The 53093-nt window shown below is 72.9% G+C and carries 43 protein-coding genes and 3 pseudogenes; 25 read left to right on the forward strand and 21 right to left on the reverse strand.

Going from position 1 to position 53093, the window contains the following annotated elements; all coding sequences use genetic code 11:
- Positions 1-78 precede the first annotated feature (78 nt).
- The 3 genes and pseudogenes from ACFY2B_RS34615 to ACFY2B_RS34625 form a co-directional block, all read right to left on the reverse strand.
- Positions 79-1809: a glycoside hydrolase family 13 protein gene (locus ACFY2B_RS34615; RefSeq protein WP_390767024.1), complete on the reverse strand. Its 1731-nt coding sequence runs from the start codon at positions 1807-1809 to the stop codon at positions 79-81.
- 113 nt (positions 1810-1922) lie between these two features.
- Positions 1923-2060: pseudogene (locus ACFY2B_RS34620) on the reverse strand (ABC transporter permease); the annotation flags it as partial.
- A 395-nt stretch (positions 2061-2455) separates the two neighbouring features.
- A pseudogene (locus ACFY2B_RS34625) lies at positions 2456-2626 on the reverse strand (sugar ABC transporter substrate-binding protein); the annotation flags it as partial.
- A 454-nt stretch (positions 2627-3080) separates the two neighbouring features.
- Between ACFY2B_RS34625 and ACFY2B_RS34630 the strand changes: the two are divergent.
- Positions 3081-4115, forward strand: coding sequence for a LacI family DNA-binding transcriptional regulator (locus ACFY2B_RS34630; protein ID WP_390767025.1), 1035 nt, complete (start codon positions 3081-3083; stop codon positions 4113-4115).
- 153 nt (positions 4116-4268) lie between these two features.
- Positions 4269-5138, forward strand: coding sequence for a phosphatase PAP2 family protein (locus tag ACFY2B_RS34635; protein ID WP_390767026.1), 870 nt, complete (start codon positions 4269-4271; stop codon positions 5136-5138).
- Between the two features lie 87 nt (positions 5139-5225).
- Here the strand turns inward: ACFY2B_RS34635 and ACFY2B_RS34640 are convergent, their stop codons facing one another.
- A complete protein-coding gene (locus tag ACFY2B_RS34640; RefSeq protein ID WP_390767027.1) occupies positions 5226-8219 on the reverse strand; it encodes a bifunctional [glutamine synthetase] adenylyltransferase/[glutamine synthetase]-adenylyl-L-tyrosine phosphorylase in 2994 nt (997 codons plus the stop codon).
- Between the two features lie 195 nt (positions 8220-8414).
- Between ACFY2B_RS34640 and ACFY2B_RS34645 the strand changes: the two genes are divergently transcribed.
- The 5 genes from ACFY2B_RS34645 to ACFY2B_RS34665 all read left to right on the forward strand — a co-directional run bounded on the left by ACFY2B_RS34645 (position 8415) and on the right by ACFY2B_RS34665 (position 13289).
- A complete protein-coding gene (locus ACFY2B_RS34645; protein WP_390767028.1) occupies positions 8415-8930 on the forward strand; it encodes a pyridoxamine 5'-phosphate oxidase family protein in 516 nt (171 codons plus the stop codon).
- 334 nt (positions 8931-9264) lie between these two features.
- Positions 9265-10152 carry an alkaline phosphatase family protein gene (locus ACFY2B_RS34650; protein WP_390767029.1) on the forward strand — a complete coding sequence of 296 codons (888 nt, stop codon included), beginning with the start codon at positions 9265-9267 and terminating at the stop codon, positions 10150-10152.
- Position 10153: 1 nt separating this feature from the next.
- Positions 10154-11488, forward strand: coding sequence for an MFS transporter (locus ACFY2B_RS34655; protein ID WP_390767030.1), 1335 nt, complete (start codon positions 10154-10156; stop codon positions 11486-11488).
- Positions 11485-12504, forward strand: a complete 1020-nt coding sequence (locus ACFY2B_RS34660; RefSeq protein WP_390767031.1) for a TolB family protein — start codon at positions 11485-11487, stop codon at positions 12502-12504. The genes ACFY2B_RS34655 and ACFY2B_RS34660 overlap by 4 nt, the downstream gene beginning before the upstream one ends.
- Positions 12505-12629: 125 nt before the next feature.
- Positions 12630-13289 carry an NADPH-dependent FMN reductase gene (locus tag ACFY2B_RS34665; protein ID WP_390767032.1) on the forward strand — a complete coding sequence of 220 codons (660 nt, stop codon included), beginning with the start codon at positions 12630-12632 and terminating at the stop codon, positions 13287-13289.
- A gap of 75 nt (positions 13290-13364) precedes the next feature.
- Here ACFY2B_RS34665 and ACFY2B_RS34670 read toward each other — a convergent pair whose 3' ends face one another.
- Positions 13365-14726 (reverse strand): glutamine synthetase family protein, encoded by a 1362-nt coding sequence (locus ACFY2B_RS34670; RefSeq protein ID WP_376526200.1) that lies wholly within the window; start codon positions 14724-14726, stop codon positions 13365-13367.
- 400 nt (positions 14727-15126) lie between these two features.
- Here ACFY2B_RS34670 and ACFY2B_RS34675 point away from each other — a divergent pair, with 400 nt between their 5' ends.
- From ACFY2B_RS34675 to ACFY2B_RS34690, 4 genes are all read left to right on the forward strand, one after another.
- Positions 15127-15801 (forward strand): DUF3105 domain-containing protein, encoded by a 675-nt coding sequence (locus tag ACFY2B_RS34675; protein WP_390767033.1) that lies wholly within the window; start codon positions 15127-15129, stop codon positions 15799-15801.
- 10 nt (positions 15802-15811) lie between these two features.
- Positions 15812-16438 (forward strand): DUF305 domain-containing protein, encoded by a 627-nt coding sequence (locus ACFY2B_RS34680; RefSeq protein WP_390767034.1) that lies wholly within the window; start codon positions 15812-15814, stop codon positions 16436-16438.
- Between the two features lie 210 nt (positions 16439-16648).
- A complete protein-coding gene (locus tag ACFY2B_RS34685) occupies positions 16649-18589 on the forward strand; it encodes a protease pro-enzyme activation domain-containing protein (protein WP_390767035.1) in 1941 nt (646 codons plus the stop codon).
- 84 nt (positions 18590-18673) lie between these two features.
- Positions 18674-20428 carry an NAD+ synthase gene (locus ACFY2B_RS34690; RefSeq protein WP_390767036.1) on the forward strand — a complete coding sequence of 585 codons (1755 nt, stop codon included), beginning with the start codon at positions 18674-18676 and terminating at the stop codon, positions 20426-20428.
- A 135-nt stretch (positions 20429-20563) separates the two neighbouring features.
- Here the strand turns inward: ACFY2B_RS34690 and ACFY2B_RS34695 are convergent, their stop codons facing one another.
- From ACFY2B_RS34695 to ACFY2B_RS34705, 3 genes are all read right to left on the reverse strand, one after another.
- Entirely contained in the window at positions 20564-21613 is a 1050-nt protein-coding gene (locus ACFY2B_RS34695; RefSeq protein WP_390767037.1) for an endonuclease/exonuclease/phosphatase family protein, read from the reverse strand.
- Between the two features lie 183 nt (positions 21614-21796).
- Entirely contained in the window at positions 21797-22429 is a 633-nt protein-coding gene (locus tag ACFY2B_RS34700; RefSeq protein WP_390767038.1) for a TetR/AcrR family transcriptional regulator, read from the reverse strand.
- 85 nt (positions 22430-22514) lie between these two features.
- Entirely contained in the window at positions 22515-24104 is a 1590-nt protein-coding gene (locus tag ACFY2B_RS34705) for an MFS transporter (protein WP_390767039.1), read from the reverse strand.
- A 375-nt stretch (positions 24105-24479) separates the two neighbouring features.
- On the opposite strand from ACFY2B_RS34705, the gene panB reads away from it, so the two are divergent.
- The 3 genes from panB to ACFY2B_RS34720 all read left to right on the forward strand — a co-directional run bounded on the left by panB (position 24480) and on the right by ACFY2B_RS34720 (position 27404).
- Positions 24480-25346 (forward strand): 3-methyl-2-oxobutanoate hydroxymethyltransferase, encoded by an 867-nt coding sequence (gene panB, locus ACFY2B_RS34710; protein ID WP_390767040.1) that lies wholly within the window; start codon positions 24480-24482, stop codon positions 25344-25346.
- A 214-nt stretch (positions 25347-25560) separates the two neighbouring features.
- A complete protein-coding gene (locus ACFY2B_RS34715; protein WP_390767041.1) occupies positions 25561-26586 on the forward strand; it encodes an ATP-binding cassette domain-containing protein in 1026 nt (341 codons plus the stop codon).
- Positions 26583-27404: an ABC transporter permease gene (locus tag ACFY2B_RS34720; RefSeq protein ID WP_390767042.1), complete on the forward strand. Its 822-nt coding sequence runs from the start codon at positions 26583-26585 to the stop codon at positions 27402-27404. The genes ACFY2B_RS34715 and ACFY2B_RS34720 overlap by 4 nt, the downstream gene beginning before the upstream one ends.
- Before the next feature lie 40 nt (positions 27405-27444).
- Here ACFY2B_RS34720 and ACFY2B_RS34725 read toward each other — a convergent pair whose 3' ends face one another.
- Both ACFY2B_RS34725 and ACFY2B_RS34730 read right to left on the reverse strand, forming a co-directional pair.
- Entirely contained in the window at positions 27445-30876 is a 3432-nt protein-coding gene (locus ACFY2B_RS34725) for a BTAD domain-containing putative transcriptional regulator (RefSeq protein ID WP_390767043.1), read from the reverse strand.
- A gap of 82 nt (positions 30877-30958) precedes the next feature.
- Positions 30959-31504: a Uma2 family endonuclease gene (locus ACFY2B_RS34730; RefSeq protein WP_390767044.1), complete on the reverse strand. Its 546-nt coding sequence runs from the start codon at positions 31502-31504 to the stop codon at positions 30959-30961.
- Positions 31505-31640: 136 nt separating this feature from the next.
- On the opposite strand from ACFY2B_RS34730, the gene ACFY2B_RS34735 reads away from it, so the two are divergent.
- Entirely contained in the window at positions 31641-32441 is an 801-nt protein-coding gene (locus ACFY2B_RS34735; protein WP_390767045.1) for a site-2 protease family protein, read from the forward strand.
- On the opposite strand, the gene ACFY2B_RS34740 is transcribed toward ACFY2B_RS34735, so the two are convergent.
- The 3 genes from ACFY2B_RS34740 to ACFY2B_RS34750 form a co-directional block, all read right to left on the reverse strand.
- On the reverse strand, positions 32431-32643 hold the full coding sequence (locus ACFY2B_RS34740; RefSeq protein ID WP_390767046.1) for a hypothetical protein: 213 nt from the start codon (positions 32641-32643) through the stop codon (positions 32431-32433). The genes ACFY2B_RS34735 and ACFY2B_RS34740 overlap by 11 nt on opposite strands.
- Before the next feature lie 87 nt (positions 32644-32730).
- Complete coding sequence (gene npdG, locus ACFY2B_RS34745) at positions 32731-33444, reverse strand: NADPH-dependent F420 reductase (protein ID WP_390767047.1); 714 nt, start codon at positions 33442-33444, stop codon at positions 32731-32733.
- A gap of 37 nt (positions 33445-33481) precedes the next feature.
- Entirely contained in the window at positions 33482-34555 is a 1074-nt protein-coding gene (locus ACFY2B_RS34750; RefSeq protein ID WP_390767048.1) for an exo-alpha-sialidase, read from the reverse strand.
- A gap of 105 nt (positions 34556-34660) precedes the next feature.
- Here ACFY2B_RS34750 and ACFY2B_RS34755 point away from each other — a divergent pair, with 105 nt between their 5' ends.
- Together ACFY2B_RS34755 and ACFY2B_RS34760 are read left to right on the forward strand one after the other, a co-directional pair.
- A complete protein-coding gene (locus ACFY2B_RS34755; RefSeq protein WP_390767049.1) occupies positions 34661-35260 on the forward strand; it encodes a hypothetical protein in 600 nt (199 codons plus the stop codon).
- A 112-nt stretch (positions 35261-35372) separates the two neighbouring features.
- On the forward strand, positions 35373-36668 hold the full coding sequence (locus tag ACFY2B_RS34760) for an MFS transporter (protein ID WP_390767050.1): 1296 nt from the start codon (positions 35373-35375) through the stop codon (positions 36666-36668).
- Between the two features lie 48 nt (positions 36669-36716).
- On the opposite strand, the gene ACFY2B_RS34765 is transcribed toward ACFY2B_RS34760, so the two are convergent.
- Positions 36717-36947 (reverse strand): hypothetical protein, encoded by a 231-nt coding sequence (locus tag ACFY2B_RS34765; protein WP_389009807.1) that lies wholly within the window; start codon positions 36945-36947, stop codon positions 36717-36719.
- A 58-nt stretch (positions 36948-37005) separates the two neighbouring features.
- Between ACFY2B_RS34765 and map the strand changes: the two genes are divergently transcribed.
- Together map and ACFY2B_RS34775 are read left to right on the forward strand one after the other, a co-directional pair.
- The gene (gene map / locus ACFY2B_RS34770) at positions 37006-37863 is read left to right on the forward strand and encodes a type I methionyl aminopeptidase (RefSeq protein ID WP_390767051.1); all 858 of its coding nucleotides are present in this window, start codon (positions 37006-37008) and stop codon (positions 37861-37863) included.
- Positions 37864-37998: 135 nt separating this feature from the next.
- Positions 37999-38646, forward strand: a complete 648-nt coding sequence (locus tag ACFY2B_RS34775; RefSeq protein ID WP_390767067.1) for a heme oxygenase (biliverdin-producing) — start codon at positions 37999-38001, stop codon at positions 38644-38646.
- Between the two features lie 30 nt (positions 38647-38676).
- Here ACFY2B_RS34775 and ACFY2B_RS34780 read toward each other — a convergent pair whose 3' ends face one another.
- A complete protein-coding gene (locus tag ACFY2B_RS34780; protein WP_390767052.1) occupies positions 38677-39363 on the reverse strand; it encodes a PhzF family phenazine biosynthesis protein in 687 nt (228 codons plus the stop codon).
- Between the two features lie 302 nt (positions 39364-39665).
- On the opposite strand from ACFY2B_RS34780, the gene efeO reads away from it, so the two are divergent.
- The 4 genes from efeO to ACFY2B_RS34800 all read left to right on the forward strand — a co-directional run bounded on the left by efeO (position 39666) and on the right by ACFY2B_RS34800 (position 44290).
- Positions 39666-40802, forward strand: coding sequence for an iron uptake system protein EfeO (efeO, locus tag ACFY2B_RS34785; RefSeq protein ID WP_390767053.1), 1137 nt, complete (start codon positions 39666-39668; stop codon positions 40800-40802).
- Positions 40803-40812: 10 nt separating this feature from the next.
- Positions 40813-42129, forward strand: coding sequence for an iron uptake transporter deferrochelatase/peroxidase subunit (gene efeB, locus ACFY2B_RS34790; protein WP_390767054.1), 1317 nt, complete (start codon positions 40813-40815; stop codon positions 42127-42129).
- A gap of 3 nt (positions 42130-42132) precedes the next feature.
- On the forward strand, positions 42133-42990 hold the full coding sequence (gene efeU / locus ACFY2B_RS34795) for an iron uptake transporter permease EfeU (RefSeq protein ID WP_390767055.1): 858 nt from the start codon (positions 42133-42135) through the stop codon (positions 42988-42990).
- Positions 42991-43288: 298 nt separating this feature from the next.
- Complete coding sequence (locus ACFY2B_RS34800; RefSeq protein WP_390767056.1) at positions 43289-44290, forward strand: hypothetical protein; 1002 nt, start codon at positions 43289-43291, stop codon at positions 44288-44290.
- A 92-nt stretch (positions 44291-44382) separates the two neighbouring features.
- Here ACFY2B_RS34800 and ACFY2B_RS34805 read toward each other — a convergent pair whose 3' ends face one another.
- The 4 genes from ACFY2B_RS34805 to ACFY2B_RS34820 form a co-directional block, all read right to left on the reverse strand.
- Entirely contained in the window at positions 44383-45120 is a 738-nt protein-coding gene (locus tag ACFY2B_RS34805) for a bifunctional DNA primase/polymerase (RefSeq protein WP_390767057.1), read from the reverse strand.
- Between the two features lie 96 nt (positions 45121-45216).
- Positions 45217-45831: a TetR/AcrR family transcriptional regulator gene (locus tag ACFY2B_RS34810; RefSeq protein WP_390767058.1), complete on the reverse strand. Its 615-nt coding sequence runs from the start codon at positions 45829-45831 to the stop codon at positions 45217-45219.
- Positions 45832-45853: 22 nt separating this feature from the next.
- Positions 45854-46861, reverse strand: coding sequence for a small ribosomal subunit Rsm22 family protein (locus ACFY2B_RS34815; protein WP_390767059.1), 1008 nt, complete (start codon positions 46859-46861; stop codon positions 45854-45856).
- Between the two features lie 247 nt (positions 46862-47108).
- The gene (locus tag ACFY2B_RS34820; RefSeq protein WP_390767060.1) at positions 47109-48344 is read right to left on the reverse strand and encodes a serine hydrolase domain-containing protein; all 1236 of its coding nucleotides are present in this window, start codon (positions 48342-48344) and stop codon (positions 47109-47111) included.
- 216 nt (positions 48345-48560) lie between these two features.
- Here ACFY2B_RS34820 and ACFY2B_RS34825 point away from each other — a divergent pair, with 216 nt between their 5' ends.
- Both ACFY2B_RS34825 and ACFY2B_RS34830 read left to right on the forward strand, forming a co-directional pair.
- Positions 48561-49568, forward strand: a complete 1008-nt coding sequence (locus ACFY2B_RS34825) for a Gfo/Idh/MocA family protein (RefSeq protein WP_390767061.1) — start codon at positions 48561-48563, stop codon at positions 49566-49568.
- A gap of 109 nt (positions 49569-49677) precedes the next feature.
- Positions 49678-50436, forward strand: a complete 759-nt coding sequence (locus ACFY2B_RS34830; RefSeq protein ID WP_390767062.1) for an SDR family oxidoreductase — start codon at positions 49678-49680, stop codon at positions 50434-50436.
- A gap of 396 nt (positions 50437-50832) precedes the next feature.
- Here the strand turns inward: ACFY2B_RS34830 and ACFY2B_RS34835 are convergent, their stop codons facing one another.
- Both ACFY2B_RS34835 and ACFY2B_RS34840 read right to left on the reverse strand, forming a co-directional pair.
- Positions 50833-52092, reverse strand: coding sequence for a D-alanyl-D-alanine carboxypeptidase family protein (locus ACFY2B_RS34835; protein WP_390767063.1), 1260 nt, complete (start codon positions 52090-52092; stop codon positions 50833-50835).
- A gap of 302 nt (positions 52093-52394) precedes the next feature.
- Positions 52395-53004, reverse strand: a pseudogene (locus tag ACFY2B_RS34840) (aldo/keto reductase); the annotation flags it as partial.
- Between the last annotated feature and the right edge of the window lie 89 nt (positions 53005-53093).

The raw sequence follows: 53093 nt of genomic DNA on the forward strand, positions 1-53093 counted from the left end.
CAGCGTACCGGTACGGGGGTGCCGCCCGCGGTCCGCGAGGGGGCCGGGGGCGGCAGCCCCGACGTTCCTGACCGGCCGTCAGATCATGGTCCACCACACCGTGGTGTCGGCCGGCACCTTCGCCTCACCGCCGGCCTCGGTCACCTCGTCGCCGCTGCTCAGCAGGACCCGGCCGTGGGAGCGGGTGGTCACCGACTCCCCCGTCGTGTTCGCCACGCACACGAACTCCCCACGCCGGAAGGCCAGGACTCCCTCGGGGGCGCGCAGCCACTCCACCGCGTCGCCCGCGCCGAGGCCCGGCTCGGCGCGGCGAAGCCGCAGCGCCCGGCGGTACAGCTCCAGCGTCGAACCGGGCGTGCCCTGCTGTGCCTGCACACTCAGCTCACCCCAGGCCGGCGGCTGCGGCAGCCAGCTGCCGCCGCTGCCGAAGCCGTACGAGGGTCCCGTACGCGTCCAGGGGATGGGCACCCGGCAGCCGTCGCGGAAGCCGTCCTGGCCGGCGCCGCGGAAGTACGCCGGGTCCTGGCGTACCTCGTCCGGCAGGTCGACGACGTCGGGCAGGCCCAGTTCCTCGCCCTGGTAGAGGTAGGCCGACCCGGGCAGCGCCAGCATCAGCAGGGTGGCGGCGCGGGCCCGGCGCAGACCCTGCTCGCGGTCGCCCGCGGTGCGGATCTGGGTGCCCAGGCCCGGCGGGTTGGCGAAGCGGGTGGCGTGCCGGGTGACGTCGTGGTTGGAGAGCACCCAGGTGGCGGGGGCGCCGACCGGGCGCATGGCGTCCAGGGTGCGGTCGATGATCCGGCGCAGCTCCCCGGCGTCCCAGTCGGTGCTCAGGTACTGGAAGTTGAACGCCTGGTGCAGTTCGTCCGGGCGGACGTAGCGCGCGGTGCGTTCGACCGTCGGGGTCCACGCCTCGGCGACGAACATCCGCCCGCCCGTCCGCCGCGACCGCCCTGGTGCCGACGCGCCCGCGGGCTCCTCCTCGCCCGCGTACTCGTCGAGGACGGTGCGCCACTCGCGGTAGACGGCATGCACGCCGTCCTGGTCGAAGAACGGCATGACGTCGTTGCCGAGCAGCCGGACCTGGTCGCGCGTGCCGATGTCCGGCAGGCCCTCGGCCTTCACCAGACCGTGGGCCACGTCGACACGGAAGCCGTCCACCCCGAGGTCCAGCCAGAACCGCAGGATCGTACGGAACTCGTCGCCGACGGCCGGGTGTTCCCAGTTGAAGTCGGGCTGTTCGGGGGCGAACAGGTGGAGGTACCACGCGCCGTCCGGCACCCGGGTCCAGGCCGGGCCGCCGAAGACGGACTCCCAGTCGTTGGGCGGGAGTTCACCGCGGGCGCCCTTGCCGGGCCGGAAGTGGTAGCGGTCCCGCAGCGGCGAGCCGGGTCCCTCGGCGAGCGCCCGCTTGAACCATTCGTGCTGGTCGGAGGAGTGGTTGGGGACCAGGTCGACGATGATCCGCAGGCCCTCCGCGTGGGCGTCGCGGATCAGCCCGTCGGCGTCCGCGAGGGTGCCGAACATGGGGTCCACGGCCCGGTAGTCGGCGACGTCGTAGCCCGCGTCGGCCTGCGGCGAGGCGTAGAACGGGCTGAGCCACACGGCGTCCACGCCGAGGGCGCGCAGATAGGGAAGGCGGGAGCGGACTCCTGCCAGGTCGCCCATGCCGTCGCCGTCGGAGTCGGCGAAGCTGCGCGGATAGACCTGGTAGATGACCGCGTCGCGCCACCAGTCACGGTGCGCGGCGCCGGGGGCGGCTGCGTGGGGGGAGGGGGGTGCGGACGGGGCGGCAGGGTGCTGTCGGCTCATGGCGTCCTTGCTGCGATGGGTTCCCGCGCTCCGGGACGGCCGGGCGCGGGGCGGATGTCGGTTCGTCGGACGGATACGGCGCGTGGGTGCGGGGGCCTTGCCGGATCCGGGCGTCAGCCCTTGGTGCCACCGGTGGTCGGGCCGGGCACCAGGTTCTTCTGTACGAGGTGGAAGAACGCGGACACGGGTATCGCGACCGGCACGGCGGTGGCCGCCATCGGATTGCGCTGGTCGTCGTGCTCGCTGACGAAGCCGGTGTAGCTGCCGACGAGCCGCCGGGCGCCGGTGACCGCGGCGGAGGTCTCGACGGTGGTCGTGGTCATGGGAACTCCTGCCTCGGATCGCGGGCTGCTGCTCGGTGCGGTTGCGCCGGCGGCGGTGGAACGAGGTGAAGACGATCAGGACGGCCAGCAGCAGGATGCCGTAGGCGGCCGACTGCGCGAAGTCACGCGGCTGCTGTCCGAAGCCCCGGTAGGAGGCCCGGGTCACCAGGATCTGTGCGTCCGGGGCGGTGGTGCCGGAGCGCAGGAGGATCACGGCGGACTGGTTGAGGGTCCAGCTGACGCCCAGGAGTACGACGGTGGAGCTGACGGCCGTCAGGCCGGCCAGGGTGACGTACCTGAACCGCTGCCAGGCGCCCGCGCTGGGCGCGGTACGTCGGTGCCTCGTCGGTGGCGTTGGAGGTGTCCCACCAGGTGAGGGTGACCGGGCCGGCCGCCCGGTCGCCGCCGCTGCCGCCCGCGCCGCCCGCGCCGCCCGCCGTCGCCGCCGGGGCGAGGGACGCCACCAGCGCCAGGGCCGCTATGCCACGCCGCATGAGTGCTCCTTGGAGGTGAGATGCCCGAGTGGTGCAGGGAGCGGGCCCGTCCGCCGCCCCGGGGCTTGCCGACCGCGCCGGTGGGTCCCCCGCTCCGTGAGGCCGGGGGCGGGGAGGCCGCCGGGCGACGTGAAGGTAACAGCGTTGCAACCCGCGCGAAAGACCTTGCAGAAAAATAGTGCAAGCGGTGCCGCGGGCCTCGTGTCGTGGCCCGGCGCTCCGGTCCGCCCGGAGGGCCGGACCCGCCCGTCGGGCCGCGCACGGCCTGGCAGTCCCGCTGACCGGCGGGACCCGAGTGGCCGTGCAAGACTCTGCAAGATCTTGCCGCTCCCCGGCTCGACCGGAAGGACGAGGAACCGCGATGACGCAGCTCCCCGCAGCGGACCGTTCGGCCTCTCGCGCCCGGCGTCCGGTCGGTGGGCAGCGAAGGACACGACCGGTACAGTCCGGTGGCGTGACCACACGGCTCGCGGACATCGCCGCGCAGGCGGGGGTGAGCGAAGCGACGGTCAGCCGTGTCCTGAACGGCAAGCCGGGTGTCGCCGCCACCACCCGCCAGTCCGTGCTGGCCGCGCTGGACGTGCTCGGCTACGAGCGGCCGGTACGGCTGCGGCAGCGCAGCGAGGGCCTGGTGGGGCTGATCACGCCGGAGCTGGAGAACCCGATCTTCCCGGCGCTGGCACAGGTCATCGGCCAGGCGCTGACCCGCCAGGGCTACATCCCGGTGCTCGCCACCCAGACCCCGGGCGGGTCGACGGAGGACGAGCTGACCGAGATGCTGGTGGACCGCGGGGTGGACGGGATCATCTACGTCTCCGGGCTGCACGCGGACACCACCGCCGACACGCAGCGCTACGAACGGCTGCGCGCCCGGGGCATGCCGTTCGTCCTCGTCGACGGTTTCTCGCCGAAGGTGCAGGCGCCGTTCATCTCGCCCGACGACCGGGCGGCGATGACGCTGGCGGTGACGCACCTGGTGTCGCTCGGGCACACCCGGATCGGGCTGGCCCTCGGGCCGAAGCGGTTCGTGCCGGTGGTGCGCAAGATCGAGGGTTTCGTGCGGGCGATGCGGGACCAGTTGGGGCTGGCCGCGCGGACGGTCGAGGCGGAACTGATCCAGCACTCCCTGTACACGCTGGAGGGCGGCCAGGCGGCGGCCGCGGCGCTGGTCGAACGGGACTGCACCGCCGTGGTCTGCGCCAGCGACATGATGGCGCTCGGCGCGATACGGGCGGTGCGGCAGCGCGGCCTGGACGTCCCCCGGGACGTCTCGGTGGTCGGCTTCGACGACTCCCCGCTGATCGCCTTCACCGACCCGCCGTTGACCACGATCCGCAAGCCGGTGCCGGCGATGGGGCAGGCGGCGGTGCGCACCCTGCTGGAGGAGATCGGCGGAACCCCCGCCCCGCACAGCGAGTTCGTGTTCATGCCGGAGCTGGTGGTGCGCGGTTCGACGGCGTCGGCGCCCGGGGACCGCGGCCGTCCCTGACCGGCGCGGGCCCCGTCCGGGAGGGCGCGGGGCACGACGGGCGGGCCGGGTGCCGGTGGGCACCGGGGGTATCCCGGTGTCGTAGAACATGCGTTGTGGACCCGACCTTGGGATGATCTGTCCGAGATGGCTTTTCTGGCAGACTCTGTGCCTATGAGTGACTCGACCGTGACACCGCCGGAAGGTCGTGTGGAGGAGGCCGCTCCGCAGGCGGTCACGGGCGAGCGCGTGCGGCGTTCCGTGGTGCGGCTGCGCACCCCGCGACGGCCCCGCCTGTGGTTCGAGATCCTGCTCATCGCGGTGAGTTACTGGACGTACTCGCTGATCCGCAACGCGGTTCCGGAGCAACGCGGCAAGGCGCTGCGCAACGCCGACTGGATCTGGCGGACCGAGCACGGGCTGGGCATCGCCGTCGAGGGGTTCGTCAACCACACCGTGAACTCGGTCGCTTGGCTGATCGTGGGGATGAACTACTACTACGCGACGCTGCACTTCGTGGTGACGCTCGGGGTACTGGTGTGGCTGTACCACAGTCATCCCGGGCGCTACGCGGCGGCGCGGCTCGCGCTGTTCGCGACGACGGGCGTGGCCCTGCTCGGCTACTACCTGTTTCCGCTGGCCCCGCCCCGGCTGATGAACGGCGGGCACTTCGTCGACACGGTGCTGATCCACCACACGTGGGGCTCGATGGCCTCGGGCGATCTGAAGCACATGTCGAACCAGTACGCCGCGATGCCGTCGATGCACATCGGCTGGTCCCTGTGGTGCGGGCTGACGATCTTCGCGCTGGCCAAGGTGCCCTGGGTGCGGGTGATCGGCCTGCTGTACCCGGCGGCGACCCTGGTGGTCATCGTCGCGACCGCCAACCACTTCTGGCTCGACGCGGTCGGCGGCGTCCTGTGCCTGGCCTTCGGTTTCGCCCTGGCCCGGCTGTGGTGCGGCGCCCTGCCGTACGCCCTGCCCCGCCTGGTGCCGGCCTGCCCGCGGGGACGCCGGTCGCCGTCCTGGGCCCAGGCGTCGTAGGGCGCCGCCGCACCGCGGCGGACTTCGCCCGATCCGGCCGAGCGGCACCGGCCGTCATGGGCTCAGGCGTCGTGGGACGTCATGGGCTCAGGCGTCGTAGAAGAGTTCCTCCGCGACCGTGCGGGCGCGGCGGGTCGTACGGCGGTAGGCGTCCAGCATGTCGCCCGCGTGGCCCGAGGTGTAGCCGAGGTAGCGGCCCACGGCGGCGAGTTCGCGGGGGTCGGTGGGGAAGGTGTCGCCGGCCCGGCCGCGGACCAGCATGACGGCGTTGCGGACCCGGGTGGCCAGGATCCAGGACTCGTCCAGGGTCGCGGCCGCCTCGTCGGACAGCAGTCCGGCCGCGCGGGCGGCGGCCAGGGCCTCGCGGGTACGGGTGGTGCGCAGGCCCGGCTCGGCCCAGGCGTGCCGCAGCTGGAGCAGCTGCACGGTCCACTCGACGTCGGAGAGCCCGCCGGGGCCCAGCTTGGTGTGCAGTTTCGGGTCGGCGCCGCGCGGCAGGCGTTCGGACTCCATGCGGGCCTTCAGCCGCCGGATCTCGCGCACCGCGTCGTCGTCCAGGCCCTGGGACGGGTAGCGCAGCGGATCGACCAGCTCGATGAAGCGGCGGCCCAGGTCGGCGTCCCCGGCGACCGGCTCCGCCCGCAGCAGCGCCTGGGACTCCCAGACCAGGGACCATCTGCGGTAGTACGCCTCGTACGACCGCAGGGTGCGGACCAGCGGACCCGACTTGCCCTCGGGGCGCAGATCGGCGTCGATCAGCAGCGGCGGGTCGGCGCTCGGGATCTGGAGGAGCCGGCGCATCTCGGACACGACCTTGTTCGCCGCCTCGGCGGCCTCGCGGTCGCTGACGCCGTCCTGCGGTTCGTGCACGAAGATCACGTCGGCGTCGGAGCCGTAGCCCAGTTCGTGGCCGCCGAAGCGGCCCATGCCGATGATCGCGAAGCGGGTCGGCAGGGTGTCGCCCCAGCCGGCCCGGACCACCGCGCGCAGCGTGCCCGCGAGGGTCGCCGCGGTCAGGTCCGACACTGCGCCGCCGACCCGGTCCACCAGCGCGCCCTGGTCGGGCTCGACCGGGTTGGCCTCGGTGCCGTAGGAGTCGACGATGTCGGCGGCGGCGGTGCGGAACAGCTCCCGGCGGCGGACGCCGCGGGCCGCCGTGACGCCCTGCCCGGCGTTCTCCGCGCGGCCCACCGCGGCCAGGATCTCCTGCTCCAGGGGGGCGCGTCCGCGGGGTTCGAGGCCGCCTGCGTCGCCGTCGCCGAGCAGGGCCACCGCCTCGGGGGCGCGCATCAGCAGGTCGGGGGCGAGCCGGCCGGCCGACAGGACCCGGGCCAGGTTCTCGGCCGCCGCGCCCTCGTCCCGCAGCAGCCGCAGGTACCAGGGGGTCTTGCCGAGCGCGTCGGAGACCTTGCGGAAGTTGAGCAGGCCCGCGTCCGGGTCGGCCGAGTCCGCGAACCAGCCCAACAGGACCGGCAGCAGGGTGCGCTGGATGGCCGCCTTGCGGGTGACGCCCGCGGCCAGCGCCTCCAGGTGGCGCAGCGCGGCGGCGGGGTCGGCGTAGCCGAGGGCGACCATGCGCTCGCGGGCCGCCTCGGCGCTCAGCCGGGCCTCGCCGGGCGCGAGTTGGGCGACCGCGGCGAGCAGCGGGCGGTAGAACAGCTTCTCGTGCAGGCGGCGCACCACGCCGGTGTGCTGCCGCCATTCGCGGATCAGGCCGGTCACCGGGTCGGTGCGCAGGCCGAGGGAGCGGCCGATGCGGCGCAGGTCGGCCTCGTCCTCGGGGACGAGGTGGGTGCGGCGCAGCCGGTGGAGCTGGATGCGGTGTTCCATGGAGCGCAGGAAGCGGTACGCCTCGTCGAGCCGGGCGGCGTCGGCGCGGCCGACGTAGCCGCCGGCGGCGAGGGCGGCGAGCGCGTCCAGGGTGGTGCCGCTGCGCAGCGCGGGGTCGGACCGGCCGTGCACCAACTGCAGGAGCTGGACGGCGAATTCGACGTCGCGCAGGCCGCCGGGGCCCAGCTTCAGCTCGCGGTCGACCTCGGCGGCGGGGATGTTCTCGACGACGCGCCGGCGCATCTGCTGCACGTCGGGGACGAAGTTCTCCCGTTCGGCGGCCTGCCAGACCAGGGGTTCGACCGCGTCGACGTACTCCTCGCCCAGTTCGATGTCCCCGGCCACCGGGCGGGCCTTGAGCAGCGCCTGGAACTCCCAGGTCTTCGCCCAGCGCTGGTAGTAGGCGAGATGACTGCTGAGGGTGCGCACCAGCGGGCCGTTGCGGCCCTCGGGACGGAGATTGGCGTCGACCGGCCAGATGCTGCCCTCGACCGTGGTCTCGGAGCAGATCCGCATCATGTGCGAGGCGAGTTTCGTGGCGGCCCGCAGGCCCTTGTCCTCGTCGGCGCCGTCCACGGCCTCCCCGACGAAGATCACGTCCACGTCGGAGACGTAGTTCAGCTCGTGGCCGCCGCACTTGCCCATCGCGATCACCGCGAGCCGGCACAGCGCGGCGTCGTCGGGCGCGGCGGTGCGGGCGATGGCGAGCGCGGCGCGCAGGGTGGCGGTGGCGAGGTCGGCGAGTTCGGCGGCGGTCTGGGCGACGTCGGTGGTGCCGCACACGTCGCGGGCGGCGATGGACAGCAGACAGCGGCGGTAGGCGACGCGCAGCGAGACGGGGTCGGTGGCCTCGGCCAGGCCCCGCTCGAACTCCTCCACCCCGGGGTGCAGGTCGCGCGGCTCGTAGGTGACCAGCTCCGCCCAGTCCCGCGGGTGCCGGGCCAGGTGGTCGGCGAGGGCCTCGGAGGCGCCGAGCACGCCGAGCAGGCGGTCGCGCAGCGGCTTGGCCGCTATCAGCGTGTCGAGCAGTTCACGGCGGGCGGTGGGGTCGGGCTGGGCCTCCAGCAGCCGTACCAGGCCGTGCAGCGCGAGGTCCGGGTCGGCGGTCGCGCCCAGCGCCTCCAGGAGCACCGGGTCGTCGCGGACGGGTGCCAGCTCGGCGCCGTCGAGCAGGCGCTCGGCGCCGGAGGGGTCGGTGAAGCCGTGCCGCAGCAGTCGCGTGAAGGTACTGCTCCTGCGCCCCGGCGTCATCCGCGGCCTCCCCTCGGATCGGGTTGAATCGGGTCTCATCGGGTCGGATCAGGTATCGCATCAGGTCAGGATCAAGCCGTCCTGGCCAGAGCCTAACCGCAGAGCCCGGGTGAAGCGCCGGGGCGGTCCGCGATGAGTTGCGCGCGTCCGCCCGGTCTGTCCCTTGAGAACACCGTCGTTGCGCAGGGAGGCACGATGCCGGAACCCATGGGCGAGCTGGACCGCCAGTACTCCGGGGCGGGCGCCACCGCGCCCGCCTGGTCCGCGGCCGAGGCGCTGCTGCGTACGGCCGAACTGTTCTGGATCTCGACCGTACGGCCCGACGGGCGTCCGCATGCGACCCCGCTGCTCGTGGTCTGGGACGGCGGGGCGCTGCACTTCGCGACCGGTGCCGGGGAACGCAAGGCGCGCAACCTCGACCGCAACCCGGAGGTGGTGCTGACCACCGGCGCCGGCGCCTGGGACGAGGGCTACAACCTGGCGGTGGAGGGCACGGCGGTGCGCGTCGCCGAGGACGGGCGGCTGCGCGGGCTGGCCGCCGCCTGGGCGGCGAAGTACGGCTCCGAGTGGCGCTTCGGCGTACGGGACGGCTGCTTCGAGCACGGTCCTGGACGGGCGACGGTGTTCGCGGTGGCGCCGCGGGTCGTCCTGGGTTTCGGCAGGTTCGCCGAGGGGGAGCCGTTGGGCCAGACGAGGTGGCGGTTCGGCTGACCGGGGTCCGGCGGGCCGGACCCCGGTCAGGACCCGGTCAGGACCCGGACAGGACTTGCTGGACCGCAGGGAACCCGCCGGGCCGCGGGGAGCCCGCCGGGCTGATGGGAACCCACCGGCCCCGGCAGGATCCGCCCGGCCCGGCCGGGAAACCGTGCCGGTCGGCCCGTCGGCCGGCCGGGCCACACGCGGGGCCCACGCGGCCGGGCCGCGCGGGGCAGTAGTTCACGCGGTTTTCATCCGCCGGGATGCGGGGCATGGGACCACCGACTGTTGGCGTGTACATGATTCACAAGCACCGCCACTCCGCCTTCTCCCCTCACCGGAGGTAGATGTGTCCGGCAGTTCCGTGTTCCGCCGAGCCCGTACCCTCGTGGCGTCCGCGGTGGCCCTCGCCGCGGCCGGCTTCGGGGTGTGGACCGGCCTCGGCAGCGAGTCCGCGCACGCCGCGGGCGCCGTGCCGGCCCCGGACCACGTGGTCGTCGTGGTCTTCGAGAACCACGCGTACAGCCAGGTCATCGGCTCCTCCAGCGCCCCGTACATCAATTCGCTGGTCACGGGCGGCGCCAACCTGACCCAGTCGTACGCCGAGACCCACCCGAGCCAGCCCAACTACTTCGCGCTGTTCTCCGGCTCCACCCAGGGCATCACGGACGACAGCTGCTACACCCCCGGCTTCGCCACGGCCGCCAACCTGGCCTCCGAGCAGCTCGCCGCCGGCCGCACCTGGGCCAGCTACAACGAGACCCTGCCCAGCCAGGGCTCCACCACGTGCAGCAGCGGGAAGTACGCCCGCAAGCACAACCCGTGGTTCGGCTTCAGCAACGTGCCGACCTCGACCGCGAAGACGTTCGCGCAGTTCCCGACCGACTACGCCACGCTGCCGCAGCTGTCCTTCGTGGTCCCGAACCTGTGCAGCGACATGCACGACTGCTCGGTGTCCAGCGGCGACACCTGGCTGAAGAACAACCTGGGCGCCTACGCCACCTGGGCCAAGACCCACAACAGCCTCCTCGTCGTCACCTTCGACGAGGACAACAGCCTCAGCGGCAACCGCATCCCGACGGTGTTCTACGGCCAGCAGGTCACCGCGGGCACCAGTTCCTCGACCAAGTACAACCACTACGACCTGCTGCGCACCCTGGAGGACTCGCAGGGCCTCACGAGCCACGCGGGCAACGCGGCCTCCGCCAAGGACATCACCGGCATCTGGACGTCCTGACGTGTACGTAGCGGACAGCCGCGCGAGCACGCCGTCCGCGGAAGGCGCCGTCCGGCCGCAACACGCCGGGCGGCGCCGCCACGCGGTCGCGCCCACCGTCCTCGCGCTCGGCACGGTCAGCCTGGTCACCGACGTCTCCTCGGAGATGGTCACGGCGGTGCTGCCGCTGTACCTGGTCGCGGGGCTCGGTCTGTCGCCGCTGGGCTTCGGACTGCTCGACGGCATCTACAACGGTTTCTCCGCGCTCGTCCGGCTCGTCGGCGGCCACCTCGCCGACCGCGGCGGCGGCCGGCACAAGTGGGTGGCCGGCCTCGGCTACGGCGTCTCGGCGCTGTGCAAGCCACTGCTGCTCGTCGCGCACACCCTGACCCCGATCGGGGTGATCCTGGCCGCCGACCGCACCGGCAAGGGCCTGCGCACGGCCCCGCGCGACGCCCTGATCTCGCTCTCCAGCACGCCCGGGACCCGCGGCCGGGCGTTCGGCGTGCACCGCGCCATGGACACGGCAGGCGCCCTGCTCGGCCCGCTCGTCGCCTTCCTGATCCTGCGGGCCACGGTGGACGGCTACGACGCCGTGTTCACGGTGAGCTTCTGCGTGGCCGCCACCGGGGTGCTGGTCCTGGTCCTGTTCGTACCGGGCGGGGCGGGCGGCACGTACCGGCCGGACCGCCGCACGAACGCGCCGGGTGTGTCCCGGCCGGCCGCCGACGGCGACGCACGGCCCACGTTGCGCGCCGCCCTCGCCCTGCTGCGCCGCCGCGACCTGCGCCGGATCACGGTCTGCGCGCTGCTGCTGGGCCTGGCCACGGTCAGCGACTCCTTCATGTACCTGCTGCTGCAACGCCGTCTCGGCGTCCCCGACCGCTGGTTCGCGCTGCTGCCGCTCGGCACGGCCGCCGCCTTCCTGCTGCTCGCGGTGCCACTGGGCCGGCTCGCCGACCGGGTGGGGCGCTGGCGGATCTTCCTGGCCGGCCACGGCGCCCTGCTGGCGGCGTACGGCCTGCTGCTCACCTCCTGGCACGGCACCGCCCTGCCGTACGCGGTCCTCGCCCTGCACGGCGGCTTCTACGCGGCCACCGACGGCGTCCTGATGGCGGCGGCCTCGGACGGCGTGCCCGAGGCGCTGCGCTCCTCCGGACTCGCCGTCGTGCAGACCGGACAGGCCCTGACCCGGTTCGCCTGCTCGCTGCTGTTCGGCGCGGCGTGGACGCTGTGGGGCGACCGCACGGCGCTGACGGCGGCGACGGTGGCGCTCGCGGCCTGCGCGGCCTGCTCGTACGCCCTCCGCCCGACCCCGGAACACACCTCTGACACCGACCGGGAGCACACCCCATGACCCTGCGGTCCCGCATCTTGGTCCTGGCCTCGGCCGTCGTCGTCCTGGCGGCGGTCGCGCTGGCGGCCGTCCTGCACGCGTCGGCACGGGCCGAGCGCCGCGACCACACCCAGGCGGGCGGCCCGCCGGTCGCCTCCGGCCGGGTCGCGCTGACGGACCCCGGCCGGCTGGTGTTCCGCAACATGGCCTGGGGCCCGCACCGCGACGAACTCACCGAGGTCCCGGCGGGCGCCCCGGACGCGCCGCGCACCGCCTCGGGCGTCACGTGCCTGCGCTTCCACGCCGCGTCCGGCACCGGCGTGTGCCTCCAGGCGGTGCACGGCCCGGTCTCGGACTCCTACCGCGCCCTGATCCTCGACGCCCGGCTGCGCACGACGGCCCGCTACGACGTCCCCGGCATCCCCTCCCGCGCCCGGGTCTCCCCCAGCGGCCGGTTCGCCGCCTGGACGGCGTTCGTGGGCGGCGACTCGTACGCAGGCACGAACTTCTCCACCCGCACCACCATCGTGGACACGGCGACGGGCCGGCTGATCCCGTCCCTGGAGGAGTTCCACGTCGTCAAGGACGGCCGCGCCCACACCTCCCCCGACGTCAACTTCTGGGGCGTGACGTTCGCCGCGGACGACCGCACCTTCTACGCGACCCTGGCCACGAAGGGGAAGACGTACCTGGTCCGCGGCGACCTGACGACGGACACCGTGACGACCCTGCACGAGAACGTCGAGTGCCCCTCGCTGTCCCCCGACGGCACCCGGATCGCGTACAAGAAGCGGGTGCCCGGCCTGCCCGCGGACGCCCCCTGGCACCTGTACGTCCTCGATCTGCGCACGATGCGCGAGACCCCGCTCGCGGAGCGGCGCAGCGTCGACGACCAGGTGGTGTGGCGGGACGCGCACACCATCGTGTACGCGCTGCCCGGCGACTACGGGGCCGACCTGTACCAGGTCCCGGCGGACGGCACGGGCACGGCACGGCGGATCAGTCCGGCCGCGGTGTCCCCGGCGTACCTGGGCTGACCGCCGCGCGGACGCCCGCCGGCCCGGCTCGCCTCCCGCCCTGTCGCACGGCGGCCCTCCCGGAACCACACTGGTCAGTGGAGGGCCCCGCGGAGGGCGCGCGCCCACGACGGAAGGACGGACCCATGCCCACGGACACCGTTCCCGGCCCGCTGCGGGTCCTGGTCTTCGGCGGCGCCCTGCGCGCCGATTCGGCCAACTCCCGCCTCGCCGCCCTCGTGGCCCGGCTCGTCTCCGGCACCGGTGCCACCGTCGACCTCGCCGGGATGCGCGATTTCGGCATGCCCTTGTACGACGGCGACGTGGAGGCCGCCGAAGGGCTTCCGCCGGGCGCCCTCGCTCTGCGCGACCGGATCGACCGGAACGACGCCTTCGTCATCTCCTCGCCGGAGTACAACGCCTCCGTGCCGGGCGTGCTGAAGAACGCGATCGACTGGGTCTCACGGGTCCGGCCGCAGCCCTTCAAGACGAAGCACGCGCTGCTCGTCTCGGCCTCGCCGTCCCTGGTCGGCGGCAACCGCGGGCTGTGGGCGCTGCGGGTTCCCCTGGAACACCTGGGCACCCGCGTCTACCCGGACATGTTCAGCCTGCCCAACAGCTACCAGGCGTTCGCCGAGGACGGCACGCTGGCCGACACGGGACTGCAGCACCGGCTGAGCGAGACCGTGTCGGGTTTCCTCAGCCTCGTCGAGGCGGACGTGCGCTACGTCTGCCTGGAACGCCGCTGGTACGAGTTCCTGGGCGACCGCACCGAGGCGGCCATCACGCAGCGGGCGGAGGCGTGATGCCGGACCCGTGCGGCGCGTGACGCGGCCCCGCCGGGGGCGCGGAACGGCCCCCGGGCAGCCCCCGGCCCGCCCCTACAGCACCGGCAGGTTCTTCCGCAGCTCGAACGCCGTGACCTCGCTGCGGTACTCGTGCCACTCGGCGCGCTTGTTGCGCAGGAAGAAGTCGAAGACGTGCTCGCCGAGGGTGTCGGCGACCAGGTCGCTGCGCTCCATCAGGGTCAGTGCCTCGCCGAGATTCTGCGGCAGCGGCTCGATGCCCATCGCCCGGCGCTCGGCGTCGGAGAGCGCCCAGACGTCGTCCTCGGCGCCCGGCGGCAGCTCGTAGCCCTCCTCGATGCCCTTGAGGCCCGCGGCCAGCAGTACGGCGTACGAGAGGTAGGGGTTGGCGCCCGAGTCCAGGGAGCGCACCTCCACCCGGGCCGAGCCGGTCTTGCCCGGCTTGTACATCGGGACCCGGACCAGGGCCGAGCGGTTGTTGTGGCCCCAGCAGATGTACGAGGGCGCCTCGCCGCCGGCGCCCGCCGTGCGCTCGGAGCCGCCCCAGATGCGCTTGTAGGAGTTCACCCACTGGTTGGTGACCGCCGAGATCTCCGCCGCGTGCCGCAGCAGGCCCGCGATGAAGGAGCGGCCGACCTTGGAGAGCTGGTACTCCGCGCCGGACTCGTAGAACGCGTTCCGGTCGCCCTCGAAGAGGGAGAGGTGGGTGTGCATGCCGGAGCCCGGGTGCTCGCTGAACGGCTTGGGCATGAAGGTCGCGTGCACCCCCTGCTCCAGCGCGACCTGCTTCATGACCAGGCGGAAGGTCATGACGTTGTCGGCCGTGGAGAGCGCGTCGGCGTAGCGCAGGTCGATCTCCTGCTGACCCGGGGCGCCCTCGTGGTGGGAGAACTCCACGGAGATGCCCATCGACTCCAGCATGGTGATCGCCTGGCGGCGGAAGTCCATGCCGACGTTGGTCGGGGTGTGGTCGAAGTAGCCGGAGTTGTCGGCCGGGGTGGGGCGGGTGCCGTCGAGCGGGCGGTCCTTCAGCAGGAAGAACTCGATCTCGGGGTGGGTGTAGAAGGTGAAGCCCAGGTCGGAGGTGCGGGCGAGGGCGCGCTTGAGGACGTAGCGCGGGTCGGCGAAGGACGGTGAGCCGTCGGGCATGAGGATGTCGCAGAACATGCGGGCCGTGCCGGGGGTCTCCGCGCGCCAGGGCAGGACCTGGAAGGTGGACGGGTCCGGCTTGGCGATCATGTCGGACTCGTAGACCCGGGCGAAGCCCTCGATGGCGGAGCCGTCGAAGCCGATGCCCTCGTCGAATGCCTGTTCAAGCTCGGCGGGGGCCACGGCGACGGACTTCAGGAAGCCCAGTACGTCCGTGAACCACAGGCGTACGAACCGGATGTCGCGTTCCTCCAAGGTCCGGAGCACGAACTCCTGCTGCTTGTCCATCTTCCGATTCCCCATCCTTGCTGGTCAGGCCGCCTTCCCCCGGTGCCGGGCGGAGGCGGTCGGGCACCTGAGCATCCCACCACAACACCATTTCGTGCGCGTTGCGGACCTTGATCGCCCGGCCGACCCCGGCCTGAACGCGCGGGGCCCGGCGGGTGCACTGCCCTGCCGCCCATCTTGCCTGCTCGGACCCTCATCCGTAATGGCCGATACCGATCGTTCCTGTCCGCTGTGGTCGGGGCCACCGGTGCGGCATCCACGCGCGTTTCGCCGGCCCGGATTCCTGTGCCCTCCCTACGAAGACGGCCCTTGCCCCATTACGATCAGCGAGCGCCACTTCTGCACCGCTTCCCCGACTCTTTTTGCCCTTTCCTCTCTTCCCCCCAGAAGGACACGCCTCATGGGTTCCGCCAAGAAAAGCAGCAGCGCGGCACGCAAGGCCCGTATCGCGGAGATGCAGCGCGCCGAGCGCGCCCGCGAGCGCCGCAACCGGCTGCTCACCGTCGCCGCGAGCGTGGTGGTCGTCGCCGGTCTCATCGTCGGCGGTGTCGTCCTCGTGAACTCGCAGTCCGACGGGAAGGACAGCGCGTCGAGCGACGGCAAGGGCTCCGGCGACTCGGGACACTTCACCACCGGCAAGGACGGGGTGCGCACCTGGTCGGGCAAGCTGTCGCGGACCCACGTCACGACCAGCGTGAAGTACCCGATGCAGCCGCCGGTGGGCGGCAACCACAACCCGGTCTGGCTCAACTGCAACGGCGACGTCTACACCTCGCCGGTGAAGAACGAGAACGCGGTGCACGCGCTGGAGCACGGCGCCGTCTGGGTGACGTACACCACGGCGGCGAAGAAAGCGGACGTGGACGCGCTCGCGGCGAAGGTGAAGCAGACCCCGTATTCGCTGATGAGTCCGTTCGAGGACCAGGCGGCGCCGCTGATGCTGTCGGCCTGGGGCCACCAGGTGACGGTCAAGAACGCGGACGACCCGATGGTGGCCAAGTTCTTCTCCACCTATGTGCAGGGCGACCAGACGCCCGAGCCGGGTGCCTCGTGCACCGGCGGGACGTCGAAGTGAGGGCGGGGCGATGAAGCGGCACATCGGCTGGGTCGCGGGGACCGCGGCGGCGGCGCTGGTCGCGGCCGGCGCGATCACCTACGCGGTCGCCGAGGACGGCGGCTCGGCCACGGCGGTGCCGGCCGCCGAGTCCGCGGACGCCGGGTTCGCCCGGGACATGGCGGTCCACCACCAGCAGGCCGTCGAGATATCGTACATCGTGCGCGACCGCACCGACGACGAGGAGGTGCGGCGGCTCGCCTACGACATCGCCCAGACCCAGGCCAACCAGCGGGGCATGCTGCTCGGCTGGCTGGACCTGTGGGGGCTGCCGAAGGTGTCCGCGAAGCCGCCGATGACCTGGATGGGCATGGGCGACATGCCGCCAGGCCAGGACGGCGCGCTGATGCCGGGCATGGCGACCAACACCGACCTGAAGAAGCTGGGCACCCTGTCCGGCAAGCGGGCGGAGATCTTCTACCTCCAGCTCATGACGGACCATCACAAGGGCGGCGTGCACATGGCCGAGGGGTGTGTCGCCCGGTGCACGGTCGGCGCGGAGAAGCGGCTCGCCGAGGGCATGGTCGCCTCGCAGCAGTCCGAGATCGAGTTGATGGCCGGCATGCTCAAGGACCGCGGCGCGGCACCCCGTTCCTGACGTGCGCGCGGACGAAAACCCCAATTCACCCCGGATGAACCTTCCTTGAGCTTCTCTTGACCCCCGCGTTCCCCTGGCATGAACGTTTCATCCGTCAGAGTGACCCCCGTCGTGTGATCCATTCGTGGGCCTCTGACCATGACGGACCCCCCGTGTGGATCGGCGACGTCCTACCACTTCGTGCTTGCGAACCGCATCGCAGGGGGTTCAATGAGATCCAACCGCGCCATGGCGCGTGCCGGAGTGAGCATGGCGGCGACACTGCCCATGCTCGCCGGCGCACTCGCTCTCGGCATACCCGCGGCCCACGCCGCGGACGGTCCGGCCCGGGACACTCTCGCGGGCACCCGGCCCGCCTGGGCCACCACCAAAGCGGACAAGGGCGCCACCGCGAACAGCGCCCGGATCGCCGCCCGGGTGTATCTGGCGGGCCGGGACGCCTCCGGCCTCGCCGCATACGCGAAGGCGGTCTCCGACCCGTCCTCGCCGCAGTACGGCAAGTACCTCAGCGCCGCGCAGGTGCAGGCGCGCTTCGGCGCGACCAAGGGCCAGGTGGACGCCGTGAAGTCGTGGCTGGCCTCGGCCGGCCTGACGGTCACGGAGGTCACCCAGCACTACGTCGCCGTCTCCGGTGACGTGTCGGCCGCCGAGAAGGCGTTCGGCACCCAGCTGCACAACTACGCCAAGGGCGCCAAGACCTACCGGGCGCCCACCCGCACCGCCTCCGTGCCCGCCGCCCTCGACGGCGCCGTGCTCACCGTGACCGGCCTGGACAACGCCCCGCACACGGCGAGTCACCAGGACGAACTCCCGCCGCCGGACGCCGTGTTCAAGAACGCCGGGCCGTTCTCCTCGTACTACGGCTCAAACACCGCCGGTTCGCTGCCGAGCGCGTTCGGCCAGAAGATCCCGTACGCCGTCAAGGGCTACACCGGCAAGCAGCTGCGGTCCGCCTACGGCGCCGGCACGTACACCGGCAAGGGCGTCCGCGTCGCCATCACCGACGCCTACGCCTCGCCGACCATCGCCGCCGACGCCGCCGCCTACGCGAAGAAGAACGGCGACGCGGGCTGGAAGCACGGACAGCTGAAGCAGGCGCTGCCCGACGCGTACACGAACACCGAGGAGTGCGGCGCGGCCGGCTGGTACGGCGAGGAGACCCTGGACGTCGAGGCCGTGCACGCGGTCGCGCCGGCCGCCGACGTCACCTACGTGGGCGCCGCGTCCTGCAACGACAGCGACCTGCTGGACTCGCTCGCCAAGGTCGTCGACAACCACCTGGCGGACATCGTCTCCAACTCCTGGGGCGACATCGAGGCCAACGAGACGCCGGACATCCAGGCCGCCTACGACCAGGTCTTCCAGCTCGGCGCCGTCCAGGGCATCGGCTTCTACTTCTCCTCCGGCGACAACGGCGACGAGGTCGCCCACACCGGCACGAAGCAGGTCGACACCCCCGCCAACTCGGCCTGGGTGACCGCGGTCGGCGGCACCTCGCTGGCCGTCGGCAAGGGCGGCACGTACCTGTGGGAGACCGGCTGGGGCACCGAGAAGGCGAACCTGTCGCCGGACGGCAAGAGCTGGACCGGCTTCCCCGGCGCGTTCACCTCCGGCGCGGGCGGCGGCACCAGCAAGACCGTGGCCGAGCCCTTCTACCAGAAGGGTGTCGTCCCGAACTCGCTCGCCAAGGCCAACAGCGCCGCCGGCAACCGCGTCGTCCCGGACATCTCGGCGATCGCCGACCCGAACACCGGCTTCCTCGTCGGCCAGACGCAGACCTTCCCGGACGGGTCCCAGCAGTACAGCGAGTACCGCATCGGCGGCACCTCGCTGGCCGCGCCGGTGATCGCGGCCGTGCAGGCGCTGTCCCAGGAGGCGCGCGGCGGCCACGCGATCGGCTTCGCCAACCCGGCGATCTACGCCAAGGCCGGCTCGAAGGCGTACCACGACGTCACGGACGACCCGACCGGCTCCGGCCTGGCGGTCGCCCGCGTCGACTACGCCAACAGCGTCGACGCCACCGACGGCCTGCTGACCTCGGTCCGCGTCCTCGGCCAGGACAGCTCGCTCAAGGCCGTGAAGGGCTACGACGACGTGACCGGCGTGGGCTCGCCCGCGAACGGCTACGTCCAGTCGTACCGGCGCCACTGATCAAGCTGCCGGCAGGGGGTGGCGTGGGGTGCACCACACTCCGCGCCACCCCCATCGCGTCGCTCTGACGATTACACTGGGCGTGTGCCTCAACTTCGTCTCGCCCTGAACCAGATCGACTCGCGCGTCGGCGACCTCGCCGGCAACACCGAGACGATCCTCCGCTGGACCCGGCACTCGGCCGAGCAGGGAGCGCATCTCGTGGCGTTCCCGGAGATGGTGCTGACCGGGTATCCCGTCGAGGACCTCGCCCTCAGGTCGTCCTTCGTCCAGGCGTCCCGGGACGCGCTGGGCGCGCTCTCCGCCCGGCTCGCGGCGGAGGGCTTCGGGGAGCTGCCGGTGGTCGTCGGCTACCTGGACCGCAGCGACAGCGCCCAGCCGAAGTACGGCCAGCCGGCCGGCGCCCCGCAGAACGCGGCGGCGGTGCTGTACCGCGGCGAGCCGGTCCTCACCTTCGCCAAGCACCACCTGCCGAACTACGGCGTCTTCGACGAGTTCCGCTACTTCGTGCCCGGCGACACCATGCCGGTGGTGCGCGTGCACGGCGTCGACGTCGCCCTGGCCATCTGCGAGGACCTGTGGCAGGACGGCGGCCGGGTGCCCGCGGCCCGGTCGGCGGGCGCGGGCCTGCTGCTGTCCGTCAACGCCTCGCCGTACGAGCGCAACAAGGACGACACCCGTCTTGAGCTGGTGCGCAAGCGGGCCCAGGAGGCGGGCTGCACGACGGCCTACCTCGCGATGACCGGCGGGCAGGACGAGCTGGTCTTCGACGGCGACTCGATCGTCGTCGACGCCGACGGCGCGGTTCTTGCGCGGGCGCCGCAGTTCACCGAGGGCTGCGTGGTGCTGGACCTGGAGCTGCCCGCGGCCTCGGCGCAGCCGCCCACCGGCGTGGTGGACGACGGACTGCGCATCGACCGGGTGATCCTCTCCGAGGACCCGCTGCCCGCCTACCCGCCGGAGCGGACCGGCGGTTACGCGGACCGCCTCGACGACGACGAGGAGGTCTACTCGGCCCTGGTGGTCGGCCTGCGCGCCTATGTGCGGAAGAACGGCTTCCGGTCGGTCCTGATCGGCCTGTCCGGCGGCATCGACTCGGCGCTGGTGGCGGCGCTCGCCTGCGACGCGCTCGGCGCGGAGAACGTGTACGGCGTGTCCATGCCGTCGAAGTACTCCTCGGACCACTCCAGGGACGACGCGGCTCAGCTGGCCCACCGCACCGGGCTCAACTTCCGGACGGTGCCGATCGCCTCCATGTTCGACGCGTACCTGGCGTCGACCGAGCTGACCGGCCTCGCCGAGGAGAACCTCCAGTCGCGGCTGCGCGGCACGCTGCTGATGGCGATCTCCAACCAGGAGGGCCACATCGTCCTCGCCCCCGGCAACAAGTCGGAGCTGGCCGTCGGATACTCGACGCTGTACGGCGACTCGGTGGGCGCGTACGGCCCGATCAAGGACCTGTACAAGACGTCGGTCTTCCAGTTGGCCCGGTGGCGCAACCGGGCGGCGGCCGAGCGCGGCCAGACCCCGCCGATCCCCGAGAACTCCATCGCCAAGCCGCCGAGCGCGGAGCTGCGCCCCGGCCAGGTCGACACGGACTCGCTGCCGGACTACCCGGTCCTGGACGCGATCCTCGACCTCTACGTCGACCACGACAGGGGCGCGGACGCGATCGTCGCGGCCGGCTTCGACCCGGCGCTGGTCACGAAGACCCTGCGCATGGTGGACACGGCGGAGTACAAGCGCCGCCAGTACCCGCCGGGCACGAAGATCTCGGCCAAGGGCTTCGGCAAGGACCGCCGGCTTCCGATCACCAATGGGTGGCGCGAATCGGCCTGACGTCGGCGCGGGCCGCGCCGCCGGGGGACCGTGACCGGGCGCTCCGCCGAAAGGACCGTGACGGGCCGCCGTTCCCGTGCGGCCGCGCCGCGGTGGGTGCCGCGGCGCGGACCGGCGCGGAATGGCTCCGACCGCTCAGTCCGGGGTGCTGACCTGGACGCGGGCCGCCACCGGGAGGTGGTCGCTGCCGGTGCGCGGGAGGGTCCACGAACTCTCCGGCTTGACCCCCTTGACCATGACCTGGTCGATCCGCGCCATCGGGAACGACGCCGGCCAGCTGAACCCGAACCCGCTGCCCGCCGCGCCCTGGGTGGAGCGCAGCTGGGAGGTGATCGCGGTGAGGGAGCGGTCGTTCATCGTGCCGTTCAGATCGCCGAGCAGCACCACCCGCTGGAGCGTCTCGTGGGAGATCGCCGTGCCCAGCGCGTCGGCGCTCTTGTCCCGCTGCCGGGCGGTGAAGCCGGTGGCGGCCTTCACCCGCACCGAGGGCAGATGGGCGACGTACACCGCGACCTGGCCCTCGGGTGTCGAGACCGTGGCGCGCATCGCGCGTTCCCAGCCCAGCTTGATGTCGACGGACCGGACCGCGCTCATCGGGTACTTGCTCCACAGCCCGACCGTGCCGACGACCTTGTGGTACTTGTACGTCGAGGCCAGCCCCTTCTCGTACACCGGGACGACGGGGGCCGTCAGCTCCTCCAGCGCCAGCACGTCCGCGCCGGAGCCGGTCAGGTCGCGGGCGGTGCGGGACGGATCCGGGTTCTCGGCGTTGACGTTGTGGGTGGCGACCATGAGGTCGCCGCCGGTCGTCGTGCGGTCGATGACCAGCCCGCCGAAGAGGTTCAGCCACCCGATGAGCGGCAGCACCGTCGCGATCAGCGCGGTGACCGACCGGCGGACGAGGCCGAGGATCAGCAGCACCGGGATCAGCAGGCCCAGCCAGGGCAGGAAGGTCTCGGTGAGACTGCCGAGATTGCCCACGGTGTTGGGGATGCGCGAATGCAGCATCATCACCAGGGCGAGCAGGACGGCGATGACGGCGAGGATGATGCCGCGGCGCCAGATGCCCCGGTCGCCCCGCCAGCCGCGGAGCGGACGGGACACCAGCCGCCGGAGCCGGGAGCGCCGCTGCTCGGGTCCGGAGCCGTCGTCTTCCGTTTCCGTCACGTATGCCTGTTGCGCCATACCGTCGCCTCACTACCCGCTGTGCACACCGTCGTTCCCCCGGGTTACGACCCTAGGGGATGATCGGCCCCGTTCCCGCCTTCCGTGGCGGCCCTACCGAAGTCGACGACGAACGGGTGGGTGCCGGAAGTTCCGGGCATCGGCGGGACGGGTGAGGACTGTGACGAAACCCGAATATTCGGACTATGTGCCGGACGGTCCGACGGGCGGCCGGAGGCCCGCCAGCACGGTGTCGACGATCTGCTCCGCCAGGTCCTCGGGGAGTTCGAGGTCGGGGCGCAGGACGGAGCGCAGGAGCATCGGCCCGACGAGCAGGTCGTTGGCCAGTTCGAGGTCGACGTCCGTGCGGAGTTCGCCGGTGCGCTGCCCCCGGCGCAGCACCTCCAGGCTCAGCTTGCGCCGGGGCGCTATCACGTTGGCGTGGTAGGCGGCCCAGACCTTCGGGCTGTTCTTCATCTGCGCATGGGCGTTGTACAGGATCAACGACGAGCGGCTGGCCACGCCGCGCAGGCGCACCGATTCGAGCAGGACGATCAGGTCGTCGCGCATGGAGGTGCCGGGGAGTTCGGGTTCGGGGAGTTCGGCGGCGCGCATCACGTCGGCGAACAGGTCCTCCTTGCCCGCCCAGCGCCGGTAGATGGTGGCCTTGCCGACGCCGGCCGTGCGGGCGACCCGCTCGATGGACAGCTCGGCGAGCGGCACGCCGTCCTCCAGGAGCTTCATCACCCCTTCCAGGATGGCGCGTTCCACGGCCTCGCTGCGGGGTCGGCCCCGGGCGGGACCGCACGGCTTCGGGTGGCTTCCGGCAAGGCTCACGTCACTGCGTCCTTTCGCTGTGCTGCGGGAATTCTCCCGCAGCGCCCCCCTTCCGCCGTGCTGCCCCCCTCCGGGCGCGCGTCCGCTACTCCCCGGCCACGACCAGTTCCCGCTCCTTCTCGCCCTCCTGCGCCGCCGGCGGCTTGCCGGGCAGGAACAGCGCCACCACCAGCGCGCCGAGCAGTGCGACACCGGTCCCGCACAGCGCGGTGATGTGCATGGCGTGCAGGAACGCGTCGTCGGCCGCGCCGGCCAGCGCCCTGCCCTGCGGGCCGAGCTTCGCGGCGACACCCAGGGTGGCCTCGATGGAGTCCCCCGCGGCGTCCCGCAGGCCGGCCGGGACCGTCCCCAGCTTGCCCTCGATGCCGTCGTGGTACGCGGTGGACAGGACCGAGCCGAGTACGGCGATGCCGAGGGCGCCGCCGACCTGTCGGAAGGTGTTGCTCAGCGCGGAGGCGGAGCCGGCCTTCTCGCGCGGCAGTGCCTGCATGATGACGACGGAGGTCGGCGTCATGATGTGCGCCATGGCGGTACCCATCAGGAACATGTCCACCTCCAGGATCCAGATCGGCGTGTCCGCCTCGAAGAAGGCGAAGACGGCCAGGGTCACGGCGATCAGGACCAGGCCGGCCGCGGTGGTGACCCGGTTGCCGAACCGGTCGACGACGAGCCGGGCGCGCGGCGCGAAGACCATCTGGGCGACGGCCAGCGGCAGCATCAGCGCACCGGCCTCCAGCGGCGAGTAACCGCGCACGCTCTGGGTGTAGAAGACGCTGAAGAACGTGACGCCCATCAGCGCGAAGAAGACCAGCGCGATGGCGGCCATGGCGGCCGAGAAGGTCTTGCTCCTGAAGTAGGTCACGTCCAGGGACGGGTGGTCGCTGCGCTTCTCGTAGATGACGAAGCCGACGAGGACGGCAAGGCCGGCGACGATGGTGAGGAGCACCTTCGGGTCGGTGAAGTCGGCCAGTTCGCCGCCCTTGATGATGCCGTAGACGAGCAGGACCAGGCCGACCACGGAGAGCAGGACGCCGACCGGGTCGAGCCGGCCGGGGTTCGGGTCGCGCGAGTCGGGCACCAGCCAGATCATCAGCGCCACCGCGACGATCACGATCGGCACGTTGATGAGGAAGACGGAGCCCCACCAGAAGTGGTCGAGGAGCGCGCCGCCGGTGATCGGGCCGATGGCGATGCCGAGTCCGACGCCGCCCGCCCAGATGCCGATGGCCTTGGGCTGCTCCGCGCGTTCGAAGATGTTCATGAGCACGGCGAGGGTGGCGGGCATGACGAAGGCGGCGCCCAGCGCCATGAGCGCGCGGTAGGCGATGAGCTGACCCGGGGAGCCGGACTCGGCCGCCAGGGCGGAGCCGATACCGAACACGATGAGGCCGCCGAGCAGGACCTTCTTGCGGCCCAGCCGGTCGCCGACGAGACCCGAGGTGAACAGCAGCCCGGCGAAGACGAGCGTGTAGGAGTTGATCGCCCACTCGATCTCGCTCTGGGTGGCGCCAAGACCGGTGGGTGCGGGGGTGGAGATCGTCTTGACCGCGACGTTCAGGATCGAGTTGTCGAGCACCACGATCAGCAGGCTCAGTATGAGGACGCCGAGGATGACCCAGCGGCGTCTGTGCACCTCTTCGGGTATCCGGGAGGCGGGTACAGCGGGAGTTGTCATGGGAATGACCCTAGAACATTTCCGATACGGAACCGTCTCGTATCTTATTTCCTTTGCCCAGACCTTACACAGAGAGAAAGCGGCGGGTACCCAGAGGCGGCCGGCCGGACACACCCCACCGGCCACCGCCCAACACACCGACCGGCAACCGCCCGACGGACCACCGGCCACCCGCCACCGCCGAACGGCCCGCGGCGGCGCACCCGGAGACCACGGGTGCGAGGAGGGATGCGAAGGGGGATGCGAAGGGGATCACATCCGAACACGCCTGGATCACACGGAGGTCCCCTGGCCCTCCCTGGCACGAGGTGCCACCATGGAGGGGATCCGGAGACGCCGTGAGGGCGCTTCGAGACGACTGAAGGAGCCGTTGCAATGACGCAGCTTCCGGCTGCCCAGACCAGGTCCTCCGACGGCAGCAAAGCGCTGTACGGGGGCAAGGGCACCCGCCGCATCACCGTCCGCGACATCGGCCTCGCCAAGGAGCGGGGCGAGAAGTGGCCCATGCTCACGGCCTACGACGCCATGACCGCCTCCGTGTTCGACGAGGCCGGCATCCCGGTGATGCTGGTCGGCGACTCGGCGGGCAACTGCCACCTCGGGTACGAGACGACCGTACCCGTCACCCTCGACGAGATGACCATGCTGTCGGCCGCGGTCGTGCGTGGCACGCAGCGCGCCCTGATCGTGGGCGACCTGCCCTTCGGGTCCTACCAGGAGGGGCCGGTGCAGGCGCTGCGCTCGGCGACCCGGCTGGTGAAGGAGGCCGGGGTCGGCGCCGTGAAGCTGGAGGGCGGCGAGCGCTCGCACGACCAGATCGAGTTGCTGGTGCAGTCCGGCATCCCGGTCATGGCGCACATCGGCCTCACCCCGCAGTCCGTGCACTCCATGGGCTACCGAGTGCAGGGGCGCGGCGAGGAGGCGGCCCAGCAACTGCTGCGCGACGCGAAGGCCGTGCAGGACGCGGGCGCGTTCGCGGTGGTGCTCGAACTGGTCCCGGCGGAACTGGCGGCCGAGGTGACCCGGGTGCTGCACATCCCGACCGTCGGCATCGGCGCGGGTCCCGAGACGGACGCGCAGGTCCTGGTGTGGACGGACATGATGGGGCTGACCGGCGGACGGGTCCCGAAGTTCGTGAAGCAGTACGCCGATCTGCGTGCGGTCATGGGCGACGCGGCCAAGTCCTTCGCCGAGGAGGTCGTCGGCGGAACGTTCCCGCAGGACGAGCACTCCGTCCACTAGGCGCTCCGCCGGGAGGGGCGCGACGAGCACGAGCCGTCGTTCGTCCGCTACGCCGCCGGAGGGCGCGCCGCACCGCAGTTACCACAGTGGAAACACCCAGGACGGCCCGCTGATCGTCCCCCGTCGGCGGGCCGTCCGCCATTGTCGGCCGGTGTTCCTCGGCTGTCGGTGTCCTGTAGGCCGTTTGTCGGTGCGGGCTGGCACCGTTCATGCCATGACGCGAATCGACAACGAGCCCAACGGCCGCGGCGACGCCGTGACCGTGCGGGGGCTGGTCAAGCACTACGGCGAGACCAAAGCGCTGGACGGCGTGGACCTGGACGTGCGCGAGGGCACCGTGATGGGTGTGCTCGGCCCGAACGGCGCCGGCAAGACCACCCTCGTACGCATCCTGTCCACCCTGCTCGCTCCCGACGCCGGCCGGGCGACCGTCGCCGGGTACGACGTCGTCCGGCAGCCCCGGCAACTGCGCCGGGTGATCGGACTCACCGGGCAGTACGCCTCGGTGGACGAGAAGCTTCCGGGCTGGGAGAACCTGTACATGATCGGGCGGCTGCTCGACCTGCCGCGCAAGGAGGCCCGCACCCGCGCCGACGAACTGCTGGAGCGGTTCTCGCTGACGGACGCCGCCAAGCGGCCCGCGGCCACCTACTCCGGTGGCATGCGGCGCCGGCTCGACCTGGCCGCCTCGATGATCGGGCGGCCCGAGGTGCTCTACCTGGACGAGCCGACGACCGGCCTCGACCCGCGGACCCGCAACGAGGTGTGGGACGAGGTCAAGGCCATGGTCGGGGAAGGGGTCACCGTCCTGCTGACCACCCAGTACATGGAGGAGGCCGAACAGCTCGCCTCCGAACTGACCGTGGTGGACCGCGGGAAGGTCATCGCGAACGGCCGCATCGAGGAGCTGAAGGCGAAGGTCGGCGGGCGCACGCTGCGGGTACGGCCGGCCGATCCGCTGGAGCTGCGCCCGCTCGCCGGGATGCTGGACGAACTGGGCATCACCGGCCTCGCAGCGACGACCGTGGACACCGACGCCGGCACCCTGCTGGTGCCCATCCTCAGCGACGAGCAGCTGACCGCCGTGGTCGGCGCGGTCACCGCGCGCGGCATCACCATCTCCTCGATCACCACCGAACTGCCCAGCCTGGACGAGGTGTTCCTGTCGCTCACCGGCCACCGCGCCAGTGCCCCGCAGGACCCCGCGCCCGCCGACACCCGCCAAGAGGTCGCCGTATGACAACCGCCACCGCCACCGCCGCCGCTTCCGCGCCCGACGCCCGGATCCCGCTGCGCGGCCATCTGCGCCACACCGGGGCGCTGATCCGCCGCAATCTGCTGTGGATCCGGCAGGACCCGGAGTCGATGTTCGACGCGCTGCTGATGCCGATCGTCTTCACCCTGCTGTTCGTGTACGTCTTCGGCGGCTCGATCGGACAGGCCCTGGGCGGCGGTCAGGAGGGGTACGTGCAGTACGTCATCCCCGGCATGATCGCGATGATGAGCATGACGCTGTCCCAGGGTGTCGGCACCGGCTTCAGCCAGGACTTCAACTCCGGCGTCATGGACCGCTTCCGGTCGCTGCCCATCGGGCGCGGCTCGGTGCTGTTCGCGAAGATCTCGGTGGAGCTGGCGCGGATGCTGTTCGCGACCGCCGTGCTGATGATCGTGTCCGTGCTGGTCGGTTTCCACATCCACCACTGGGGCGGGCTGTTCGCCGCGGTGGGCCTGTCCGCGGCCTTCGCCTCGTCGATCATGTGGGTGTTCCTCACCCTGGGCGTGGTCCTGAAGAACGCGCAGTCCGTGCAGGCGATGGGCTTCCTGGTGCTGTTCCCGCTTCAGTTCGGCTCGTCGATCTTCGCGCCGACCCAGTCGATGCCGGGCTGGCTCCAGGCGTTCACCGACTACAACCCGCTGTCCACGCTGGCGGACGCGGCCCGCGGGCTGATGGTGGGCGGCCCGGTCGCCCACGACCTGTGGATCACGCTGGCCTGGTCGGCGGCGATCACCGTGGTGATGGCGCCCGTCGCGATCCACAAGTTCCGCACCAAGAGCTGACGCGGTCCCGGCCTCCGCCGTGTTCATGGCCAGGTCCGCGTCAGACCAGGGCGGCGGCCTCCTCCAGGGAGAGCCCGCCGCCCTCCGCGTACGCGGCCCGGTAGGCCGCGTCGCCGAGCGCGTCGCGGGTCCGTTCCACGGCTCGGGCGTGCACCTCGCGCTCCAGCTGCGACCGGACGTGGCCGGGCGGCAGCAGCCCGTCGGCGGCGCCGATGCAGCGGGCGGCGTCGCGGGCGCGACGGCCGCCGTCCGAGCCGGTGAGGGCGGTCGCCGCGGTGATCAGGTACGCGGACCGCATGGACGGGGCGATGGCCTCGGCCAGCGGGTCCCGCGCCTGTTCGAGCGCCTGCCGGATCTTGTCCAGGGACTCCTCGTGACGGCCGTCGGCCGCGTCCAGCCAAGCCTCCTGGCCCAGGATGAAGGAGTCGAAGACGATGAAGTGCGCGATCTTGAACTCCTCGCGCAGCAGCCGCAGCTGCTCGCGTGCCTCGGCGATCCGGCCGGTCACGCCGAGCCGTCCCGCGAGGAACAGCCGGGCGGCGGGCATCGCCTCGTTGCCCGAGCCGTCCTTCCGGGCGATCACGTCGTGCAGCAGGCGCTCCCCGGCCTCGGTCTCGCCCGCCTCCACCAGCGCACTGCCGAGCCGTGCGTCCAGCACCGCCACGTGGTGGCGGGCGCCGAGCCGGGCGGCGTGCTCGGACGCCGCCTCGTAGTCGGCCGCCGCCAGCCGGTACTCGCCCTTGCGCTCATGGGCCTCGCCGCGTGCGGAGAGGGCCTCGGCGGTGCCCCACAGGTCGCCGAGCCGGCGGTAGATCTCCAGCGACTCGTCGGCGTCCCGGGCGGCGTCGCCCGCCCAGGCGCTGCGGTTGGCGAGCAGGTTGGCCCGCATCTGGAGACTGGCGGCCAGCTCCCATTCGTACCCGGGGGTCGAGCGGCAGGTGTCGACGGTGGCGTCGATGACCGTACGCACCCGGTCCATGTCGCCGGAGAGCATGACGGCGAAGAACCAGAGGGAGCCGGGGCTGCGGCAGGTCTGCGGCAGCCCCGGCTCGTAGCTCGCGGCGATGGTGCGCAGCTTGGCCTGTGCCTGCGGGGTCTGCCAGGAGTCCAGCTCGGCGTCCATGCTCGCGAGACGGACCAGGTGCACACCGCGTCTGGCCTCGATGAGGACCTCTCCGGTCCACGGGGGCGGGGTGTCGGTGCAGCGCTCCCACACCGGGGCGGCCGGGGTGACGGGCTCGGTGAACGGGTCGGGGCCGAGCGACTGGACCTCGCGGGACCAGTTGCCGGACTCGATGCGCAGGTCGCGCATCTGCCAGTACCAGGCCAGCGACAGGACCAGGCAGAGCGCCTCCTGTTCGTCCCGCTCGGTGACCGCGTGCCGCAGCGCCGTGCGCAGGTTCTCGTACTCGCGCTCCAGCCGTTCGATGGCGGCGAGCTGGCCGGCGCCGCGCAGCAGCGGGTCGGTGGTGCGGGCCAGTTCGCGGTAGTACGTCAGGTGCGCGCGCGAGACCCCGGCCCGCCGGCCCGCCTCGTCGAGCCGTTCGCCCGCGTACTCGGCGACGGTCTCCAGGAGCCGGTAGCGCATCTCCCCCGTCCCCACGGGCTCCGCCACCACCAGCGACTTGTCGACGAGCGAGCCCAGCGCCTGAAGCGCGACGGGACCGCAGACGACCTCGGCCGCGGCGAGGTCGCAGCCGCCCGCGAAGACCGACAGCCCGCGCAGCACGTTCCGTTCGTCCTCGTCGAGCAGTTCCCAGGACCAGTCGACGACGGCCCGCAGGGTCTGCTGGCGGGGCAGTACCGTGCGGCTGCCGGAGGTGAGCAGCCGGAAGCGGTCGTCGAGCCGGTCGGCGATCTGACGTGGTGTCAGCATCCGTAGCCGGGCGGCCGCCAGCTCGATGGCGAGGGGCAGTCCGTCGAGGCGCAGGCAGATCTCGGCGCAGGCGGCGGGGTCCTCGTCGATGCGGAAACCGGGTCTCGCCGTGGCGCCCCGGTCGGCGAGCAGTCGCAGCGCGACCGGCTCCGGCAGCGGATCCACCGGCCGCAGCAACTCCCCGGGTACGCCGAGGGGTTCGCGGCTGGTGGCCAGCACCGTCAGCTCCGGGCAGCGCTCCAGCAGCTGCTCGACCAGCCGGGCCGCCGCGTCCACGACGTGCTCGCAGTTGTCGAGGACGATCAGCATCCGGCGACTGCCGCAGTGTTCGGCCAGGCGCTCGACGGGGTCGTCGTGCCGGTCGGCACCGGCCCGCATGGCCTCGGCGCCGGCGCCGTACAGCACGGTCTCGCGGGCCCCGAGGGCGGTGAGCACGGCCTCGGGTACGGCGGCCGGGTCGTCGACGGGCGCCAGTTCGGCCAGCCACACCCCGTCCCGGGCCGCGTGCCGCACGGTCTCGGCGGCCTCCTGGGACAGCCGGGTCTTGCCCGCGCCGCCGGGCCCGAGGAGGGTGACGAGCCGCGCCGATCCGAGGTCGCCGCGGATCGCCTCGATGTCGCCTTCCCGGCCGACGAAGGAGGTGAGCCGGGCGCGCAGGTTGCCGGGCGGCGGGGGCGCGGCGGGGCCGACGGCGGCCGGGGCGTGGGCACCGGCGGCGGTGCCGGGGTCGCCCGGTGCCAGGGTGGAGCGGCCGTGACCGGACGGGGTGCCGGCACCCGCCGCCCCGGGACCGGCCGGGGTGCCGTCGCTGAACGCGCTTGCACGGGGGGCTCCCCGCTCCCCGTCGGCCCGGTGCTCCCCCGGATCCTGCGGACGCAGCAACTCCGCGTGCAGCGCCCGCAGTTCGCTTCCCGGGTCGGTGCCGAGCCGGTCCGCGAGCAGGTGCCGTATCTCCTCGTAGGCGGCCAGCGCCTCGGCCGTACGGCCCGCGTCGCGCAGGGCGCGCAGCCGCAGCGCCTGCAAGGGCTCGTCCAGGGGGTGGCCGTCGCACAGGGCGGTCAGCTCGGGCAGCGTCTGTTCGGCGTGGCCGAGCGCGAGGGCGGCGGTGTGCCGGGCGCGCAGCGCGTCCAGCCGCCGGGCGTCGAGCCGGGCCGCCTCGGCGGTGCGGTCGGGCAGGTCGGCGAGGGCCGGCCCCTGCCACAGGGCGAGCGCGTCGTCGAGGACGCCGGCCGCCTTCGCGGGGTCGCCGTCGGCCAGCGCGCGCAGGCCGTCGCCGGTCAGCCGCTCGAAACGGTGCAGGTCGATGTCGTCGGGCGCGGCGGCGAGCCGGTAGCCGCCGTCCGCCGAGGCCACCGCGTCGGCGCCCAGCGCGCGGCGCAGCCGGCCGACGAGCGCCTGGAGCGCGCCCGTCGCGTCGGCGGGCGGTTGTCCGTCCCACACCTCGTCGACCAGCACACGGACGGGCACCGTACGGCCGGGTCGCAGCGCCAGTACGGCCAGCAGGGCACGCAAACGGGCCCCGCCGACCGGGACGGGGGTTCCGTCGGGGCGGAGCGCCTGGGTGGTGCCTAGGATGCGGTAGCGCACGGGGTCCATTGTCCCTGGTGACGCAGGAACACCGCCTCCGGGTTTCAGGCGGGTGCCGAGGCGGGCCCCAGAAGGCGCGGGGACGCGGGTCTCACACGCGCATGAACTGCGAGGAGTCGAGGGTGAGCGTCCGCTCCGCCACGGGGATGTCGATCTCCTTGCCGAACGGGCCGGACCGGCTGCACTGGTAGGCGCCGTTCTCCGGCTGGGTCAGCAGGGTCCAGGAGGCGGCGAGGACGTCGACGATGAGGTAGGCCGGGATGCCGCGCAGGGCGTAGTGCTCCGGCTCGGTGCTGTAGTCGCGGTTCTTGCTCTCGGGTGAGACGACCTCTGCGACGAAAGGCAGCAACCCTTCGTGGAACTCGCTGCTGCGGGGGTTCCACTGGTCTTCCGGCAACGCGGAAATGTCCGGTTCGGGCATGTATCCCTCGCGGGCTGGTAGAACCCTGAACTCACCGATGGGCTGCCACCCCGGCATCCGCGCGTCGATCTGGCCGAAGATACGCATCTGCGTCGTGAGGTGCGCCTGCGTGACAGGTACCACGGTGAGTCCGTTCCGGGTCAGACGGAGGCGCACACTCCTGGGCACCCGCAGGGTCTCAAGGACGCCCGCCACCCAGTCCTCGGCGATGGTCATGGCACCTCCTTGGTCGAGTCGATTCCAGAAGACTGGCTACCAGGAACCGGAGCCCGGCCGCAGGACGTTCCCCCCACATCACCGGTACGGTCGACCCCGCGCCCCATCCGACACGTCCCCACCAGGAGCCCGCCCCATGACCACCGCCACCGTCCGCCACAGCGACCGGCGGATCAGCCCGGTCTTCCTCGGGCTGCTGGCCGTCACCGCGGTCACCGGCTGGGCCACCTGGACGGGCTTCGCCGAGCAGCCGGGCATCGCCGTGTTCCTGTTCGTGACCGCGGCCTGGATCGTCTCCCTGTGCCTGCACGAGTACGCGCACGCGCGCACCGCGCTGCACAGCGGCGACATCACGGTGGGTGCCAAGGGCTATCTGACGCTCAACCCGCTGAAGTACACGCACGCGTTGCTGAGCATCGTGCTGCCGGTGCTCTTCCTGATCATGGGCGGGATCGGGCTGCCGGGCGGCGCGGTGTTCATCGAGCGCGGCCGGATCCGGGGCCGCTGGCGGCACAGCCTGATCTCGGCGGCGGGCCCGCTGACGAACGTGCTGTTCGCCGCGGTGTGCACGGCGCCGTTCTGGCTGCACGCCCTGGACGGGGTCCCCCGGGACTTCCGGTACGCGCTGGCGTTCCTGGCCCTGCTCCAGGTCACCGCCGCGATCTTGAACTTCCTGCCGGTGCCGGGCCTGGACGGGTACGGCGTGGTCGAGCCGTGGCTGCCGTACGGCGTCAAGCGCCAGGTGGAGCCGTTCGCTGCGTTCGGGCTGCTGTTCGTGTTCGCGCTGCTGTGGATCCCGTCGGTCAACAACGCGTTCTTCGACCTGATCGACACGATCCTGCGCGGCCTCGGGATCGACCCCTTCGACCAGTACTGCGGTCACGAGCTGTACCGCTTCTGGCTCGGCGCCAACCCGTACTGCTCGGTCAGCCCGTGACGGACGGCCCGCGCCCGGTCCTGGCGCGCTTCACGTAGTACCAGCACATGTTGCTGGACAGCCCCGCCAGCAGCACCCAGACGACGCCCAGCCAGCTGCCCCGGACGAACGAGACGACGGCGGCGGCGACCGCGAGGACGCAGACGGCCAGGGCGTAGCCGGCCAGTCGCCGGGTCGGGCCGGGTGGGAGCAAGGGGGGCATGGACGGACTCCTGTCGGGGGGCACTGCTGGACGGCCACCAGTGTCCCCCATGGTCCGGTGCGGCTCACACGTCCGGTCCGGTGCGGCTCACACGTCGGTGAGGCGGAGCCCCGCGTGCGCCTTGTACCGGCGGTTGACCGAGATCAGGTTGGCGACCAGCGACTCCACCTGGTGGGCGTTGCGCAGCCGCCCGGCGAAGATCCCGCGCATGCCCGGGATCCGCCCGGCCAGCGCCTGCACGGTCTCCACATCGGCCCGCTCCTCGCCGAGGACCATCACGTCGGTGTCGATCTCGGCGATCTCCGGGTCCTGGAGCAGCACCGCGGAGAGGTGGTGGAAGGCGGCGGCGACCCGGGAGTCCGGCAGCAGGGCGGCGGCCTGCTCGGCGGCGCTGCCCTCCTCCGGCCGGAGCGCGTAGGCGCCCTTCTTGTCGAAGCCGAGCGGGTTGACGCAGTCCACGACGAGCTTGCCGGCCAGGTCCGCGCGCAGCGCCTCAAGCGTCTTGCCGTGGCCGTCCCAGGGCACGGCGACGATCACCACGTCGCTGCGGCGGGCGGTCTCGGCGTTGTCGAAGCCCTCGACGCCGTGGCCCAGTTCCTCGGCGGCGGCCCGAGCGCGCTCGGCGGCCCGGGAACCGATGATCACCTTCTGGCCGGCCCGGGCGAGCCGGTAGGCGAGGCCCTTGCCCTGCGGTCCGGTGCCGCCGAGCACGCCGACGACGAGCCCGGAGACGTCGGGCAGGTCCCAGGGGTCCTTGGCAGGGGTCCCGGTGGGCTGCTGTGCGCTGTCCGTAGAGGTCATGCGGCGACTCTACGTCCGCGGCCACCCGCCCACCCGGTCAGGTGAGTGCCGTCACGCCCACCCGGCGAAATGTGATGGTTTCGTAGGCGCTGCGGTCGCCGGTCTCGTAAAGGAGTCCGACGGTGTCCGGGTCGACCCGGGCCAGGTCCGAGTAGGCGGCGGGCAGTCCGTCGACCGTGTGCGCCGTGCGCCAGGTGGTGCCGCCGTCGGTGGAGGCGCGCAGGGTCATCAGGGCGCGGGCGCCGGGGGCGGCGGGGCCGGAGCAGAGGAGCAGGTCGGGGTCGCGCAGTTGGAGGACGGCGGCCTGGCAGACCGGCCCGGTCAGACCGGCCTGCGGGCGGAACGGCTTGATCAGGGTGCGGCCGCCGTCGGCGGAGTGGGCGTCGGCGCGGGTGCCGGGCGAGCGGGACTGGGTGCGGGTGTTGAAGTAGACCCGTCCGTCGGGGAGTTCGGCGGCGGTCGTCTCGTTGGCGTTGACGTAGCCGTCGGTGTCATCGTCGACGTAGCCGAGGTACCAGCTCGCCCCGTCGTCGTCGCTGAGCAGGCAGTGCCCGCCGTAGTAGTGGGGTTCCGTGCCGTTGTCGTCGCCGGTGGGCGGCAGGGAGTGGTTGGCGGGGACGACGATCCGGCCGGTGCTCAGCCGCAGGGCGTGGCCGGGGGTGGTCGCGTACCAGCGCCAGTCCGGGCGTTTCACCGACGCGGTGATCTCCCGGGGCTCCGACCAGGTCGTGCCCTCGTCGTCGCTGTGCCGCACCCAGACCCGGCGGCCGTCCGCGTCCTCGACGGTGCCGCGCCGTACGGCGTCCTCGGTGGCGAGGGCGGCGGCGCGGACGTGCACGAGCAGGATCCGGCCGGTGCCGAGGACGACCGGGGCGGGGTTGCCGGCGAGGTCCGTGCCGCCCGGCGCGGCGATCCGCAGCGGCCCCCAGGTACGGCCGCCGTCGGTGGAGCGCTTCAGCACGATGTCGACCCGGCCGTGGTCCGCGGCGGAGTCGACCCGGCCCTCGCAGAAGGCCAGTACGGCGCCGGAGCCGGTGACGACGACGGCCGGGATCCGGTAGCTGGCGTAGCCCTCCTCGCCCGCGCGGAAGGGGACACTGACGTCGGTCATGGGCCGGCTCCTCATCGGTATCGGGGCTCGGCACCCTCCCCGGGTCGGGCGAATTCGGGGTGAACGCCGCGTCACGAGTGACCTTTTGCGGCAGGATGCGGGGGCATGGACGCGGTACGGGTGGCGTTGTTGCGTGAAGTGCTCGCCGGGACCGAGTGGTTGGGGGCCACGCGGCGGTTCGCGGGGGTGCTGCGCGGGTCGGCGGTGGCGCACGGCGGCGGTCTGCTGCTGGTGGGCACGCCGGAGTACGAGCCGTGGCACCTGGCGGCGCACCTGGTGGACGAGGCGGCCTGGTCGGGCACGCCCGAACTGGCCCCGACGCTGGTTCGGCACGCCGCGCGCCCCACGGACCCGGCGCATCTGGCCGTCGGACCGGGGCGGATCGCGGCGGCGCGGCGGGGCGAGACGCTGCTCGTCGTGGCGCCCGGCGAGCACGCGCCGCTGCTGGACCGGGTGCACGACGCGCGGCGGGCCGGGGTGACGGTGCTGGCCCTCGGCTCCGGTGGGGGCGAACTGGCCGCGATGGCCCACGAGACGCTGGCGGTGCCGGAGGGCGGCGAACTGGACCTGGACACCGTGCAGCACCTGGTGAGCGCGGCGGCCGGCGAGAACGCGGTGCCGTCCCCGCGGGGGCGCCGGACGTTCCGCGACCGGCTGTCGCGGCTGGCGGAGAACCTGACGGCCCCGCCGCCGGCGTCCTGGTGACGGGACCGTCGGTCCCCGGCCGGACCGGTACCGGGGCCTTGGCCCTCCGGCGGTGGGGAGAGCGGGAAAAACGGTTGCCGTGCCCGGGACGGGCGGCCGATCATGGCACCTCGTGACTCGTGCCCTCCTCCCGGATCTCGCCCCCTGGCGCGCCTCCGTCGACTTCCGCAGGCTCTGGGTGTCGGGGCTGGTCAGCAACTTCGGCAGCTTCCTCACCTTCGTCGCGCTGCCGGTGCAGGTGAAGGAGCTGACCGGGTCCGCCGCCGCGGTGGGCGCGATCGGCGCCGTGGAGCTGGTACCGCTGGTGGTCTTCGGGCTGTACGGCGGGGCGCTCGCGGACGCGCTGGACAAGCGGAAGCTGATCCTGTGGACGGAGGCCGGACAGGGCCTGCTGAGCGCGGTGCTGCTGCTGAACGCCCTGCTGCCGAGCCCACCGGTGTGGCCGCTGTACGTGGTGGCCGCCCTCACCTCAGCCGTCGGCGCGGTCCAGCGGCCCGCGCTGGACTCGCTGTGGCCGCGGATCGTGGCGCACGAGCAGTTGCCGGCCGCGGCGGCGCTCAACTCGCTGCGCTGGACGGTGGGCGGGGTGGCGGGCCCGGCGCTCGCCGGGGTCGTGGTGGCCTACGCGGGGCTCGGCTGGGCGTACGCCGTCGACGCGCTGACCTTCGCGGTCTCGCTTCTGTTCGTGGTGCGCATAGCCCCTTCCCCCGCGGCCCGCGAGGCGGTGCGGCCCTCGCTCGCCGCGATCCTCGAAGGCGCCCGGTACGCCTGGGGCCGCAAGGAACTCCTCGGTACGTACGTCGTCGACCTCGCGGCGATGTTCCTCGCGATGCCGCTGGCCGTGCTGCCGTTCCTCGCGGACGAACTGCACGCCGAGTGGTCCCTCGGACTGATGTATGCCGCTTTGCCGGCCGGTTCCCTGCTGGTGAGCCTGACCAGTGGCTGGACCTCGCGGATCCACCGGCACGGGCTGCTGGTGGCGGGCGCGGCGGCGCTGTGGGGACTGTCCGTGGCCGCCGCCGGGATCTGCGGCAACGTCTGGCTGGTCCTGCTGTTCCTGACCCTGGGCGGCGGCTTCGACATGGTCAGCGGGATCTTCCGGGCGGCCATCTGGAACCAGACGATCCCGGACGAGCTGCGCGGGCGGCTCGCCGGGATCGAGCTGTTGTCGTACTCGGTGGGGCCGCAGCTCGGCCAGGTCCGGTCGGGTGGCTTCGCCGCCTGGTGGGGCGTGCGGGCCTCGGTCTGGTCCGGCGGGGCGCTGTGCGCGGGCGCGGTGGGGCTGCTGGTGCTGTGCCTGCCGGGGCTGATGACGTACGACGCGCGGACGAACGAGCACGCGGTGCGGCTGCGCGCTCAGCGCGCGAGCGCGCCCGGCGGCGAGCCGGAGCCGACCCGCACGGGCTGAGCCGGGCGAGCCGGTGCGGGACGGGCGAGCCGGGCCGCCACGGGCCGGTCAGTCGTCGTCGGCGGACCGGCCCGCCGCATCGTGCCAGCGCGGGTCGGTCTCCCACTCCAGGTTGCGCTCGCGGGCGGTCGCCATGGCGTGCTCGGCCTCCGTACGGGTCGCGTACGGCCCGAAGCGGTCCTTGGCCGGGCACTCCGGGCCCTCTTCGACCTTCTTGTGTTCGAGGCAGTAGTACCACTCGCCCGGCTTTCCGACCGTGCGCTTCTTGAACAGGGCCATGACCGGCTCCTTTCGCCAGGGACATGGTCCCCCATGCCCGCTGGTTAGACTCGCTGGCATGTCTGGCCAGTCGCTGCTCGTACCAGGGGAGCTGTCTCCCACCCGTTCGGTACCCGGAAACATCCGCCGGCCCGCGTACGTCGGCAAGCCCGCGCCGACGCCGTACACCGGGCCGGAGGTGCAGACCCCCGAGACCGTCGAGGCGATGCGGGTCGCGGGGCGGATCGCCGCTCGGGCGATGGCGGAGGCCGCGAAGCTCATCGCGCCCGGGGTGACCACGGACGAGCTGGACGCGGTGGCGCACGCGTACATGTGCGACCACGGCGCCTACCCGTCCACGCTCGGTTACCGCGGCTTCCCCAAGTCGCTGTGCACCAGCGTCAACGAGGTGATCTGCCACGGCATCCCGGACTCGACGGTGCTGCGCGACGGGGACATCGTCAACCTGGACGTGACGGCGTACATCGGCGGGGTGCACGGCGACAACAACGCGACGTACCTGGTCGGCGATGTCGACGAGGAGTCGCGGCTGCTGGTGGAGCGGACCCGGGAGGCACTCGACCGGGCGATCAGGGCGGTCCGGCCGGGGCGGCAGATCAATGTCATCGGCCGGGTCATCGAGTCGTACGCGCGGCGCTTCGGTTACGGCGTGGTCCGTGACTTCACCGGCCACGGCATCAACTCGTCCTTCCACTCCGGGCTGATCATCCCGCACTACGACAGCCCGCAGGCGACGACGGTCATGCGGCCGGGGATGACGTTCACCATCGAGCCGATGCTGACGCTGGGCACGCACGAGTACGACATGTGGGACGACGGCTGGACGGTGGTCACGAAGGACCGCAGGCGGACCGCGCAGTTCGAGCACACGCTGGTGGTGACGGACACCGGGGCGGAGATCCTGACCCTGCCGTGAGCGCCGCCCGCGGCGGCCGGGCCCGCTCTTCCCGGACTGGGGAGGGCGGGCTTTCTCTTGTAGCGTTTTACCGACACGATGTCGGCAAAACGCGTGACTTAGGTAAGGCTTACCTCAGAGAGTGGGTGCATGGGCATGGAGTCCTTCTCGGCACTCATCCGCACCGCGTCCCACGAGCAGCACCGGGCGGCGGAGACGTCGACGTTCCTGGGCGACCTGCTCGGCGGCGGCCTCGGCGTGGCCGCCTTCGCGCGGTACACGGAGCAGCTGTGGTTCCTGTACGAGGCGCTGGAGGCCGGTGCCGGACGGCTGGCGTCGGATCCGCTGGCCGGCCCCTTCGTCCGGCCGGAGCTGTTCCGGCTGGCCTCGCTGGAGCGGGACCTGGAGCACCTGCGCGGCCCCGAGTGGCGGTCGACGCTGACCGCGCTGCCGGCGACGCGGGCGTACGCGGACCGGGTGCGGGAGTGCGCGGCGCGCTGGCCCGGCGGGTATGTCGCCCACCACTACACCCGCTACCTCGGCGACCTCTCCGGCGGGCAGATCATCCGGGACAGGGCAGAGCGGACCTGGGGCTTCGCGAAGAGGGGCGACGGGGTCCGGTTCTATGTGTTCGAGCGGATCCCCAACCCCGCGGCGTTCAAACGGGGTTACCGGGAGACGCTGGACGCGCTGGCCGTGGACGACCTGGAGCGGCAGCGGATCGTGGCCGAGTGCAAGGCGGCGTTCGCCCTGAACACCGCGGTGTTCGGCGCCCTGGGCGAGGAGTTCCCGCTGAGCGCCTGACCTCCGCCGCGGCGGAGTGCCGGCCGGCCGTCAGCGTTCCAGCAGCACCCGTCCGCCGATCTCCACCCACCCGTGGGGCTGCGGCGCGGTCAGGATCTGGGAGCCCGCGCCCTGGGAGATGTTGAGCGCGCGGCCCAGCCGGTCGGTGAGGAGCAGCGCCGCCGTGCCGGTCGCCTCGTCCTCGTCGTCGCCCCAGGCGCGGGCGCGGACGCGGCCGGCCGCCTCGTCGGTCCAGGCCCAGGCGTAGGTCCTCGCCGAAGGCGCCTCGGGTGCCCGCACCCCGGACGGCGGGACCGGCAGCGCGTCGACCTCGGCCGCCGTGGCGTACCGGCGCAGCGTGTGCGGCGGCGCCCACTCCGCCCGCGCCTCGATCCAGCTGAACTCGCCGTCGAGCCGGACCCCCACCACCCCGGCGGGCGTGACCAGTTCGGGCACGTCCAGCAGCCAGGCCGCACCGACGCACGGGTGACCGGCGAAGGGCAGGCGCAGGGTGGGCGCGTAGAGGTCGACCGCTCCGCGCTCGGGGTCGTCCACGAACACGGTCGCGCCGAAGCCGAGTTCCGCGGCCAGCGCCTGCCGGTCGGCGCGGCCGGGCAGGACCGAGCCGTCGCGGACGACGCCGACCTCCTGGCCGTAACCGCCGTTCGGCCCGCAGAAGACGCGGAGTACGTCGTACTCAGTCCCGGGGGAAGCCAGGGAAGCAACGGGGGAAGTCACGGGGGAATTGAAGCATCGCGGGCGGGCGGGTCCGTCCCGGTCGCGGGCGCCGACCGCCACGGATCCGCTCCGGTCGCGGACGCCCACGGACCCGGCCCCGCGTCACCCCGCCCCCTCCCCTCCCCCCTCCCACCCTTGACCTATCCTTTGCCATTCCTTGGGATCCACGTTGAGCCGGTGAGATCAAGCCGTGTCTGTGATTTTTCCGTGAGAGCCGAATCACCACCCGACCGGGTAGAAGTGAGGTAAGGCTCAGGTAAGTTAGGTCAGCCTCACCACACCGCTTCCCGCTTGGAGCCCGCATGCGTGCCGTCCGACTCACCGTCACCGCTGCCACAGCCGTGGCCGCCCTGACCGCCCTCACGGCCTGCACCGCAAAAAGCGACGCGAAGGACGGCGACGCGATCCAGGTGACCGCCGCCGACTCCACCTGCGACACCTCGGCCAAGTCGGTTCCGGCCGGGCAGGTCACCCTGAAGATCGAGAACAAGGGCTCCAAGGCCACCGAGGTCGAGATCCTCTTCCCGGACGACCGGATCGTCTCCGAGAAGGAGAACATCGGCCCGGGCACCAAGTACACGCTGACCGCGGAGGTGAAGGCGGGCTCGTACGAGATCGCCTGCCGGCCCGGCATGAAGGGCCACGGCGTCCGGCAGAAGCTCACCGTGACCGGCGCCGGCGCGAGTGCCGAGCGGGACCCCGCGCTGGACAAGGCCGTCGCGGAATACCGCCAGTACGCCCAGGACCAGGCCGACGAGACACTGCCGCGGGTCAAGACCTTCACTCAGGCGGTCAAGGCCGGCGACCTCGCGGCCGCCAAGAACGCCTACGCCCTCTCCCGCCTGGGCTGGGAGCGCACCGAGCCGGTCGCCGAGTCCTTCGGCACCATCGACCCCAAGGTCGACGTCCGCGAGGACGGGCTTGAGGAGGGCCAGAAGTGGACCGGCTGGCACCGGCTGGAGAAGGCCCTCTGGCAGGACAAGAAGATCGGCGCCGAGGAGAAGGCCCTCGCCGACCAGCTGGTGACCGACCTGACGGCCTGGCAGAAGCGGGTCGGCACCGCCGAGATCACCCCGACCTCCATGGCCAACGGCGCCAAGGAACTCCTCGACGAGGTCGCCACCGGCAAGGTCACCGGCGAGGAGGACCGCTACGCGCACACCGACCTCGTCGACTTCAAGGGCAACGTGGAGGGCGCGCAGAAGGCGTACGAGCTGCTCAAGCCGGTCGCCTCAAAGAACGACCCGGCGCTGACCGGGGAGCTGGACAAGCAGTTCGCGGCGCTCGACACGCTGCTCGACAAGTACCGCGCGGACAAGACCTCGTACGACTTCGTCTCCTACGACAAGGTCACCGAGGAGCAGCGCAAGGAGCTGTCGGACGCGGTGAACGCGCTCGCCGAGCCGCTGTCCAAGCTCGCCGCCGCGGTCGTGAAGTAGGGGTGCGGGCATGACCGAGACCGGGCGGGCCGACGGCCCCGCACACTCCGAGGGCCGGCCGGACGGCGGCCCCACGCACTCCGAGGGCCGGCCGGGCGGCAGCCCCTCGCGGCGCGCGCTGATCGGCTGGGGCGGTGCCGGGCTCGCGCTCGGCGCCGCCGTGGCCGGCGGCGCGGTCGCGGCGGCCCGTACCGGCGAGGACCCGGATCCCGCCGCCGGCGCGGGCACCGCGGAAGGCTTCCACGGCGCCCACCAGGCGGGCATCGCCACGCCGGTGCAGGACCGGCTGCACTTCGCCGCGTTCGACGTGAAGACCGACGACCGGGCCGCGTTGGTCCAGCTCCTCAAGGACTGGACGGCAGCCGCCCGCCGGATGACCGAGGGCAAGGCGATCGGCGAGGGCGCGTACGGCGGGCCGGCCGAGGCGCCGCCGGACGACACCGGTGAGGCGCTGGGCCTGAAGCCGTCCCGGCTGACGCTCACCGTCGGCTTCGGGCCGTCCTTCTTCGAACGGTTCGGGCTGGCCGGCCGGCGGCCCGCGGCCCTCGTCGACCTGCCGAAGTTCCCCGGCGACAACCTCGACGCGGCCCGCACCGGCGGCGACCTGTGCGTCCAGGCGTGCGCCGACGATCCGCAGGTCGCCGTGCACGCCATCCGCAACCTGGCCCGCATCGGCTTCGGCAAGGTCGCCGTGCGCTGGTCCCAGCTCGGTTTCGGCAAGACGTCGTCGACGACTCCGGGCGCCCAGACCCCGCGCAACCTCTTCGGGTTCAAGGACGGCACCCGCAACATCGCGGGCACCGAGACGGACCGGCTGGACCGGTTCGTCTGGGTCGGGGACGGCGACGGGCCGGCGTGGATGACCGGCGGGTCGTACCTCGTCGCCCGGCGCATCCGCATGAACATCGAGGTCTGGGACCGTACGGCCTTGCAGGAACAGGAGGACGTCTTCGGCCGGGACAAGGGCGAGGGCGCCCCGGTCGGCAAGCCGAAGGAGCACGACGAGCCGTTCCTGAAGGCGATGAAGCCCACCGCGCACGTCCGGCTGGCCCACCCCGACTCCAACGACGGGATCACCGTCCTGCGCCGGGGCTACTCCTTCACGGACGGCACGGACGGGCTCGGCCGCCTGGACGCGGGCCTGTTCTTCCTCGCGTACCAGCGCGATCCCCGTACGGGGTTCATTCCGCTCCAGCGCCGGCTGGCGGCGTCGGACGCACTCAACGAGTACATCCAGCACGTGGGTTCGGCCGTGTTCGCGATCCCGCCCGGCGTCCGGGACGCGGACGACTGGTGGGGCCGGACGCTGCTGACCGAGGAGGCGTAGCCCGTGTTCTCCAACTATCTGATCGGTCTGCGGGAGGGGCTGGAGGCCAGCCTCGTCGTCTGCATCCTGATCGCCTATCTGGTCAAGACCGGCCGCCGGGACGCACTGAAGCCGATCTGGACCGGCATCGGCATCGCGGTCGCCATCGCCATGGGCTTCGGCTGCGCGCTCGAATTCGGCTCGCAGGAGCTGACGTTCGAGGCGCAGGAGGCGCTCGGCGGTTCGCTGTCGGTCGTCGCGGTGGGCCTGGTGACCTGGATGGTCTTCTGGATGCGGCGCACCGCCCGGAACCTGAGGTCCGAACTGCACGGCCGGCTGGACTCGGCGCTGGCCGTGGGCACCGGCGCGCTGGTCGCCACGGCCTTCCTCGCGGTGGGCCGGGAGGGCCTGGAGACCGCGCTGTTCGTGTGGGCGTCGGTGCACGCGGCGAGCGACGGCACCCCGCGCCCGCTGATCGGCGTCGCCCTGGGCCTGGCCACCGCGGTCCTGCTGGGCTGGCTGTTCTACCGGGGCGCCCTGAAGATCAACCTGGCCCGGTTCTTCACCTGGACCGGCGGCATGCTCGTGGTGGTCGCGGCGGGCGTGCTCGCGTACGGCTTCCACGACCTCCAGGAGGCCAACTGGGTCCCGGGCATCGGGAACCTGGCCTTCGACATCAGCGACACGATCCCGCCGGACAGCTGGTACGGCACGCTGCTCAAGGGCGTCCTCAACTTCCAGCCCGACCCGACCGTCGTGCAGGTCACGGTGTGGCTGGTGTACCTGGTCCCGACGCTCGTCCTGTTCTTCGCACCGTCCGGCCTCCGCTCCCGGGGAAGCCGCGCGCAGCCCGCTTCGACGACGGTGCGCGACAAGGTCTGACGGCGCGGGACGCCGGCAGAACCCCGGATTCCGGCAGGCGTTGCGACGGGAGAGAACCCGGCTCCCGGCGGGCCGGGGACCCGACTGGCGGCCGGCCGGGAATCCGAGCGACGGCGGGCCGGGAATCCGGACTGGTCCTCGGCCCGGATCCCCGGCCCGAGAACGAGCCCGGACACCCGGCAGGTCGCGGCCGTCGGCTCCGAGGTCACGGTGCGGGCGCGGCGACGGCACCCGGCACCCGGCTGTCTTCCGCTCCCGGTAGGGTTCGGCTCCGGGAAGGGGAAGGTGACGGCACCTCATGACCAGGAAACGCGGCCCGCGCGGGCTTCGCCGACGTGGCCGGAACGCACTCATAGCGGCCTCGCTGACCGCTCTGTCGCTGACGGCGAGCGGCTGCGTGGTGGTGCACGGCGAACGCGAGGTGCTGCCCGCCACCACCAAGGCGGAGGCAGCGACGGCGCTGGAGGAGTTCACGGCCGCCTACAACGCGGCGGACAAGGCGTTCGACCGCTCCCTGGACTCCGGCCACGTGACCGGCGCACTCGCCGACATCGACGGGGCCCGGCTCAAGGCCGGGCACATCAACAGCCCGGACGGCAACCCCGCGCACGCGCCGCTGAAGCTGTCGGACGCCAGGTTCACCATCCCGAAGAAGGCGGGCTGGCCCCGCTGGTTCGTCGCGGACACCGCCGCGAACAAGGGCGGCAGCAGCCGCTGGCTGTTCGTCTTCACCCGGGGCGATCTGGACGAGCCGTTCCGGGTGGCGTATCTGACGCTGGTCGCCCCCGACGACGTGCCCGAGTTCAAGCTCGACGCGGACGGCTGGGCCGAGGCCGTCCCGGCCGGTTCGGCGGACCTGTCGGTCCCGCCCACGGAGCTGAGCGAGAAGTACACGACGTATCTGAAGGGCGGCGGCTCCGGCTTCGTGGACGGCGTGTACACCAGCGGCTGGCGTGCGGCCCGCACCAAGGAGGCCAGCCGTCCGGGCCTGGTCCGGCAGTACATCGACGAGCCGCTGACCGGCGGCGACTACGCGCCGCTCGCGCTGCGCACGGCCGACGGCGGGGCGCTGGTGTTCTTCAGCACCCGGCACTACGAGAAGCAGACCGCCGCCACGGGCACCTCCGTGCCGACCCAGAACGCGGACGTGCAGGCCCTGACGAAGGGCGAGGTCAAGCAGTCGCTGACGCTGGAGTTCGTCTCCAACGAGGCCGTACTCGACCCGAAGCGGGGCTCCGGGAGCGCGAAGGTCGAGGTGGTGGGCCGGGTCCAGGGGCTGACCTCGGCCCGCGGGGAGTAGGCCCACGCGGAGTAGGCCCACGGCGCCACCGGACCACGTCGACCGCCGGTCGCGTCGGGTCCGACGGGTCGGTGGCTCAGCGGCGCGGCGGCTCAGCGGCGCAGCGGCCAGGCCGTCGCCGCGTGGTCGGTCTCCTCGCCCGCGTGGCGGGCGCAGGCGTCGGTGAGGGCTTCCAGGAGGCTGAGCGGGTCGGGCAGCGGATGCTCCGGGCCGCGCACCCAGCGCACCCGCTGGTCGTCGTCGCCGGGCAGCCGGGCGGGCGGCACCAGCACGTACGAGCCGCGGCAGTGCCAGCGCAGGCCGGGGTGCTCGTCCATGGTCTCGGGGTGGCAGTCCAGCTCGCACGGCCACCACTCGTCCTCGTCCTCGGGGGTGCCGCGGGTGAGGGTGAAGAACAGCATGCGGCCGTCGTCGCTCTCGGCGACCGGGCCGGTCTCGACACCGGAGTCGAGCAGCCGCCGCAGCGCATACCGCCCGGCCGCCAGCGGCACGTCGAGGACGTCGTGCACCATGCCGGTCGCGGTGATGAAGTTGGCCTGCGGCTGGTTGCGGGCCCAGCGCTCGATCTGGGCGCGGTCGGTGGTGGACTGCGTCTGCCAGGCGAACGACACCGGGTGCCGGGCGGGGGTGGGACAGCCGACCCGGTCGCAGGAACAGCGGTAGCCGGGGGCGGGGTGGGCGGCGGGCGCGAGGGGCAGTCCGGCTTGGGCGGCGGCCAGCAGCAGTTCCTCACGGCCGCCGTCGCCGGCGGTCTGTGGCGGGCGGCGGCCCCGCAGCCACTGGGAGAGTTTGCTCTGCCGGCCGGTCCGGCCGCCGAACGTCCCGCTCATCTATCGCCTCGCCCTCGCTTATGTGCGGACAACTTCCCTCATGGTCCCACCATCCCGCGCCGCGGGGGACCGCGGCCCCCGTCCGGGCGGTCCCGGTCAGCGCGGGGCGAGCCCGTTGAGGGCGTAGTCGACCAGGGTGTCGGTGTACGCGTGGGAGATCGGTCCGGTGTGCTGAAGCCAGCGCTGGGCCAGCGGCGACACGAACAGTTCCAGGGCGACGCGCGGGTCCACGTCGGCCCGTACCGCCCCCGCGTCCTGGGCGGAACGCAGCCGGTCGACGTACAGCTGGAGCTGTGGTTCGAGCAGTTTGGCGACGAATTCGCGGCCCAGTTGCTCGTTGACCACGCCCTCGGCGGCGAGGGCGCGGGAGGGGGCCTCGAACCGGGGGTCGAGCAGTTCGTCGACGGTGGCCCGCAGCACCGCCCTGAGGTCGGCGGCGAGGTCTCCGCTGTCCGGGATGGTGTACGGCGCCTGGCCCAGCTCCTGGGCGGACTGCTCGGCCAGGTCGAGGAATGCCTCAAGGAGGACGTCCGCCTTCGCCGGCCACCACCGGTAGATGGTCTGCTTGCCGACCCCGGCACGGGCGGCGATCGCCTCGACGGTGGTCTTCGGGTACCCGACCTCGGCGACGAGCGCGAGGGCGGCGGCGTAGATCGCGCGGCGCGACCGCTCGCTGCGGCGGGTGGTGTCGGGGACGGGCTTGTTGGGCATGGGGTGAAGCTAGCCCATGGCCTCACGCCCCGGACGGCGGCCAGGGGTCTCCCCAGTCGGCGTCCCGGGCCGCCTTGTACAGCCCGCCATGGCGTTTGGTGACCGTCGTACGGACCAGCCGCTCACCGCTCTCGCACAGGTCGAGCAGGACCTGTCCCTTGCGGATCTGCGGACGCCGGACCACGCGGGCGGGCGCCGGTCCGGCCGGGCGGCGGGTGGCGGCGACGTAGCTGAACTTCTCGTCCTCGTACGGCAGCGAGCCGCCCTTGACCTGCCGGTGCAGGGAGGAACGGCTGACCCGGGCCGAGAAGTGGCACCAGTCCGTGCCGGGCGCGATGGGGCAGGCGGCGCTGTGCGGGCAGGGCGCGGCGACGCGGAACCCGGCGCCGATGAGCCGGTCCCGGGCTTCGATGACGCGGGCGTAGCCGTCGGGGGTGCCGGCCTCGACGATCACGACGTTCTGCGCGGCGGCCGCGGCCGCGTCGACGAGGGCGGCGCGGTCGGCCACGGACAGTTCGTTGAGGACGTAGGAGACGGTGACGAGGTCGACGGGGTCGAGGGTGAGGGCCGCGCCGATCCGGGCCCGCAGCCACCGGGCGCCGTGCAGCGCCGGGTCGGCGGCGGCGATCTCCCGGCCGAGGTCGAGCGCGGGCTGGGCCCAGTCCAGCACGGTCACCGGCCGGGTGCCCGCCCAGGTGGCGCCGACCGCCCAGGTCGCGGCGCCGGTGCCGCCGCCGAGGTCGGTGTGGCCGTCCGGCGTCCAGCCGGGCACGGCGTCCGCGAATGCGCCGAGCGCGGCCCGCGCCGCCGCGAAGGTCGCGGGCATCCGGTACGCGGCGTACGCGGCGACGTCGGCGCGGTCCCGCAGGATCGGCACGTCGGTCGGGGTGGCCCCGCGGTAGTGGGCGATCAGCCGCTCAACGGCCGGTCCGGCCTGCGACGGCGGCAGTCCGTCGAGCAGACCGGCGAGCGCGGCCCGGAGCCGTTCGGCGGGACGTACGGGTTGCACGGGCTGCACGGGCTGTGTCACCCGCCGATTGTACGAACCCGTTCCCGGGGTCCGAGCGGGAGTGAGCCCGTGGGGGCCGGAGGCCCGAGGGGCCGCTCCGGCGCGGCGGACCGAGAGCCGCTGTCGTACACGCGTCGTCTCGCGCCGCGCGGTGGGCCCTCCCGTCGTCCCCCGCGACCTGGACGTGGGCCACACGGACCGCTCGTCCGCCCGGCCGGACCTCGCTTCCCCCGGCCCCGGGATGCAGGCGGCCCCGGCCCCGCGGGGCTCAGTCCGCGGCGGGGATACGGCGTATCGCCCGGGCCAGATGGGTCGCGGCGCGGGCCCGTGGGGTGCTGTCCGGTTCGCGCCGGCGCGGGTGCACGGTGTTCGCCAGCAGCACCAGGAAGGTGTCGGTGGCCGGGTCCAGGACCAGTGAGGTCCCCGTGAAGCCGGTGTGCCCGGCCGCGCCGCGCCCCGCCAGCTCCCCCATGAACCACCGCTGGTCGACGGCGAAGCCCAGGCCCGGCGCGGTCAGCAGCAGTTCCGTGAGGTCCGGGCCGAGGATGCGCGCGGGCCCGTACTGTCCGCCCGCCAGCAGCGCCCGGCAGAAGACCGCCAGGTCCCGGCCCGTGGAGAACAGTCCCGCGTGGCCCGCGACCCCGCCCAGCGCCCACGCGTTCTCGTCGTGCACCACGCCCCGCAGCATCCCCCGGTCCGCCTTGGCCCAGGGCCGGCGCTGGTCCTCGGTGGCCGCGGCGCCCGGACAGGGTCCGAACCGGGTGGCCCGCATCCCCAGCGGCCGGGTGATGCCCTCGTGGACCAGGGCGTCCAGGGTGCGCCCGGTGATCCGCTCCAGCAGGAGCTGGAGCAGCAGCATGTTCAGGTCGGAGTAGCGGTACTGCCCGGCCGGTCCCGTCGGTGCCTCCGCGCGCAGCATCGCCAGCCGGGCCGGGTCGTCCGGGCAGTCGTACAGCGGGAGTTCGGGCCGCAGCCCGGACGTGTGGGTGAGCAGCTGGCGTACCGTGACGCCGTGCCGGGCCACGGCCCGGAACTCCGGCAGATGGACGCAGACCGGTGCGTCGAGGTCGAGGGTGCCCCGCTCGATCTGCTGCACGACCGCGACGGACGTGAACAGCTTGGTGAGGGAGGCCAGGTCGAAGGGAGTGTCGACGGTCACCGGCACCCGGGCCGCGGGCGGCAGTTCGACACCGCTGTCCGTCCCGGAGTCGTACGCGCTGTAGCGGACCGCCCAGCCCGCCGTCTCCTGTACGGCGATCACCGGCCCGCGTCCGGCGACCACGACGACACCCGCCGCCCAGGGCCGCGCCCCTCGGGTGAGATCGTGCGCCTCCTGGACGAGACTCTGGAGTTCCGCGCGGTCGAGCCCGGCCCGTTCCGGTGTGCCGACACGCAGTCTCGGCGTGTTCAGTCGTCCTCCCCCATGATCACGGCCGTGCCGGAGCGGACGACGGCCCCCGTTCTCCGCTTCTCCGCGCTCGCGCGTGCGTTCCGGGGAGGGCACGTTCCCATGAAACAGGCCCTGGCACCAGCACGTTTCCACCGGTTGGACGACGGCGGTCGGGGTGCCGGTGCGCTGTCCGGCGGCATCGGCGAGCGGGCCCCGGCCCCGGCAACGCTCTCCCCCGCCGGCCGGTGCACGCGGTCCGCGCGGCCGAGCGGCACCTATGCTCTCAGGTCGTACACACTGTCGAGGTACTCATGAGCGAGGCGGGCTCGAATGGCGGAGCGGAACGTGCGGTGGGGCATCCTGGCGACGGGCGGTATCGCGGCCTCGTTCGCGGCTGCGCTGGTGGATCTGCCGGACGCCGAGATCGTGGCGGTGGCCTCGCGGACCGAGGAGTCGGCGCGGGCGTTCGCGGAGCGGTTCGGGATCCCGCGGGCGTACGGCGACTGGGAGTCACTGGCCCGGGACGAGGACATCGACGTCGTGTACGTCGCCACCCCGCACGCGGCGCACCGGGCGGCGGCCGGCCTGTGCCTGGCGGCCGGGCGGAACGTGCTGTGCGAGAAGGCGTTCACCCTGAACGCGCACGAGGCCGGGGAACTGGTCGCGCTGGCGCGCGAGCACGGGCGCTTCCTGATGGAGGCGATGTGGATGTACTGCAATCCGCTGGTCCGGCGGCTCAAGGCGCTGGTAGACGACGGGGCGATCGGCGACGTGCGCACCGTGCAGGCCGACTTCGGCCTCTCGGGCCCGTTCCCGCCCGCGCACCGGCTGCGTGACCCGGCGCAGGGCGGCGGCGCGCTGCTGGACCTCGGGGTCTACCCGGTCTCGTTCGCCCAACTGCTGCTCGGCGAGCCGACCGGGCTCGACGCCCGCGCGGTCCTGTCCCCCGAGGGCGTCGACCTCCAGACGGGCGCGCTGCTGTCCTGGGACGGCGGGGCGCTGGCCTCGGTGCACTCCTCGATCGTCGGCGGTACGGCGGTGGCCGCGTCGGTGACCGGGTCGCAGGGCCGGATCGACATCCCGGACGGCTTCTTCAACCCGGAGCGGTTCGTGCTGCACCGGGCCGGGCGCGACCCCGAGGAGTTCGTCCTCGACGCGGCCGACGGCCCCCGGAACACGCTGCGGCACGAGGCGGCGGAGGTGATGCGGGCGCTGCGGGCGGGCGAGCGGGAGTCCCCGCTGGTCCCGCTCTCCGGCACGCTCGCCGTGATGCGCACGCTGGACACGGTCCGGGAGCGGGTCGGCGTGCGGTATCCGGGGGAGGCCGTCGCCGTCTGAGCCGGCGGCCGTCCGACAGCATGTGGCCGTCCGACAGCCCGTGGCCGGGACCGCCGTCCGGCGGACATCGGATTCCGCGGGGCGGATCCGCCGCCTACGCTGCTCAGCCATGACTGACAGGGATTCGAAGATCGCGGTGGTGACCGGCGCCGGGTCCGGTATCGGGCGGGCGGTCGCCGTGGAACTGCTGCGCGCGGGCTGGTCGGTGGCGCTCGCCGGGCGGCGGGCCGAGCGGCTCGCCGGGACGGCGGCGCTGGTGCCGGCGCAGGACTCGCTCACCGTGCGCACGGACGTGTCGCAGCCGGACGACGTGGCCGCGCTGTTCGCGGCCACGGTGGACCGCTTCGGCCGGGTCGACCTGCTGTTCAACAACGCGGGCACCTTCGGCCCCGGCGGCGTCCCGGTCGAGGACCTGCCCTACGACGCCTGGCGGCACGTGGTGGACACCAACCTCAACGGGGCGTTCCTGTGTGCGCAGGCGGCGTACCGGCAGATGAAGGGGCAGGACCCCCGTGGCGGCCGGATCATCAACAACGGCTCGATCTCGGCGCACACGCCCCGGCCGCAGTCGGCCGCGTACACCGCGACCAAGCACGCGCTGACCGGCCTGACCAAGTCACTGTCCCTGGACGGCCGGGCCCACGGCATCGCGGTCGGGCAGATCGACATCGGCAACGCGGCCACCGACATGACGCTCCGGATGGAGACGGGCGCATTGCAGGCGAACGGGGAAGTGGCCCCGGAACCCGTGATGGACGCCGCCGACGTGGCCCGCACCGTGCGGCACATGGCCGAGCTTCCGCTGGAGGCGAACGTGCAGTTCGCGACGGTGCTGGCGACCGCGATGCCGTACGTGGGCCGGGGCTGAGCGGCCCTGCGCGCCGTCAACTCCCCTCGGGCGGACGGAGTTTGATTCTCCGGCCCATTGCGGCCGGTAGTGGACCTGTGCTCAACTTTCCTCCATCGAAGCTTCACACTTGGGGCAACGCAGTTCCGCGGACCACATCGAGGGGGGAGGGGCGGCAGCCGTTCCACCGGGCCCGGGTGGGGGTGGACCTCGCGCAGGCGCGAGGTGCGCACCGGGGGTGGAACGGCTGCCGCGGACGTCGGCCGCCCGGCACCGCTCGACTCTGTCGCGGTGCCGGGCCCGAGCCCGGGGGTGGCGCCGATCAACTCTGTCGCGGTGCCGGGCCCGAGCCCGGGGGTGGCGCCGATCAACTCTGTCGCGGTGCCGGGCCCGAGCCCGGGGGTGGCGCCGATCGGCTCAGTTGCGGTGCCGGGCCCGGGGGCGACGACGGTCGGCGCCGGTCCCGGTGCTGGTCCCGGGTTCGGAGTTCGCTTCGGCCCCCGCCGCTCCCGCCGCCTGAACCGCGGGCGCGGACGCCGCCGACCTGCGGCGGCGCAGCGCCCAGACGCCCGCGCCGAGCAGCGCGACCGTGCTGGCCGCGCCCTCCAGCAGACGCCAGGACGAGGTGCCCTTCGACGTCGCCGCGGCCGCCGACGCTCCGGCGGCTCCCGCGGCGCCGCGCGCCGGCTGCGGGCTCGCCTGCGCGCCGCCTTCGCTGAGCGGGTCGACCAGCACACCCACCGGCTGCGCCGCGGCGCCCTTCCCGAAACCCCAGTCGAGGAGCGCCGCCGTCTCCTCGTACACGGCGTTGCTGCCGGCCCCCGGGTGCATCACGGTGACCAGCAGGGTGCGCCCGTCCCGGGTCGCGGCACCCGTGAAGGTGTTGCCGGCGTTGCTGGTGTAGCCGTTCTTCACCCCGATCAGGCCCTCGTACCGGTCCAGACCCCACGCGCCCGTGAGCAAGCGGTCGGTGTTCTGGATCTGGAACGTCTTCTTGCCGCCCGCCGGGAAGTCGGCGGTCCGGGTGGCGCAGTAGCCGCGGAAGTCGGCGTCCTTCAGCCCGTGCCGGGCGAAGACCGTCAGATCGTACGCCGACGACAGCTGCCCCTCGTGGTCGAAGCCGTCGGGGCTGACCACCCGGGTGTCCAGGGCTTGCAGGTCCCGCGCCTTGGCCTGCATCTCGGCGACCGTCTTCGCCACCCCGCCGTTCATGTGGGCCAGCACGTGCACCGCGTCGTTGCCCGAGCGCAGGAACACGCCCTGCCACAGCTCCTCGACGGTGTAGGTGATCCCTGGCTTGATCCCGACGAGGCTGGAACCGGACGGGATCCCGGCCAGGTCATCGTCGGTCACCTTGTGCCTGTCGGTACGGTCGAACTTGCCCAGCACGGTGTCCGCGAACAGCATCTTCAGCGTGGACGCCGGCGCCAGCCGCCGGTGTGCGTCGTACGCGGCGAGCACCTCTCCGCTCTCACGGTCGGCGATCAGCCATGAGCGTGCCGTGAGCTTCGCGGGCAGCCCGGTGGCCCCGCGGACCTGGACCCCGGAGCGGGCCAGCAGCTCACCGCCGATCACGGCCGGACTCGCGGCGGTCGCGGGAGCGGCGGCGGACAGGGGAAGGGCGGCGGCCGTGAGGCCGAGGGCGGCACGCCGCGTGAGCCGGGAACTTTCGCGCATCCCAGGGACCGTACACGCAGTCCACGGGGCGTCCGCGGCCGAGGAGCCGCATCGAGCCAGGAATTTGCTGTTTTATGAAAATCCCAGTCCGGCACCTCGCTCACTCAGCCCTCGCACATCCTCCACCCAGGAAGATTCCTGCCCGGCTTCGGCCGCAGGCACAGCGGCGGCACGGGGGTCGGCCGCGGGCACGGCAGCGGCACAGGGGGGTCGGCCGCGGGCGCGGCGGCGGCTCGGCGGTCGGCCACGGACACGGCGGCTCGGTCACGGCGGGCCGGGCCGCGGTGGCCCGGCCGGGCCGCTCACCTGCCGAGTATCCGGTCGACCTCGGCCAGCTGCCCGGCGGTGAGCGGCCCCTTCACGATGGCGCCGGCGTTCTCCTCCGCCTGGGCGACCGTACGGAAACCCGGGATCGGCACGGTACGCGGGCTGCGCGCCCACAGCCAGGCGAGGGCGCCCTGGGCGGGCGTACGGCCGTCGCTGGTGAGGACGGAGCGCAGCGCGTCCACGCGGGCGAGCCACCGCGGGTCGGCGCCGGAGCCGTCGCCGCCGAAGCCCGGCAGCCAGGCGGGCGGCCTGCTGCGGATGTCCCCGGCGGGCGGCGGCCCGTGCCGCTTCCCGGTCAGCAGCCCCATGGCCAGCGGGCTGCGGTTGACGCTCGCCAGGTCCGACTCCGCACACAGCGTCAGGAGTGCGGGTGCGTCGTGGAAGACATTGAGCGTGTGCTGGACGGCCGTACAGTGCGGGCCCTCGGCGAAGAGGGCGGCGCGGGCCGGGTCGTCGGTGCTCCAGGCGTAGGCGCGGATGAGTCCCTGGGCCACGAACTCCTCGCACAGGTCCCGCAGTTCGGCCGCCCGGGCCAGGTGGGCGTGGCGTCGGGGCGTCGGCGTCGGACAGGTGCAGTTGTTGAAGTGCTCTCCCGGCTGAAGCCGGGAGATTCCTACCTACCTTGCGGTGGCGGGCTTGACGCGACGAGCGCGCCTGACGACTGCCCTTCCGGC

Source organism: Streptomyces sp. NPDC001270 (assembly GCF_042896695.1).
Classification (GTDB): domain Bacteria; phylum Actinomycetota; class Actinomycetes; order Streptomycetales; family Streptomycetaceae; genus Streptomyces.

Bases quoted from the DNA above. Each gene is read 5' to 3' on its own strand.
- ACFY2B_RS34775 (WP_390767067.1), top strand. From the start codon at position 37,999: ATGGAGTCCTTCTCGGCACTCATCCGCACCGCGTCCCACGAGCAGCAC.
- ACFY2B_RS34725 (WP_390767043.1), bottom strand. From the start codon at position 30,876: ATGGACCCCGTGCGCTACCGCATCCTAGGCACCACCCAGGCGCTCCGC.
- ACFY2B_RS34735 (WP_390767045.1), top strand. From the start codon at position 31,641: ATGACCACCGCCACCGTCCGCCACAGCGACCGGCGGATCAGCCCGGTC.
- ACFY2B_RS34665 (WP_390767032.1), top strand. From the start codon at position 12,630: ATGCCCACGGACACCGTTCCCGGCCCGCTGCGGGTCCTGGTCTTCGGC.
- ACFY2B_RS34765 (WP_389009807.1), bottom strand. From the start codon at position 36,947: ATGGCCCTGTTCAAGAAGCGCACGGTCGGAAAGCCGGGCGAGTGGTAC.
- ACFY2B_RS34755 (WP_390767049.1), top strand. From the start codon at position 34,661: ATGGACGCGGTACGGGTGGCGTTGTTGCGTGAAGTGCTCGCCGGGACC.
- ACFY2B_RS34635 (WP_390767026.1), top strand. From the start codon at position 4,269: ATGAGTGACTCGACCGTGACACCGCCGGAAGGTCGTGTGGAGGAGGCC.
- ACFY2B_RS34675 (WP_390767033.1), top strand. From the start codon at position 15,127: ATGGGTTCCGCCAAGAAAAGCAGCAGCGCGGCACGCAAGGCCCGTATC.
- ACFY2B_RS34715 (WP_390767041.1), top strand. From the start codon at position 25,561: ATGACGCGAATCGACAACGAGCCCAACGGCCGCGGCGACGCCGTGACC.
- panB (WP_390767040.1), top strand. From the start codon at position 24,480: ATGACGCAGCTTCCGGCTGCCCAGACCAGGTCCTCCGACGGCAGCAAA.
- ACFY2B_RS34720 (WP_390767042.1), top strand. From the start codon at position 26,583: ATGACAACCGCCACCGCCACCGCCGCCGCTTCCGCGCCCGACGCCCGG.
- ACFY2B_RS34830 (WP_390767062.1), top strand. From the start codon at position 49,678: ATGACTGACAGGGATTCGAAGATCGCGGTGGTGACCGGCGCCGGGTCC.
- ACFY2B_RS34670 (WP_376526200.1), bottom strand. From the start codon at position 14,726: ATGGACAAGCAGCAGGAGTTCGTGCTCCGGACCTTGGAGGAACGCGAC.
- ACFY2B_RS34730 (WP_390767044.1), bottom strand. From the start codon at position 31,504: ATGACCATCGCCGAGGACTGGGTGGCGGGCGTCCTTGAGACCCTGCGG.
- ACFY2B_RS34750 (WP_390767048.1), bottom strand. From the start codon at position 34,555: ATGACCGACGTCAGTGTCCCCTTCCGCGCGGGCGAGGAGGGCTACGCC.
- ACFY2B_RS34640 (WP_390767027.1), bottom strand. From the start codon at position 8,219: ATGACGCCGGGGCGCAGGAGCAGTACCTTCACGCGACTGCTGCGGCAC.
- ACFY2B_RS34660 (WP_390767031.1), top strand. From the start codon at position 11,485: ATGACCCTGCGGTCCCGCATCTTGGTCCTGGCCTCGGCCGTCGTCGTC.
- ACFY2B_RS34615 (WP_390767024.1), bottom strand. From the start codon at position 1,809: ATGAGCCGACAGCACCCTGCCGCCCCGTCCGCACCCCCCTCCCCCCAC.
- ACFY2B_RS34805 (WP_390767057.1), bottom strand. From the start codon at position 45,120: ATGAGCGGGACGTTCGGCGGCCGGACCGGCCGGCAGAGCAAACTCTCC.
- ACFY2B_RS34680 (WP_390767034.1), top strand. From the start codon at position 15,812: ATGAAGCGGCACATCGGCTGGGTCGCGGGGACCGCGGCGGCGGCGCTG.
- ACFY2B_RS34800 (WP_390767056.1), top strand. From the start codon at position 43,289: ATGACCAGGAAACGCGGCCCGCGCGGGCTTCGCCGACGTGGCCGGAAC.
- ACFY2B_RS34740 (WP_390767046.1), bottom strand. From the start codon at position 32,643: ATGCCCCCCTTGCTCCCACCCGGCCCGACCCGGCGACTGGCCGGCTAC.
- ACFY2B_RS34810 (WP_390767058.1), bottom strand. From the start codon at position 45,831: ATGCCCAACAAGCCCGTCCCCGACACCACCCGCCGCAGCGAGCGGTCG.
- ACFY2B_RS34835 (WP_390767063.1), bottom strand. From the start codon at position 52,092: ATGCGCGAAAGTTCCCGGCTCACGCGGCGTGCCGCCCTCGGCCTCACG.
- efeB (WP_390767054.1), top strand. From the start codon at position 40,813: ATGACCGAGACCGGGCGGGCCGACGGCCCCGCACACTCCGAGGGCCGG.
- map (WP_390767051.1), top strand. From the start codon at position 37,006: ATGTCTGGCCAGTCGCTGCTCGTACCAGGGGAGCTGTCTCCCACCCGT.
- ACFY2B_RS34645 (WP_390767028.1), top strand. From the start codon at position 8,415: ATGCCGGAACCCATGGGCGAGCTGGACCGCCAGTACTCCGGGGCGGGC.
- ACFY2B_RS34685 (WP_390767035.1), top strand. From the start codon at position 16,649: ATGAGATCCAACCGCGCCATGGCGCGTGCCGGAGTGAGCATGGCGGCG.
- npdG (WP_390767047.1), bottom strand. From the start codon at position 33,444: ATGACCTCTACGGACAGCGCACAGCAGCCCACCGGGACCCCTGCCAAG.
- ACFY2B_RS34825 (WP_390767061.1), top strand. From the start codon at position 48,561: ATGGCGGAGCGGAACGTGCGGTGGGGCATCCTGGCGACGGGCGGTATC.
- efeO (WP_390767053.1), top strand. From the start codon at position 39,666: ATGCGTGCCGTCCGACTCACCGTCACCGCTGCCACAGCCGTGGCCGCC.
- ACFY2B_RS34695 (WP_390767037.1), bottom strand. From the start codon at position 21,613: ATGGCGCAACAGGCATACGTGACGGAAACGGAAGACGACGGCTCCGGA.
- ACFY2B_RS34705 (WP_390767039.1), bottom strand. From the start codon at position 24,104: ATGACAACTCCCGCTGTACCCGCCTCCCGGATACCCGAAGAGGTGCAC.